We start from the raw sequence: 57,671 nt of genomic DNA, 5'->3' as shown, positions 1-57,671 counted from the left end.
ACGCTCCATGACCTCGCTGTAGGTGTGCAGGTCGGCCACTTGGATGGCTTCATAGAGCTCGGGGCGGGAGAAGGAGATGTGCTCGCACAGGGCGGTGGAAACTTCGGCCCCGTCCTTTTTCATCTGGGATTCCATCAGCTTCTTGAGCATCGGCACGCAGGAACCGCACTGGGTTCCGGCGCGGGTGCAGCCCTTGAGGCCCGAAACCGTGGTGACCGGGTCCTTGCCCTCGCAGCTGCCGCACCCCGAAACGGCATCGCGGATGGCGCCGGCGGAGACGTTGTTGCATGAGCACAGCACCGCGTCATCGGGCAATTCGCTCTCTGGAGCTTCGCCGCCCAGCGCGCTGAGGTAGGCGCCGGGTTCGCCGGGAAGCTCGCGTCCGAGCATCGGGCGCAGCGACTGATACGGGGTGGCGTCGCCGACAAAGATGCCGCCGAGCAGGGTCTTCGCATCGGCGGAGACCACCAGCTTCTGGTACAGGCCGCGGGGCGCATCGGCGTAGACCACTTCCAGGGCGCCGTCGGTGCGGGCAAAGGCATCACCGAAGCTGGCCACATCCACCCCGGAGAGCTTGAGCTTGGTGGCGGTATCGAAACCGGCGAATTCAGCCTCTCCGCCGGCAAGCTGTTCGGCGACGATCTCGGCCATGGAGTTCGCCGGGGCGACCAGGCCAATGCACAGGCCCTCGAAGTTCGCGACCTCGCCCACGGCCCAGATGTGCTCGATGTCGGTGGCGCACTTCGCGTTGATGACCACGCCGCCGCGCGGGCCCATGGAGAAGCGGTCAGCCTGGCTGCCCGAGTCTTCCAGGGCCTGGTTGTAGTTGCGGATCAGCTCATCGCGCGGGCGCACGCCGATGGAAACCACGACCATGTCGGCCTCGATCACCCGGTCGTCGGCCATCAGCACGCCGGTGACGGTGGAGCCCTCGGCGAGGACTTCCTTGGGGAAAACTCCGCCGTGCACGGTGAAGCCGGTCTGCTCGATCAACCGGCCCATGGCCTGGCCTGCTCCCTCGTCCAGCTGGGTGCCCATCAGCCATTTTCCGCCGTCGATCACGACTGCCTGCGCGCCCAGCGCCTGGGCGCCGGCGGCGGCTTCCAGGCCGAGCAGGCCGCCACCGATGGTGGCAACTACCGGGGTGCGGCCCAGGGTGGTCTTCAGTTCCTCGACCTTCTCGGCGATGGACCAGACATCTTCCAGGGTGCGGTAGACGAAGGTGTGCTCGTTGCCCGGGATGGGCAGCGTGGCGGCGTTGGAACCGGTGGCCAGGACCAGTTCGTCGTAGCCGAAGCTGCGTCCATCGGCGGTCGCGACGGTGCGCTGTTCGCTGTTGATGGCTACGGCCTTGGCGCCGGTTTCCAGGGTGACGTGCTCGGCTTCCCAGAGCGTTGCATCGCCCAGGGTCAGGTCCACGTCGCGATCGGTCAATGCCTTGGACAGGGCCACGCGATCGTAGGGCAGGTGGGCTTCTTCGGTCAGTACCGTGATGTGAAGGTTCTGCGGTGCGCGGCTGGCCAGCGATTCGGTGAATCGGTGTGCTGCGGGACCGCCGCCAATTACCAGGACGCGGCGTTCGGTGTGTGTAGTACCCATGATCAGATTCGACTTTCGCTGGGAAACGGGGAGTTTCAGGCTGTTGACACCACTGTAGGAAGCCGTTTTTGCCGTGCAATTTCCCTTGTGTTTCGGCCGACGTAAATCTCTTCCCCAGCCCCGCAGCGGGCAGTTAAAGCTGCGAAACATGGTGGACTTATTGCCCGCGGAAAGCTGGATCCCGCGCGGGTGCGGGGGCGGAAAATTGCCGGAAATTCCGGTGCAAATGCGGGCTCACGCTCCCTTGATCTGCTGTTAGCCAGGGTTTACCGCCTAGCAATCGCCCACGGCCTTGGGCGAAACACGCGGATCCTAAGCTCGGTATATCAGCGAACACCAACCACCAAAGGAACCTGTTCATGAGCACGCAATTTGCCGAAGAGACCCTCGAAGAAACCCTGAGTTTTGCGCCGGTATGCCGTAGCGAAGAACTTGAGCCAGGCTGGGGCGAAGCCCTGCTGCTCGAAGGCGCCCAGCTGGCGCTGTTCCGCACCGACGCCGACACCTTTTATGCCACCTCGCACCACTGCCCAACCAGCAGCGCCAAGGTGATGGCCCGCGGCATCCTGGGCGACACCGTGGTGGAGGGCCAAGCGGTGGCCACCGTGGCCTGCCCGCTGCACAAGGAGGTCTACCGGCTGGATACCGGTGCCTGCCTGAACGCCGATTCGCCGGCGCTGCCAGTGCACAAGATGATGGAAGTTGAAGGCCAGCTGTGGATGGAGCAGATCAAATGAGCAGCGCAGAAAACAGCGCCAATATGGAGCGCAGCAGCAAAGCGGAGCAGGGCATCAAGGTAGAACACAGCGCCTGGCAGGGCTGGTTCGAAGTCCACGATCAGGGCGGGATGCTTGCAGCCTGAGACCAGCACCAAGCAACTGCATCACCAGCAACTGAATCACATGAAACAACGCAGGGACGAGATATCTCGTCCCTGCGTTGCTTAGTGCCTAGGCCAGTGCGGGAGCCTTGTTCAGCAGTTCCTCGATCTTGGACTTGCAGCCACCGCAGCCGGTGCCGGCGCGGCAGGATTCGCCGACCTGCGCCACGGTGGTGCAGCCTTCGGCCACCGAATGCGCGACCTGGCCGTAGGTGGCGCCGGAACAGCGGCACAGTTGATCGTCATCGCTGGGGATCGCCGAGTTGGGATCCACGGCGGGATCGTCCAGGCGCAAGAGCGTGGAACGATCCTGCGGCAACGCGCTGCCGCGCTCGTAGGCGAGGACCAGCTCCGCGCTGGTTTGCGGCAGGCCGATGGACAGGAAACCGGTGACCGCGCCATCGAGGGTGACCACTTTCAGGTAGCGGCCGGCGGAGGGGTCGGCAAAAACGGTGGCCTGCAGTTCCGGGTTGTCCCAGAAGCCGGCGCTGATATCGCCGGCGGCGGCCACCTCGATCCCTTGGCCCTTGAGCATCAGCACATCGGAGGCGGAAAAATCGGGGGCCGGGATCTCGGCCTCGGAGGTCAAGTGCTGGGCCAGCCAGCTGGCCTGGGCCCAGCCCGGGGCGAGCAGGCCGACCGGGGGCGCTCCGTCCACTTCGGCGCAATCGCCCAGGGCGTAGATGCGCTGTTCGGTATCTGCGCACAGGTAGCTATTGGTTTGGATGCCGCGGCCCACGGCCAGCCCGCAGCCTTCGGCCAATTCGGTGCGGGCGCGCACGCCGGTGGAAATCAGCAGTGCGCCACCGGGAATCTCGCCGTGGGTTGAGGTGGCCAGGGCGGTGAAGCCGTGCTCGTCCTTGACGACGCCGGTGGCCTTGACCTCGGAGATCACCTCAACACCGGCCTGGAGAAGGCAGCGGGTGAGCAGCGCGCCGCCGTCGGAATCCACCACGCGGCCCAGCGGAGCAGGGCCGTGGTGCACAAGCGTGGGGTGGCCGCCAGCAGCGGCAATGGCCAGGGCCGCTTCGATGCCCAGGATGCCGCCACCGAGGATCAGGATCCGCCGGCCATCGGCCAGCGACTGCTGCAATTGCTGGGCGTCATCCACCGTGCGCAGGGCAAAAACGCGTTCGGGCAGCGCGGTGTCGGAGTGCGGATCGAAGTTCAGGCCGTTCAGGCTCGGGATCATGGCGCGGGCGCCGGTGGCAAAAACCAGCCGGTCGTAGGGCACCGCTTCCTTGCCGCGAATCAGCACCCGGCGCCGGGCGCGGTCCACTCCGGTGGCCTGCGCGCCAAGCACGAGCCGGACCCCGGCGTCGGCGAGCCGCTGTTCGTCGACCATGAGCAGGTGCTCGAACTGCGCGGCGCCGATGGCCAGCTCGGCCAGCAGCACGCGGTTGTAGGCCAGGTGCTCCTCGGCGCTGATCACGGTCAGCTGGCAGCGGCCGGCGGCCACCGCGGGCAGCAGGCCCTCGACCAGCGAGGCGGCTACCGGGCCGAATCCGATGATGGCAATCTGTTCGGGATGCTTCAATTTTCCCCCTTGATCGGGTTCAGGCTCACCTGGGCATGCTTGAATTCGGGCATCGAGCTGACCGGGTCCACCCGCGGGTCGGTCAGCAGGTTGGCGGTGCCGGTGCCCGGGAAGTGGAAGGGCAGGAAGACGGTGTCCAGGCGCATGTCGCTGCTCAGCTTGGCGCGGGCGATCGTGGTGCCGCGCTGGTTGGAAACCTCGACCCGCTGGCCGTCGCTGATCTGGTGGGCTAGCGCGGTGCTCGGGTGGATTTCCAGTGCCGCTTCCGGGGCGGAAGCGGCCAGCTCATCCACCCGGCGGGTCTGCGCGCCGGACTGGTAGTGCTCCAGCAACCGGCCGGTGACCAGCGAAATCTGATGGGCCGGCAGGGTGGCTGGTGCGTGGACGGCAACGATTTTCGCCTTGCCGTCGGGGTGGGCGAAGTTTTCGAGGAAGAGCCGCGGGGTGCCATTGCGGGTCCCGGGCTCGGTGCTGATCGCGCTGCCTTCGGGGCAGGGCCAGTAGATGGCGGCGCCCTGGTCAACGTCCTGCCAGTTCACCCCGGAGTAGTCGGCGATCCCGCCGGCCGAGGCGCGCTTGAGCTCCTCGAAGACCTCGGCGGCGTCGGGGGAGAAGGTGCCCGGGGCATCGAGCCGATCGGCCAGCTGGGAGAGGATCCACAATTCGCTTTTGGCCTGGCCGGGTGCTGCCATCGCGGCGCGCCGGCGCAGGATCCGGCCCTCCAGATTGGTCATGGTCCCTTCCTCCTCGGCCCACTGCAAGACCGGGAGAACCAGGTCCGCTTCGGCGGCGGTTTCGGAGAGGAAAAAATCGCAGACCACCAGGAAGTCCAGGCGGCGCAGCGCGCTGAAAATCCGGGTGGCATCCGGCGCGGAAATCACCGGATTGGCGCCGTGGACCATGAGCATGCGCGGCCCGCCCTCGGTGCCCAGGGCGTTGAGCAGCTCCACGGCGGGGATGCCGGGGCCGGGAATGATGCCAGGATCCACGCCCCAGGCTTTGGCGACGTGCGCGCGGTGTGCGGGGTCGGCGATCTTGCGGTAGCCGGGCAGCTGGTCGCATTTTTGGCCGTGCTCGCGCCCGCCCTGGCCATTGCCCTGGCCGGTGATGGTGCCATAGCCGCCGGCCAGGGTGCCGGGCAGGCCCAGAAGCAGGGCGAGGTTGATGGCGGCGGTGACGGTATCGGTGCCGTTGGCGTGCTGTTCGATGCCGCGACCGGTGAGGATGTAGACCGGGTGGCCGCCGTTTTTCGCAGCGCGGGCCGCGGCGGCCAGCGCGCGGGCGGTGCGGCGGATCGCCTCGGCGGGCACGCCGGTGACTTTGGCGGTGCGCTCTGGCCACCAGGCGGCCACCGAGGAACGCAGCGCTTCAAGGCCGGTGGTGCGCGCCTTCAGGTAGCCGGTGTCTGCCAGGGATTCTGCGAGCACCACATGGGCCAGCCCCAGCAGCAGCTGCAGATCGGTGGCTGGGGTGGGCTGCAGGTGCCAGCCGGCCCCCTCGGCGCTGAGCTTGGCGGTGGCCGAGCGGCGCGGGTCAACCACGATCAGCCCGCCGCGTTCCCGCACGGTTTCCAGGTGCCGGACAAAGGGCGGCATGGTGTCGGCGACGTTGGAGCCGAGCATCAGGATCATCGAGGCGGTATCCAGGTCGGCCAGCGGGAAGGGCAGGCCGCGATCCAGCCCGAAGGCCCTGTTGCTGCCGGCCGCTGCCGAGGACATGCAAAAACGCCCGTTGTAGTCGATCCGCGAGGTGCCCAGGGCCAGCCGGGCGAACTTGCCCAGCTGGTAGGCCTTTTCGTTGGTCAGCGAGCCGGAGCCGAACATCGCGACCGCATCGGCCCCGGACTCGGCGCGGATGCTGCGGGCCTTCTCGGCCACCAGATCCAGCGCGTCATCCCAGCTGGCCGGGGCAAAACTGCCGTCGGCCTGGCGCAGCATCGGGGTGTCCAGGCGCTGCGGGTGCTCGAGCAGCTTGGCGGCGCTGAAGCCCTTGCGGCATAGGGCCCCGCCGTTGGTTTCGAAGTCCCGGCCGCTCAGGGTGGTTCCCGAGTCGGCCGGTTCCAGGGTGATGCCGCACTGCAGGGCACAGTAGGGACAGTGGGTGGCGGTCATTCTAGACTCCATGCTGGGCGAATCGGGTCCCGGAGCGTGCGTAGTTGTACCAGGTCATCAGCATCAGCGCGAGGTAGGCGCCGATGAACACGATGAAGGCCGGGGTGTAGGAGCCCGCGCCGGACATGGACAAGCCCAACGCCTGCGGGATCAGGAAGCCGCCGTAGGCGCCGATCGCGGAGATCAGCCCCAGGGCCGCGGCGGACTTGCGTGATGCTTCGGCCCCCTGCGAGCCCACGCCCAGGGCGAAGACCGCCGGGATCATGCGGTAGGTGGAGCCATTGCCGATGCCGGTGGCCGCGAACAGCAGCAGGAACAGCAGCAGGAAGAGCCAGAAGTTGGCCAGCGGCAGGGTCAGGACCACCAGTGCGGTGATCAGCGCCATGGTGGCCAGGGCGAGCACGGTGATTCTTGCGCCGCCGTGGCGGTCGGCCATCTTGCCGCCGTAGGGGCGGGAGAGCGAGCCGACCAGGGGGCCGAGGAAGGCCAGCGTGATGGTGGCGGTGCCCAGCGGCAGGTGGGAGAAGGCGGGGAAGGTGTCAACGATCAGCTTGGGGAAGACCGCGGCGAATCCGATGAAGGAGCCGAAGGTTCCCACGTACAGGCAGGCGATGATCCACAGGTGCTTTTCGCGCAGGCAGGCGATCGCCCCGCGGACATCGGACTTGGCCGAGGACAGGTTGTGCATGTAGCGCCATGCGCCCCAGGCCGAAACGAGGATCAACGGGATCCAGATGATCCCGGCCAGTGGCAGCTGCAGGGCGCCGGCGGCGAAAATCGTGATGGCGATCGGAACCAGCAGCTGGGCCACCGCGGCGCCGAGGTTTCCGCCGGCAGCGTTCAGCCCCAGGGCCCAGCCCTTGCGGGAGGCCGGGTAGAAGTGGGTGATGTTGGCCATCGAGGATGCGAAGTTGCCGCCGCCAAATCCGGTCAAGGCCGCGAGCAGCAGCATCACGCCGAAGGGGGTGCTGGTGTTGGACAGCGCCAGCGAGAGGCCGGCGGCCGGGATGAGCAGCAGCAGGGCCGAGACGATGGTCCAGTTGCGTCCGCCGAAGCGGGCGACCATGAAGGTGTAGGGGATGCGCAGGGTGGCACCGACCAGGCTGGGCATGGAGATCAGCCAGAAGAGCTGGGAGGTGCTGTAGCTGAAGCCAGCGGCCGGGAGGTAGACGACCACGATGGCAAAAAGCTGCCAGACGCTGAAGCCGAGGAATTCGGCGAAGATCGACCATTTGAGGTTGCGCCCGGCGGTGTCTTGCCCGACGCTGTTCCAGAACTTCGGGTCCTCGGGGGTCCAGTTGTTGATCCAGCGTCCGGGGCTGATATCCAGGGAGGATGCGGTGTCGGTGCGCAGTTGCGCTGCTGGGTCTACTTGTGAGCTCACGGCATTTGTTCCCTTCGCAGATGACTGATGCTTAGAGCATGGCAAAGCGGTATTTCGCGAAGGTGCAGTGGTTGTTGCACCGAAGGGAATTTAAACTCACGGGCGCCGTTTCGAGGCCGATAGAGGTTTGTAATCCGTTGGAAACCGGGAAAAGACCGCATATTCATCATGCGAAAAAACAATCTCAAAAATATATTGCGTGGTCTGGATCACGCTGATAATCTCATACGTGTCTATGGCGGGCACCCATCAAAGGGTCGCTATCTACCGGGCGTGCAACTGATCAATTCAGCAGCCGAGTACGGCCGGGTCATGGCGGGCAACCGGATGATGCGCCGTGCTTGTCTAAAGCATGAGGAGACGCGCGATGAGCGTTAATACCACTGGCCAAGACTATCTTTCGATGGCCATCGAGATTGCCACCCAGAATGTCCACAACGCCGGAGGCCCCTTTGGCGCCATCGTCGTCACCCCGGATGGACAGGTCTTCGAGGGGGTCAACCGGGTCACCGCAAGCAACGACCCCTCGGCCCACGCCGAAGTCGTCGCCATCCGCACCGCCGCCGCGGCCTTGGAAAACTTCGATCTGTCCGGCTGCGTGCTCTACACCAGCTGCGAACCGTGCCCCATGTGCCTGGCCACTTCGCTCTGGGCCCGCATCTCCAAGGTCTGCTACGCCGCCGACCGCCACGATGCCGCCAAGGCGGGATTCGATGACGCAGTGTTCTACGAATACTTCGAAGCGGATTCCGACCGGGCACTGATGCCGGTGCAGCACTTCGACAACGACGCGGTCGAACACCTCAAGCCCTTTGAGGCCTGGGACGCCCTGGAAACCCGTACCGACTACTAGGCGCCGGCCATGACAACGCTCAGCGAACAGCACGACGTTGCCAACTCCGCTCCTTCACCGGGCGGAGCAAGGAAACTGCTGGACTCCCTGTTCAGCATCAGCCAGCGCGGGTCCACCCTGGGCCGCGAAGTGCGCGGCGGACTGGTCACCTTCTTCACAATGGCCTATATCGTCATCCTGAACCCGCTGATCATCGGCGGCTTCGGCACCGGCGCGGCACCGGTTGACGTGGCCGGCCAGTGGCTGCCCGCCGCCCAGGTCGGGGCGATGACCTCGCTGACCGCGGCGGTGATGACCATCCTCTTCGGCCTCATCGCCAACCTTCCCTTTGCCCTGGCCGCAGGACTGGGAATGAACTCCTTCCTGGCCGTCTCGGTGGTCCAGGAAGTCACCTGGCCCGAGGCCATGGGCCTGGTGGTGATCAACGGCGTGCTGATCGTGCTCTTTGGCATGAGCGGCATCCGCACCGCCATCTTCCGCGCCATCCCGAAGGACCTGAAAGCCGCCATCACGGTGGGCATTGGCCTGTTCATCACCTTCATCGGCTTTGTGGACTCCGGCTTTGTGACCCGCACCCCGGCCGGCCCGCCGGTGCAGCTGGGGGAGAGCGGATCGATCGTTTCGATACCGACCATGATCTTCGTGGTGGGCTTGCTGATCATGGGCGCGCTGGTGGCCCGCGGGGTCCAAGGCGGGATCCTCATCGGCATTGTCGCCTCCACGGTGCTGGCGGCGATCGCCGAGCAGGTGTTCAAGATCGGGCCGGGCAGCGAGTCGAACCCGCACGGCTGGCACCTGAACATGCCGGTGCTGCAGGGACAGATCGTGTCGCTGCCGGATTTGTCGCTGGCCGGGGATTTCGACCTGTTCGGATCGTTCAGCAGGATCGGGGTGCTGGCGGCCACCATGCTGGTCTTCACCCTGGTCTTCACGAACTTCTTCGACGCCATGGGCACCATGACCGGGCTGGCCAAAAATGCCGGGCTGGCCAGCAAGGACGGAACCTTCCCGCGGCTGAAGGCGGCCTTCGTGATCGAGGGCCTGGGCGCGGTGGCCGGCGGGGCCGGATCCAGCTCCTCCAACACCGTCTACGTGGATTCGGCGGCCGGCATTGGCGAAGGAGCGCGCACCGGGCTGGCCTCGGTCATCACCGGCCTGCTGTTCCTGGGCTCGATGTTCTTCACGCCGCTGACCTCGGTGGTGCCGATGGAAGTGGCCGCGGCGGCCCTGGTCCTGGTGGGCACCATGATGTGCTCGCAGATCCGCGAGATCAATTTCAAGCGGTTCTCCTCGGCCATGCCCGCGTTCCTCACCCTGATCACCATGCCGTTGACCTATTCGATCGCCAACGGCATCGGCGCGGGCTTCATCGCCTGGGTTGTGGTCAATACCGCGGCCGGACGCCACAAGAAGGTGCATCCGCTGATGTGGATCGTCGCCCTCGGCTTCCTGGTCTACTTCGCCAGGGGACCGCTGACGCTCCTGCTGGGTTGATGTGATCGGGGTTATATTTGAGTTCCACACGGGTTTGAAGGAGAAACTTCCCATGGCTGAAAGCATCGCCTGGTCCAGGGGCCAGATCGCGCACGGACACTAGGCGCGGTCTGCCCCGCACAGTATCCCAATCATTCATGGTGCACCCGGACAACAGGGTGCAGGAGGTGTCAACGGCATGAGTGCCGAAAATTCCCTGAAAACCGGTTGCCGAATCACAGTCAACGGCAACGAGCTGGACTTTGCCGGTCCGCCGCATTCCAACGCGCTGGACTTTCTGCGCAACCAGGGCCTGGTGGGCAGCAAGGAAGGCTGCGCCGAAGGCGAGTGCGGGGCCTGCGCAATTCTGCTGGCGCGCACCGATGCCCAGGGCAGCCGCTGGACCTCGGTCAACGCCTGCCTGGTTCCCGCCGCTGCGCTCGATGGGCAGGAGGTGATCACCGCCGAAGGGCTGGGCACGGTGGAGAAGCTGCACCCGGTCCAGCAGGAGATGGCCGATCGCGGCGGCTCGCAATGCGGGTACTGCACCCCGGGCTTCATCTGCTCCATGGCGGCCGAGTACTACCGGCCGGAGCGCTCGGCCCAGGGCGCGACCGGGGATCCGGCACAGCACGAGTGCGGGCCGAACGGCTTTGACCTGCACGCGCTGTCCGGCAACCTGTGCCGCTGCACCGGCTATCGCCCGATTCGCGATGCCGCCTACGCGCTGGGCGAGCCCGAAGCCGGCGATCCGCTGGCCGCACGGCAGGAAGGCAGCGCACCGGCGCCGGTGGCCACCGACCTTTTTGCCGCCGATACTCCCAGCGGTCAGCTCGGGCGCTTCCGCCGGCCGGCCACACTGGCCGAAACCCTGCAGATCCTGGCCGATGAGCCGGCGGCCACCGTGGTGGCCGGCAGCACCGACTGGGGTGTCGAGGTCAATATCAAAGGCGCTCGCGCCCGCAGCGTCCTGGCCATCGACCGGCTCGAGGAATTGCGCCAGATCCGCTGGGAGAAGGACTTCTTGGAGCTCGGCGCGGGCTTGTCGCTCAGCGAGCTGGAACGGCACCTCGCCGGCAAGGTGCCGCTGCTGGGCCAGCTTTTCGGGCAGTTTGCCTCCCGGCTGATCCGGAACTCCGCTACCCTGGGCGGAAACCTTGGCACCGGGTCGCCGATCGGCGATACCCCGCCGGCGCTGCTGGCCCTGGACGCGCAATTGGTCCTGGCCAGCGTCCAAGGCCAACGCGTGGTGGACTTGGCGCAGTATTTCACCGGGTACCGGCAGACCATCCGGACTGCCGGGGAGCTGATTGCCGCGGTGCGCATCCCCTTGCCGCTGGCTGCCCTTACCAGCTTCCAGAAGATTTCCAAGCGGCGCTTTGACGACATTTCCTCGGTGGCCGTGGGCTATGCAGTGGAGGTGGAGGACGGCGTGATCGCCACGGCGCGCATCGGCCTGGGCGGCGTGGCTGCGACGCCGCTGCGTGCACGGGCCAGCGAGGCCATGCTGGAAGGCAAGCCGTGGACTATCGAGACCATTCGCGAGGCGGCGGCCGTGATGGCCGGCGAGGGCACCCCCATGGATGACCACCGCGCCAGCGCCAAGTACCGCACCGCCATGCTTGCTTCCTCCCTTGAGCGCTTCTACGCGCAGCAACTAGCGGTGCCAGCTCAAAGCAAGGAGGTGCAGCCATGAGCCAGCTGTCCCAACGTCCCGAAGCAGCCATTGCCGGCCAGCGCCACCGCCATGAATCGGCGGCCGCGCATGTCACCGGCACCGCGCTGTACACCGAGGATCTGGCCCACCGGCTGGCCGGAGTGCTGCACGCCTATCCGGTGCAATCCACCATCGCCCACGCAAGAATCCTGGGCCTCGATGCCAGTGGCGCGCTAGCGGTTCCCGGCGTGGTGCAGGTGATCACCGCGGCCGATATTCCCGGGGTCAACGACCAGGGCGCCAAGCATGACGAGCCGCTGCTTCCGGTGGACGAGGTCATGTTCTACGGCCAGCCGGTGGCGTGGGTGCTCGGCGAAGATCTTGAGGCAGCCAAGGCCGGAGCCAGGGCGGTTTCGGTGGACTATGAGCCGTTGGAATCCTTGATCACGGTGCAGGATGCCATCAAGGCCAGCAGCTTTCACGGAATCCAGCCTGTCATCCAGAAAGGCGACTGGGAAGCAGGTTTCGAGCAGGCCGCCCACGTCTTCGAGGGCGACTTCGACTTTGCCGGGCAGGAGCACTTCTACCTGGAAACGCAGAACTCGCTGGCGCTGATCGATGAGAACGGGCAGCTCCTGATCCACTGCTCCACCCAGCATCCCACCGAAACCCAGGACATCGTTTCGCATGTGCTTGGCGTGCCGGCCCACGAAATCTCGGTGCAGGTTTTGCGCATGGGCGGCGGTTTTGGCGGCAAGGAAATGCAGCCCCACGGCTATGCGGCCATCGCGGCCCTGGGCGCCAAGCTGACCGGGCATCCGGTGCGCGTGCGCCTGGATCGCACCCTGGACATTACGATGACCGGCAAGCGCCACGGCTTTTATGCCACCTGGAAGATCGGCTTCGACGCGCAGGGCCGGATCCTTGCCCTGGACGCCCAGCTGACCGCAGATGGCGGTTGGAGCCTGGATTTGTCCGAGCCGGTGCTGACCCGGGCCATGTGCCATATCGATAATTCCTACTGGATTCCCAACATCCGGGTGTCCGGCCGCGTGGCCAAATGCCATAAGACCTCGCAGACCGCGTTCCGTGGATTTGGCGGGCCACAGGGCATGCTGGTGATCGAAGACATCCTCGGCCGGGTTGCTCCGCAGCTGGGCATCAATGCCAGTCAATTGCGCCGGCTCAACTTCTACACCGAGGGCCAGGACACCCCGTACTACCAGCCGGTGCGCCATCCGGAACGGATCGAAGCTGCCTGGCAGCAGGTGCTCGACGGGGCCGACGTGGCCCGGCGCGAAGCGGAGATCGCCGAGTTCAACGCCAATAGCCGCTACAGCAAGCGGGCGCTGGCGATTACTCCGGTGAAGTTCGGAATCTCCTTCAACCTCACCGCCTTCAACCAGGGCGGCGCACTGGTGCTGGTGTACAAGGACGGCTCGGTGCTGGTCAACCACGGTGGCACCGAAATGGGCCAGGGCCTGCACACCAAGATGCTGCAGGTGGCCGCCACCAGCCTGGGTGTCCCGCTCTCGAGCGTGCGTATTGCCCCCACGCGAACCGACAAGGTGCCCAATACCTCGGCGACCGCGGCAAGTTCGGGCAGTGATCTGAACGGTGGCGCGGTCAAGGACGCGTGCGAGCAGATCCAGGGCCGGCTGGCACAGGTGGCCGCCGGGAAACTGGGGGTCCCCGCCGCGGATATCCGTTTTGCCCACGGCAAGATCACCGGGCTGGGCAAGGCCGAAGTGCTTGAGTTCAACGACGTGGTGCGCGAAGCCTACATGCAGCGCATTCAATTATCGGCGGCCGGGTACTACCGGACCGAGGGGCTGCATTGGGATCTGTCGCGCATGACCGGCAGCCCGTTCAAGTACTTCGCCTATGGGGTGGCCGCCAGCGAGGTGGAGGTCAGCAGTTTTGACGGCTCCTATGTGCTGCGCCGGGTGGACATCGTCCATGATGTGGGCGACTCGCTCTCGCCGCTGATTGACCTGGGGCAGATCGAAGGCGGTTTTGTCCAGGGCACCGGCTGGCTGACCTTGGAAGACCTGCGGTGGGATACCTCCGACGGTCCGGGACGTGGACGCGTGGCCACCCAGGCGGCCAGCACCTACAAGATCCCGAGCTTCTCCGAGATGCCCGAAGTCTTCAACGTGGCCCTGCTGGACAAGGCCCACGAAGAGGGCGCGGTATACGGATCCAAGGCGGTAGGCGAGCCGCCGTTGATGCTGGCGTTCTCCGTCCGTGAGGCCTTGCGCCAGGCAGTGGCCGCCTTCGGCCCGGAAGGATCTTCAGTTCAGCTGGCATCGCCGGCAACTCCTGAAGCGGTGTTCTGGGCTATCGACTCGGTGCGTGGGTAATCATGGAAACGTGGATTGACGCGGTCAGCACCTTGCGCAGCCAGCGGCGGGCTGCGGTGCTGCTGACCGTCACCGCGGTGCGCGGGCATGCTCCACGTGAAGCCGGTGCCAAGATGGTGATTTCCGAGGATGAAACCTTTGGGACGGTGGGAGGCGGCAACCTGGAAATGGCTGCCATCGCCCGTGCCCGCCAGCTGATCGGCCAGGGGAGCACCGCCCCGGAAACCATGGAGCTGCGGCTAAATGACAAGGCCCCGGCCACCTATGGCCGGCAATGCTGTGGCGGGGAAATCAAGCTCTTGCTTGAACCGTTGCCGGTCCCGGAAACGGTGGCAATTTTTGGGTTGGGGCATGTGGGCATGGAATTGGCCCGCATCCTCTCCCGCCACCCCATCGACTTGTATCTCACCGATTCGCGCCCCGAAGCCATCGAGGCTGCGGCGCTCTTGCAGCCCAGCGTCGCTACGATCCATGCCCAGGTCGCGGTTATGGGCGAGCAGGTGCTCGGCACCCTTCCCGAAGGCAGCCACGTGCTGATCATGACCCATGATCACGCTGAGGATTTCCACCTGAGCGACGCGGCGCTGCGCTACCGGTCGCTGGGCTCCATCGGGTTGATCGGGTCCAAGGCCAAATGGGCCCGCTTCCGCAAGAATCTGCGCGACAGCGGGCATCGCGAGCAGGAGATTTCGAGGATCCAATGTCCCATTGGGATCCCGGAGGTCGCCGGCAAGCAGCCCGCTGTCATCGCGGTCAGCGTTGCGGCGCAGCTGATGCAATTATTGGGGGATCACGCCGAGAGGAGCGCACCTGGCAACATTGTGGAACTGCCGACAACTCCGGATCGAATCCACCCAGCAATGAACCGAGCTTGATAATGCACCCGGCGCCACGGTAGTGGCTGTGCCTGTCCAAGAGGAGTCCGGTCTGAACTGGACCCTGAAATTTGGACCTGGCAAATAAGAGTCGTGGGCAAAGCGCTTGTCGCGGGGATAGGGACAGCTGACTATTTGTTGGAAAGAGTGAATCGGGAAGGCGAGATATTCAAGACGGACATTAGAGGCTGTGGCGTTGCGGAGTTGTTGATTCTCGAGGCGGTGGCCGGGCTGACGGTCGGTGTTGGAGTCAGGATCTAGTGCTCTGTTGTATGTTCTCAGGGGCTCAGTGTTGACTAGTGCACCTGTGGCGGGCACTTATCCGATTGGTCGGGCTGCTCAACTGCGCATTCCGGGGCAGGCAAACGGATAGCCAGCGACCATCAGAATGCCACAGCTTGATCTGTCCAGCATTTTCATTGGGCAGTGAGATGCGTTCCATTGTCTGCTGAGGTGAGGAGAAGACTTTGTCCCGGGACGGACACGAGGAGGCTTGCAACCTTCACTGAATTCTCAGCACCCTTTGCTACGGTACGACTTAGGAATAGCGTTGAGACGGCAAGAATTTCAGTAGATCTGTAACGAAGTTTCATTATTACTCTTCTGGAATTTTTATTCATGATTGAGAGAGCAATGGGAACTGAGTTTTTACTAGCACTCCTTTTCGGAATAGCATTCATAGCAGCGTGTGCTTCGTACGGGCGATACCGCCATGATCAGAAAAACAAAGACCAGTAGGTTTTGCGTTAGTGCTGCCGGTTGCTCAATCGCAGACTGCAGCTGGCCCTCTATTGGGCTGGACATTCTGTCGGGCTACTGAAGCGGACCTCAATGCTTTGATTCGATAGGTAAGGGACTTTGGCATGAGTTCCTATGCCCGATATGCATGGGTCCTGGCATTAGAGCATTAATGTAATGCGTTGATAGTTGTATCTAGCGCGCAGGCAACCAGTTCAGTGGTCAGGGCTTCTAACCAGGTGAATTCTTGGCGCAGAAGTCGCTCGTCCTTTGGCCTTGGGACGCAAGCCACCGTCGCACTGTTCATGATAGAACTGGGCCCACTTGCCCAAGGACCTTGGGGGAACGGCGCTAGTGTAATTGGGCAGGCTCCGACTGGGCCGTCGCTGCCAGGGAACTGGCGAACGATCGCGCGTTTGAATTCGAAGGAATACGCCCGCTTAGTTGGCTTTCGGTCCAACGCTGCACTGCCTCAAAGCTTAAATCGTGCTTCTACACCTTCAACGGACTTCAGATTTATACCTGATCTTGAGGATATCGAGACATGACCGATCCCAATCCCAAGAGACGGACAGCAACAAGACGTTTTTTGGCAGGCAACGAATTATTCTGAGGGACGAAAAGCTCCCTGAAAGTATGGAACTGAACTGGTCAGGTCAACTTTCAGGGAGCCGGGTCACGGTTGAAAAACTTTCCAGAATCTAGCCCAGCTGGGCGGCTTCACGCACCCGGGTGATCTGTTCCGGGCTGACCTGGCAGCAACCACCGATCAGGCGAGCGCCGGCGGCGATCAATTCGGGCACCGCAGATGGCAGGTCATTGCCTTCAGTTCCTGGAACCCAGACACGGGCCTCGTGATCCCAGATTTCGCCGCTGTTCGGGTAGGCCGAGAGTGGCAGCCAGGTTTCTTCGCCAAGGATTTTCAACGCGGCGACTGCTTGCGGCACCGGGCAGCAATTCACGCCAACCCCAGCCCAGACGCCAGAGTCCCGGACGATCTTGGCAGCAGCTCGAAGATCCGAGCCATCGCCGAGCACTACCTGTCCTTGCTCGTTGGCACGGACCGCGAGGCTGAGCACTGCAGGCAGGTCCAGGTCCTTGGCCAGGGAAGTGAGGGCTTCTACCTCGGCAAGGCTTGGCACGGTTTCAAAGATGACAACGTCGGCTCCGGCCGAAGCAAGAATGGCCAGGCGCTCGCGGTGCCACTGGGCCAATTCGCCCGCGTCCAGGCCATAGGCGCCGTCGTATTCGGTGCCGGCACCCGGTCCCGCACCGTAGGGCCCCACCGAGGCGGCGACCCAACGCGCTGGGGCATCGCCATCTGCAGTGGCGGCTTCCCGGGCCAGGCGCACACTGGTGCGCAGCATCGTTTCGAACTGATCGGAAGAGCCCGCGTGGGCCAGGCCGTCACGGCTGACCTGGTAGGAGCAGGTGGTGGCCACCTGGGCGCCGGCTGCAAAAAAGTCCTGGTGCGCCGCACGGACTTCGTCGGGACGGTCCATGAGGATCTGCGCGGACCAAAGTTCCCCGGTGACGTCATTGCCTCGATCGGCCAGATGCGTGCCGAGGCCGCCATCGAGAATGATCGCTGGGGTTCCCTGGTCGTTCAGGGCGTCACGGAAATTACTGGGGTGTTTTGGGGTAGGCACGTCATCTAGGGTACACGGAGAAGGCCTGAATGACCGATCTTGACGATGTGTGACCACACATGACACGCCCGGCCGAAACGGCTGGCCAATCTCGATATCCTGAAGCGCATTCATTTCAGAAGGAGCCCCATGATTCAGAGCACCACCAGCGCCCACGAGACTCCAGAATCAGAGTCCGGCCTGCGAAGAACCATGACCTCGCGCCACCTGGTGATGATCGCCTTGGGCGGTGTCATCGGATCGGGCCTGTTTGTTTCCTCGGGCTACACCATTTCCCAGGCAGGACCGCTCGGCGCGGTGCTCGCCTACGCGGTGGGTGCCCTGGTGGCCTACATGGTGATGAGCGGATTGGGCGAGCTCTCGGCGCGGCATCCGGTGGCTGGCGGTTTCCACGCCCACGCCACCCGTGATCTCGGCCCGGCATGGGGCTTTGCCACGGCCTGGCTCTATTGGCTGTGCTGGGTGGTAGCCCTGGCTAGTGAATTCACGGCGGCCGGCTTGCTGATGCAGCGCTGGTTCCCCGAAATCCCGGTCTGGGTCTTCTCATTGATTTTTGCTGCCCTCTTGTATGCCTTGAATGCGACGAGCTCGCGGGTCTTTGGCGAAACGGAATTCTGGTTTGCGCTGATCAAGGTGGCCGCGGTGCTGCTGGTCATTGTTGTTGGCGCCGCCACGATCATCGGCATCAATCCGGCCAGCGATGCCGGGGTCATCGGCCTGTCCAACTTCCATACCGCAGAAGGATTGTTCCCCACCGGGATCACCGGTGTGCTGGTCACCATCCTGTCGGTGTTCTACGCGTTCAGCGGCACCGAGCTGATTGGCGTCGCCGCCGGCGAGGCGAAGAATCCCCAGCTGAGCATTCCCCGCGCGATCCGCACCGCCGTGGTGCGCCTGACGGTGTTCTTCATTGGCGCCATTGTGGTCGTTGCCGCGATCATTCCCTTTGCCGAAGCCGGTGCGAATGAGAGTCCCTTCGTGACCGTGCTGGATGTGGCCGGCCTGCCAGCCGGTGCCGACATCATGAACTTCGTGATCATCACGGCCTTGCTCTCGGCCGGAAATTCCGGACTGTATTCCTGCGCCCGCATGCTGCATTCCATGGGTGCGGCAGGCCAGGCGCCCAAGGCCCTGTCCCAGACCAATAGCCGTGGCATCCCGATGCTGGCCCTGGGCCTGTCGATGCTCGGCGGACTGGTCTCGCTGTTCTCCAGCTTCATTGCCGCGCAGTCGCTCTTCCTCGCGCTGGTTTCCATTGCCGGCTTCGCGGTGGTGGCGGTGTGGATCGTGATTTGCGCATCGCACCTGTCCTTCCGCCGCCACTACGTCGCCGTGCACGGATCCACCGATTCCTTGCCGTACCGGGCGCCGCTGTTCCCGATTCTTCCGGTCATTGCCCTGGTGCTGCTTGGCGCGTCACTGATCGGCGTGGGGTTTGATCCGGTGCAGCGGCCGGCCTTGTACTTCGGTGTTCCGTTCACCCTCGCCTGTCTGGCCTATTACCGCTGGCGCCACGGTTCTGGGGTGTTCAGCCCGCAGCGTGAAGCAGAAGTGGTGGGAACTAAGTCCACGGCCTAGGAGTTTAAGAGGGTAGACGCGGTCGCAGAGCGATCCGCCGACCTCTCAACAAGGAGTGATAGTCGTGTCCATGTTCAACAAGTTGATCCGCAAGGGCAAGCAGATGGCCGGCGAGTATGTGCGCGAGCAGCTCAGCGAGCGCAGCTCGCAGGGGTCGCAGAAATCGCGCGGTGCTGCTCCCGCGTATTCCCAGCATCAGCAGCGTCCATCCTATGGAAACCAGGGATATTCCAACCAGCGTCCAGCTGCTGCCGGGGTTTCCCGCGAAGACCAGGCGGCTATCGAGAAGTACAAGTACATGCTGCGTACCGCTCCGCCACAGGAGATGGAGCGCGCGCACGCCGAGGCCTTCTCGCGATTGACTCCGCAGCAGCGTGCGCTGTTGCAGTCCGAGCTTTCCGAGCAATTGCCGGCGGCAGAACGCCCGGCCAGCGACCGGCCGCAAGACCTGGCCCGGGCAGCGACGCGTGCCGAGGTGTCACGCCCTGGCTTCATGGAGAAGATCCTCGGTTCGGGGTCGGGACGCTCGCGAATGGCAGGCGGCCTGGCTGCCGGTGCCGGGGGACTCGGCGTTGGCCTGCTTGGCGGAGTGGCCGGTGCATTTATCGGCACCGCGATTGCTGGCCCATTGCTGGAAGGCTTTTCCGGAATCGGCGAGGAATTCGGATCCATGGCTGAAGGACTGGGGGACACCATCTCGGGTGCCGGAGAGCAGATCTCCTCGGCTGGAGAAGGCGCATTCGGCGACTTCCTCGGTGGCGCCGGCGGGGATTTCGGCGACTTCGAATTCTAGCCGGGGTGCTTCCTGCCTTATGGAATGACCCGGCAGCCGGTACCGGGCGCCGGCTCCAGCCAACTGGAAATGAGCCAGGTTGGAGCACGGCGTGCTGGGCCAACCTCAGGAGGCGTCCATCAGGCCGCGGCTATGAGCCAGCGCGGCCGCTTCGGCGCGGGAGTGGACATCCAGCTTCTTGAACAAGTTCCGGATGTGGAACTTCACCGTATTTTCGCTGATTCGCAGCTCTGCTGCGATGGCGCGGTTGCCCTGCCCGGAAGCCAGAAGCTTCAATACCTCGAATTCGCGGGTGGCCAATTTCCAGTGGGCAACATCAACCGCGGAGCTTCGCGGCGCATCTAGCGGGAGCGCTACCGCAACTTCGGTGCCCCACCCCGCGATGGCCGACAGGTTCAGCGTCCCCTTCAGCGCCTGCACTTGGCGCTGGAGCCTTTGGACGACCGGCGCCTGGTGATCCAGCGTGCCGAAGCCGTCATCGCGGACATTGATCAACAGGTTTTTCCCGTCGCAATCCCACTGCGTGCGAATCCTCTGGATCTGCGGCTGCTCCATCATGGCCATGGCCAGCCCGCGGATGATCGAGCGCGCCGCGTGGGCAACCTCGCCCGGCAAAGCCCGCCCATCGGCAGGCGGCTCGATGAACTGCAATTCCACCTCCCCTGCCTCGCTCAGGGGGCGCAAATCATCGCGCAAGCGGCTGAATGCGGTGCCTACCGGTTCTTCAACCAGTCCATTGGTACGGTCATCGAGCGTGCGCAAGCCCACGAGGGTGTTCGCTGCCCACTCGGTGGCCTTCTGGCGCGCGGGGGCATCGGCGATTTGCCCGCTGCGCAGGGTAGCCAGCAGTGCGTCCAGGCTCGCAGAGAATTGATCCACCAGCTCGGTGGTGACCCGCGTGCGCTCGGCAGATACCGCTCTGGATTCGCGCAGGTAGGACGGCGGCGCATCAGCAACTTTTTCCCGGATTCGAGCGGCCGTCAGGTCCCACAAATAGTCAAGCAGATCCCGTGAATCGGCATGGTTGACGGGTGCTTCGCCGAAGGCAGGGTCCACCAGAACAAGAAGCGCATTGCTTGGCAGGTAGCGCAGAACAAGTATTTCGCGCTGCGAGCCAGCGATCAGATCCGTGGCGCGCCAGCGCACCTGTTCGGGATGGGAACGCCGTATGCGCTCCAATTCCTCAACGCTCGCTTTTGACGTGATCGACTCATCCCCGGCCTTCTTTTGCGGCCTGCCCGTGCAATCCTCGGTGAAAATCAGCAGGGCTGAACAACGGATGGCCGGCAACAACGCTGACTGCAGCCGCGGCGCAATTTCCAGCAGCGGGGACGTGGCCAGCAACGAAACTTTCTCCAGCAGATCCCATGGTGCGAGCCGATCGCCTGGCCCGGCAGAAGTGGTGGTGTGCGTCATTGCCATGGGGAGATTCTAATCCAGGTGCCGGCCACCGGCCCACCCTTTCGGGTAGGAAAAACTGCTAGAAGACGGTGTATTACCTACCCGGAGGATTCGCGAGGATTGAAGGTATTCACCCGTGCGAGCTCAGCAAGCCCGCAGCAACCAGCGAAGGGAAAAGCATGAGCGCAGCGCCGGCCGTATCAGCGACAACAGTGGCGGACGAGTCCGTGCTTTCCGCCAGGGATGTTATTCTCGCTGAACTTGCCGCCAGTGCGCGGACCGTGGAAGCATCCCAAGCTGCCCAGGCAGCGCGGATGATCGGCGGGGCACCGCGGGTTTTCCTCACCGGAGCTGGCCGCAGCGGACTTGTGCTGCGCATGGCTGCCATGCGCTTGATGCATCTGGGGCTGAGAGTGCATGTGGTGGGAGAGACCACCACCCCGGCGATCGGGGCGGATGACCTCCTGGTAGTTGCCTCGGGTTCGGGAACCACCTCCGGCGTGGTGAAGAGCGCCGAAAAGGCAGCAAGCATCGGCGCCCAGATCCTGGCTGTGACCACCGACGGCACGTCGCCACTGGCGAACCTGGCTACGGCGACCGTGCTGGTTCCGGCCGTGCGGAAAACAGATCACGGGTCTTCGCTGTCCCAGCAGTATTCGGGCAGCTTGTTCGAGCAGTCGCTATTTGTCCTCACCGAAACCATCTTCCACATCCTCTGGAAGAACACGGATTGTGCGGCGGAAGAACTTTGGACGAGACACGCAAATTTGGAATAAGCCGCCCTGGCCAATCAGGACGGGAATCTAGAGAGAAAGAAGAGAGCTATGAAGATTCAAGTTGCCATCGATTTGCTGACCACGCAGGACGCCTTGGAGCTGGCTGCCAAGGTTGCACCCTACGTCGATATCATCGAGCTGGGGACGCCGCTGATCAAGGCCGAGGGCCTCTCGGCAATCGCCGCGATCAAGAGCGCCCACCCGGACAAGATCGTCTTTGCCGATATGAAGACCATGGACGCCGGCGAGCTGGAAGCCGACATTGCCTTCGCTGCCGGAGCCGACTTGGTCTCCGTGCTGGGCAGTGCAGATGACTCCACCGTGGCAGGTGCGGTGAAAGCAGCGAAGGAACGCAACAAGGGAATTGTTGTCGACCTGATCGGCATCCCGGACAAGGCCAAGCGGGCCAGGGAAGTCATTGCCCTGGGGGCGCAATTCGTGGAGTTCCACGCTGGGCTCGATGAGCAGGCGCAGCCTGGCTACGACCTTAACGGCCTGCTCAACGCCGGAATCGTTGCCGAAGTCCCGTTCTCTGTGGCTGGCGGGGTCAGTATCAAGACGATTGGCGATGTCCAAAAAGCTGGAGCTCAAGTGGCGGTAGCTGGCGGAGCCATTTACAGTGCCGCGGATCCAGCTTTCGCAGCGCGCGAACTGCGCGAAGCCTTGGTCCAAGCCGCATAAGGGGCATTTGCCAAAACAAAGGTGGATTCGCATGGTTGCGAATCCACCTTTCTTTGCGCCCGGGCCGCTGGCCTACTGCTCCACGAGTGGCAGATGGACCAGCGTCCGCTGGCCGTTTTGGACCATGAAGCCTCGGCCCGGCGGGAATTCGTGGCGCTTGACCCGCGGGAAGGGCACCTTGAACAGCGAGTCCCCGTCGTAGGCGTCGGGCTTGAGCGCGATGCCGTGCCGGCTGGACTTCAGCTCGCCGAGCAAGCCGAAGCTGGAGGAGAACTGGTTGATGTCGCCGTCGGCCACCAGGAAATGGTCGGAGCGGTTGATGGCCTTGAGCAGCTCCTTGAGCGGACGCTCGGCATCCGAGTCGCCGAACTCGCTGAAGTTCTCGATCACAAAGACCATCTTGCCGGGCATGGACTCATCGGCGACCATGTCCACCATGTCCTTGGCGAACTGGCGGGCTTCCGCCGGGCCCGAAGCCGTGCCGTTCCACATCCGCCAGGTGCGCAGCTCGGCGCGACGCCCGCCGATGTGGAAGAACTGGGTGGCCGGGTTGGCCCGCTCCAGGGCGGTGACCATGGCGCGCAGCGCGGTGGTCTTGCCGCTCTGCGGAGGGCCGGCGATGACAAAGGATCCGATCGGCTCGAAACCGCACGGGCCCAGTGTCGCATCCGAGAGGCCGATGACCGGTTGCCCCTGGAACGAGTCCGGAAGCAGTTCGGCGGAAAACTCCTGGGGCAGGGCTTCGACGCCGGCGGCCTGCGGGGCCCCGGAAGCGCGCAACTCCTGCGCCCAGCTGGTGGTCAAAGCCGTTTGCTCGGCCACGTTGGCGGTGCCGCCGAGCACCGCGATCTGCGCCTCGTGGCCCTTGACGATGGCGCGTCCCGGGACGCTGCGTTCGCTGAGCACATCCTTGGCCACCCCCAGCACGTTGTAGGCCTGCTCGTCGGCCATGCGCAGCACCACGCGCTGGGTGATGTTCGCGCTGATCGCGGTGGGCACGGCGCCGAAGCGGTCGGCGGTGGTGACCACGTGCACGCCCAGCGGGCGGCCTTCGCCCACGATCCGCATGAACACCTGGTAGAACTCGCCGCGGCCGTGGCCCAGTTCCCAGTCGCTGCGGAACTGGCCGAAGCCATCGATCAGCAGGAAGATGCGCGGCTCGGAGATGTTGCCGGTGACCTGGCGGTATTCGCTCAAGTTCGCGGCGTTCGCAGCCGCATAGCGGGCGGAGCGCTCATCGAGGTGCTCGGAGAGGATGCGGAAGACGCGCTGGATGCGCTCCACGTCATCGCCGCCGATCACCGCGCCGACCTGCGGCAGCGGATCCAGCGAGCGCAGCGAGCTGGTGCCGAATTCCAAGGCGTACACCGCGGCGGTGCCGGCCGATGGGTTGGCACCGGCCGCGAGCGCGATGCTGCGCAGAGCCGCGGACTTGCCGGCGCCGGAGGTGCCGTAGATCAGCAGGTGGCCGTCGGTATCCGGTTCGAACCAGGCGGTCTGCTGGGCCTGGTGCTCGGGGATGTCGGCCAGGGCCAGCGGGATCTTGCTGTCCGAGTCCGGGGCCAGCTCGCGCAGGTCCACGGTGGCCGCCAGGTCATCGAGCCAAGGCCGGCGCGGGGCCGGAATGCCGGCGCCATGGGAGGCGGCGATGAAGCTGGAAACCAGGCGCTTTTGGTCGTTCGGCCCGCTGTTCTCCTCGATATGCTCGCTGGCGGATTCGGGCTGCTCCCAGACGCGGGCGCCACCAAAGCGCAGGTCTTCAACGCGCACCTCGGCGGCCTCGGGCTCATCGGTGGTCCAGCCGCCGGCATAGCCGGACTGGAAGGGCACCAGCCGGCCGGGACCGGTCTTGGCGATGCCGCGCCCGGGCAGCGAGGGGTCGAAGCCCGCGGCGATCGGGTCCTCCACCACGTCGTTGGAGTCCGCGGCGTCGGCCATGCGCAGGGCCACGCGCAGGTTGGTATTGGCGCGCAGGTTGTCCTTGATGACACCGGCCGGGCGCTGGGTGGCCAGGATCAGGTGGATGCCCAGGGAACGGCCGCGCTGGGCGATGTCCACCACGCCGTCCACGAACTCGGGCACCTCGCCGGCCAGGGCGGCGAACTCGTCCACCACCAGCACCAGGGCCGGCGGGGTTTCCGGGTCCTGGCGCTTTTCCAGCTCCAGCAGGTCCTTGGCCTTCTTGCGGTGGAAGAGCTTCTCGCGGTGGTGCAGCTCGGCACGCAGGCTCATCAGCGCGCGGCGGACCAGGTGCGGGGAGAGGTCGGTGACCAGCCCGACGCAGTGCGGCAGCTCCACGCAGTCGGCGAAGGCCGAACCGCCCTTGTAGTCCACGAACAGGAAGGTGACCCGGTCCGGGCTGTACTCGGCGGCCATGGCCAGCACCCAGGCCTGCAGGAATTCGGACTTGCCCGAGCCGGTGGTTCCGCCCACCAGCGCGTGCGGCCCCTGGGTGCGCAGGTCCAGGCTCATCGCATCCGGTGTGCCCTGGCCGATGTAGGCGCGCAGCGTGCCGGCGCGCTTGAGCCGCGGCCTGGAACCGGTGGCGGCGCGGTCGATCACCGAATTGTTCTGCTTCCAGCGCTCGAGCACCGCCTCGGGGGACTCGGCCAGCTCGGTGCCCAGAACCCGCAGCAGCGACACCGAGTCGGGGATATCCGAGGAGTCGGGGATCAGCGAGCTGGAGTCCACCACCGGAGCCAGCCGGCGGGCGAAGTGCTCGGCATGCTCGCGCGAGACTCCTTCCACGGTGACCCTTCTCGCTTCCTCGCCGGCCCGGACCCACCCGACCCGTGCAGCGTCCAATCCATCGGTGACATCGAGGAATGTGCGGCAGGCCGCGGGCAGGGACTCGACGGTGGGGGCCACGAAGATCGTGTAGATGCCCACGGCCGGGCCGCGCTCGATAATCTGCGAGAGCCGGGCGCGGTCCACCGGGGCGTCATTGCTGACAAAGAGCACCAGCGAGAGGTCCTTGGCTGGCGGAATCTTGGAATTCTGTTCGCCGACCTCCTTGCCCATTTCCATGGAGGAATCATTGGTGGCCAGCGGGCCCAAGCGGTAGGAGGACGGGTCGTTGCGCCGGGCGATCAGCTCTTCGAGTGCGTTGAGCAGCACCGTGCCCGAGGGCTGGGTGTCGGCCATGGCGATATTGGCCAGCGGGGAGCGCGGGCCGGTGGTGTGCGGCAGCCACTTGAACCATTCCAGGTCCTCGGTCCAGGCCGGGTCGATGATCGCCGCGGTGCACAGGTCGTTGGGCGCATGCAGGCCGAAGAGCTGCACGGCCAGCGCGCGCAGGGCGTCGGCGGCCTCGATGCGCGGCCCGGCGATGCCGATGGCCCCGGCGGCGGGCAGCAGCTCGATGATCGGGACATCGTCGATCATCCGGTATTTCTCGGTGAGCTGCTCCACCCGTTCCACATAATCTTGCAGCCCGGACCGGTCGGAGAGCTCGGCGACGGTGGTGCGGCTGCGCGCGGAGCCGGAGCCCAATCTCAGCGAGAGGTAATTCCAATGCTCGGGGCGCCGGGTCCACAGCAGCGGGCCGAGCGACTCGGCCTGCTCGAACACCGTGGCGGTGGCCGGGGCCTCGCTGCGCCGGTGCGCCCGCTCGGCTTCCTCCCCGTCCTGCAGGGCATCTTCGAGCTGCTCGAATTGCCGCTCGAAGGTCTCGATTTCCAGCCGCAGCTTGTTGTTGTTCTGGGTGCGCTGGCCGATCAGGTTGCCCAGCATCATCAGCGGGGAAATCAGGACCACGATCAGCGAGAGCACGCGCTGGGTCAGCGAGAAGATGGTCAGGCCCATGATCATCGGGGCGAAGATCATCGGCCAGGGGAAGAGCTTGGGGGTGGCTTCCTGCGGAATCGCGGGGCGGGGCAGCTCCTGGCCCGGATGGCGGATTTCCACGCGGGGGGAGCGGTTGAAGATGATCGAGCCGCCCTTTTCGTGCACCGGGGACTGCCCGGTGGTATGCCGGGGCAGCAGCTCGAAGTAGACATCGGTGGCGCCGAGGGTAATGAGCTGCCCGGGGATCACGGCCACCCGCTGCACCAGCCCGCCATCGACCAGGATGCCGTTGGCGGAGTTCAGGTCCACGAGCTCGATCTTGCTTCCCACCTCGATGCGGGCATGCTTGGTGGAGACCAGCCGGTCGTTGAGCACGACGGTGGATTTTTCCGAGCGCCCCACCGTTGAGGTGCCCGCGGGCAGCGCAAACGCCATGCCGGCATCCGGCCCGTTGGCGATGCGCAGCACCGCGGCGGCCGAACCGCCCGAAACGAAGGCATCGGTGGTCGGCACGACCTCGATGGCGAACCCGGAGCCGAGCTCGGCCTCGGCCAGCAGGGTCTGCGGGTCCAGCTGCACCGGCGCCGTGCCGGCGGCCGTTGCCAGCAAGGTGGGGCGCTCCGGGGACTGTCCGCCAGCCAGGGCCCGCGCCGCGTCGCCCACCGTGGCGGTGGCATCGCAGGTCATCACGATATCGACGGTGCTGTGGTCCTGGCGCCTGAGCGTGGCCTTGATTTTCACTGGTCGGTCTCCTGGAAAGTGATGCGGAAGGATCGGCTGCCAACGTGGACGATGTCGCCGTCGTTGAGGTTCACCCGGGTCCGGGACGAGATGTTATAGGGAGCGCCGGAAGCCACGGTGATCTGGGTTCCGTTGCCGGAGTCCAGATCCATGACCCACACGCTCATCCCGTCGCAGCCGAAGGCCAGATGGGTTTTGGACAACAGGCGCTGGGGATCCTTCAACGCGATCAGCAGCTCGTTGCCGGCACTGCCCTGGGCTTGCGGAGCCCGGCCGATGAGCCCGGATTCGGGCACCGGGATATATGAGCCGTCATCGAATGCGAAGGCCGCGCGCCGGATGACTCCGCCGAAATTCTCCGGCGCCGCATGCCAATCGCTGTTCTGCGCGCCGATGATGCCCGCAGTGGACCTTGGGCGGGAGGGCAGCGAAAGCTCGTCCAGCTCGGCCCCGCCATCCACCGTGCCCAGCGAGGGCAGATGCTCGGAGACATCGCGTTCGGGCCGGGCGAGCAGATACTCTGCCCGGGCCAGCGCCCGCGGATTGGTGGGGTCCAGCCCATTGCGGACATCCACCACGAAGGTTTGGGCGATCTTGTCCAGCCAGCTGCGGCCGTGCTCCTTGTCGAACAGGCAGGAGAGCAGCAGCAATGCCGGGCCGATGACCGGGAGCAGATGGCTGAGCAGGAAGACCAGGCCGGCGACCAGTACGCGGGCGAATCCAGGGGCCTGGAACGTGCCCAGGTGCGCCGAGCGCAGGCGCATGGCGGATTTGCCCGGGGAACTGCCCTTGCGGCTGTTCATCGAGATCAGCACGATTGCATAAACCAGCATGAGCAGGGCGCTGACTGCGCTCAGTACCAGAGGAACCGTTGAGAAGGCGCCGCTGACCAGGAAGATCACCAAGCCGATGCCTGCAGGCAGCAACGCGGCCAACGCCACGGCGTAGTCAATCAGGTAGGACCAGATGCGCAAGCGAGCATCGGCCGGCCGCATTCCGAGTATGCGGGATTTGGCGAGGGTTGCTGCGACGACGTCCATAGGATCTTTCTACTTCAATGGGATATTGGTCCGCCACGGGGACTTCTCCCCATTGTATTAAAGCCATTTGCCACATTAGCGTAGATTCCGTTACCTGCCATTGCGGTCCGAACAACGGGCTTGCTGAATTCTTGAGGAGAATAGTTATGACTGATTTCAAGGCCAATTACGGTGAAATGGAAGCCATGGCGTCGAAGCTGGATACCGGCCGCGATGACCTGGACGGCATTCTGGACCAGCTGCACTCCGGCATCGACAAGCTGCTGGGCGAGGATTTCACCACCGAGCACGCTTCGGGCCAGTTCGGCGAGGGCTACAAGGAATTGGACCAGGGCCTGAAGAAGGCTTTCGAAGGCATCAACGACATGGCGACGGCACTGCGCGACATGATGTCACAGATCCAGGACACTGACCGCGGAATGGCCGGACAGTAGTCCCATTTGCTTTCGGGCTAATGTGGCCGCCTTTGAATGTTGCGGGCGGCCACATTTTTCTTGCACCGAGTGATCTTTGAACACTGAACTGACCTGCAGCCTTTTCGCAGGATACCTAAGGAGTCGTTTGAACCATGGCCGAAGAGATCTATTTGGCTCGTCTGGAAGAAATCGTCACTGAGCTGGGCAATAGCATTAAAGATTTCGAGAATGCTTCTGACTTTGCCAAGGGAATGGCCGACTCCGTTGGAGACCCCATGGGCAAGGGCGATCTGAAAGACAGAGTCAAGGATTTCGAGGACAACTGGAACAATACTCGAGGTGACCTCATCAAGAATCTTGACGGAGTGCATACCGGCTTGAAGGACATCAAGGACGGATTCGAAGAGTGGGACGTGGAAACTAAAAAGGCCTTCTTGAATTCACGCGCCTCCGACGCTCCCAAAGAAGCCTAGTAGACAGAGAGTTGACGATATGACCTTGGAATCGCCAAAGGGCACACCCCTGCAGCTCATCGCTGGTAGTCCCGACGACCTGCTCCGGAGCGCCAACGACTTGATCACTTCGGGCGAAGAGATGGAACGCACTGCGAACAGGCTGGAAGACATCAGCAACGGAACATCGGATCTGAAGTCTGACGCCATCGCCAAGCTGCGCGAGAATGCCGGAGACGTGTTTCCCGAATTGCGCAAGGCGGCCATCAGATATGACGGTACCGGCCAGGCCCTGAAGAAGTATTCGTATGCATTGGACCGCGTCCAAGGTGCGCTCCAGATGTGCACCGCTGAGGGCGGAGTGGATTCATACACGACGCTCAGCGGGCTGATCACGGATATCGAGGATGCACATCAAACCGTGCAAACCAAGAAAAACGAGGAAGACACTGCCAAGGGAGCGGTGGACGATGCTGACGGGTTTCTTGGCTTCAGCGAAGGGACCGACGAGGAAAAAGCGGAAGCCAAGAGCGACCTGACGAACGCCACAAACGCTCGCGAAGAAGCCGAAGACGAACTGCGCAAACTTTGGGGCAAATTCGATGGGCGGGTTTCGTATTGGGAAGATGCCTACGACGAGGCTGTGGGCGAAATCGAGGATGCCTTCAAAGCAGCGGACAACGATGATAAATTCCTCTCCACGCTAGGTACGATCCTCGGCTGGGTTGCCGTAGGTGTGGGCATCGCAGCGTTATTCATTACCTCTCCGGTGTGGGGACCGATTGCTTCGGCTATAGCGGTGATCGCAGCGGTAGCCGTGCTGGCCATCGAAGTCATCAAAATGGTCCAAGGCGACGGGGATTGGACCAGCCTGCTAATTGCGGTCGTCGGAATCATCCCCTTCGGACGCCTTGCCGGAAAGGCCATATCCGGTTTCAGCAAGGCCTTCCCAAATGGGATCAAGTTGGGAGCCAAGGCTGGGCCGCGGAGCATTTTCAAGGCCTTCACCAAGACGCGTTCCAGTACTGGGCGAGGCATTGTCAGGTCCTCCATCAAAAAGGCGACCAAGCGCCCGAAGAAAACGACAATTCGCGGGAACCGTTATACAAAGTCAAAGATCCGGCGCAGTAACCGCAAGATCGAGAAGAACTACCAACAGACTGTATCCGGGAAGACCAAGGGATACATGGATGGATTCAAAAAAGAGTTCAAAGGCGACTGGAAGACGTACGTGAAGTATGTCTCGGAGGGCGGTGCAACAAAGCACCGGGCGATGGCTGAGTACATTCTGAAGCACCCAGACGACATGGGCCCCCAGGCCAAGATTTGGGCGGAAAAGATTGTGAAGCATGGGAAATGGGAAGATCGCGGAAGCGTCGTGGTAACCGCGCCTCCTGGCATCTGGGACCTGACTCGCGAGAAGTAGCTTCAGCGGAGGGCAATCCGTAAAGTGAACATTCGAGCCATATTTTGATACTGCGGGAGAAACGATGAGCGCAACAGAATCACCATCGATGTCGCGTCCCCGGGGCATTGGATACAGCCTGCTGTATCCGGCAGGCTGGCGTGAATTCAATACCAGTGTGGAACACGAACAGGCATTGACAAAGCTGGTGACGGCCGAGCCTAAAGCCCTTGGGCGCGCAGACCTGGTATTGATGCTTCGAAAGCAAATGCACCAGATGTTCGAGTACTTGCGCCGCCGCGGATCACTAGGCTTCGCAATGCCGGTCGAGAAACTCGCCACGGGGGCAATGCCTGCTTCCGTGATCATGACCCCGCTTAAGGTGGGCTCCAACGGTACTTTGCTGGATGCTGTGCGAAAGGCCGCAGGCAGCAACCAGATCGAAATCGAGGATGCTGACGGAGCAGACTGGTATCTATGGTCTTCTGCGGAGCGTTCCGTCGATGCGCCAGAGCTCAAGAACAATGGCTTGAATTTGGTTGTTCCACGTCCTCTGCCCGATGGGAGCATCGATCCGGATCCAAAAGCCGGACTGTGGATGCTCTATTCATACCTCCACGTTGATGCGGAGAATGGCGATGAATTTGCCGAAGGATTAAGGTCGCTAGGCTTGTCAATACTGGGAACTTTCAAGTGGGTGCCAATGCAATGACGACATATGAGATTGAACCGGACCTGGAATTATGGATTCCAGTACCCCGCTCGTTTCCCGAAGATAGTTGGGACACCGCGGAACAATGGGCGCAAGACCTCGCGGAAATAGCCATCCCGGAAGACCCTGATCTGCGGCAGGTTTATCAGCAAATGGCCTTGGATGTGGCGAATAACCAGGTAGCAGAAGCCGAACATACGCTTTGGTATTCGCCTGAAGACGGACACGCAATGGGCACAGCTCACCTGATGGTGTTGGACGACGACCCTGAAAAGAGCTTGGCGGAACTGGCGATGCCGGGCTATGAGTCAGCAACACCTATTCAAAGCAGCGAATACCAATCGGATTCGGTTGGCCAGATTCTCCAGTTGACGGCGGTCATAGCGATGGAAGTGCCGTCAGAAGACGATGGCTCTGCGGTTATGCCCGCTGTAGGACATGTGAGGACTGCCGCTCGTTCGCACGGACTGCTTTTCCTGCTTGAAGCTTACGATGCGGAACTGTCCACATTAGGTTTCATGATGGACCCGATGATTGACTTTTTCGAAGCCGTTACCTTCGTCGACGATGAACTCGATAGCGAAATGGATGAGAATTGAATACTGCCAGAGACAGGCTCCCTAAACACAAAGAGTTTGTGACTTCCTCCCTGCATCTATATCCCCGGATTGACAAGTCGTTTAGCCTGTTGCTGCTGGGGGCGATCCTTTGTTTCCTGGGGATCTATCTGATCGCGAATGACTTGCCATCGACATCAAGCTACCTAGCCCAGATTATTTTGCAAGGAATTCCTACAGTAGTCGGCGCCATACTCGTCATTTTCGGCGTCGTCGGACTTGTCACCGCTTTAAAAGGAGTGGCGCGCAAGGGCAACGAAGCGATCGACCTGAAAGTCAAAGCCAGCGGCATAACGGTTCGTGGCGGCCACAAAATCAGTTGGGATTCGGTTACCTCGGTGACCGGAATCGAGCATGTCAATAATGCGAAGGTCCAGGTCCTCTGGGATCGAGCTGATCTGAACCGGTCGTTGGACATTTACGTTAACGAACCATTAGACGGGCCAGTAGAAAAGTCCAAGGATGGAAACCCATGTGTTCGGGTTTCGCTTCGCCATTACCCTGCCGTCGAGTATCGAACCCTCTACGAGGAGATGCTGGACCAATTCGAAAGACGCGGCATACCCCTCGCATTCAAGGCACAGCCGACGCAGTTCTAAATCCCGCGTTCGCCGCTCTTTAGACAAGCTCCTGGCTGAACGGAAGCCCATGGAGCTACGGTGTAACATGCAGGGCATCATTCATGCAACTCATAGTCTCGGGTCATTCGAATAGTTGGGAGAAACCTCGGACTAGCGTTCCTGCCGGGAGCCTACAGTGCTAATGGGACGGGTTTGGCCATCACGCAAGAAACCGCGATGCACTATTTGAGCCTGTTGTCTTTGCCGGCGGCGAGGGCTGAGAGAAATTAGATGAGCAAGCCAAATCCTGATCCGCACTTGTCCATTGGGTTCGTGACACAACCGTCCCACCACCTGCCGAGGCTGCGGAAAAGCCTGGTCCTTCTGGCTATCGGAGCTGTACTTGCCTACCTCGGTTACTACCTGATCAGCAACGACCTCCCCGAATCCTCCTCCCGCCGAGCTCAAATCGGCCTGCAAGGTATTCCAGCCGCACTCGGCGGAGCGCTACTGATCTTTGGAGCTATCGGCACGGCGACTGCCTTGGCCGGCCTCAAGCGCACTGGAGCTGAAGCTATCGACATGATCGTCGAGAAATCCGGAATTGTGGTGCGCGGAGAACGGCGGATCCCGTGGGAGTCCATCGAATCAGTCACCAGCATCCGGTATAAAAATGAGGCGAAGGTCAAGCTCCTGTGGGACCCGTCCCAGCTTCATCGTTCGCTGCTGCTGAAAGTCGCGGGCGACGCAGGCCTGCCCGGACGGCAAACCGCAGATGGCGGTCATAAGGTCAAGATCGCTTTGGTGCGATACCCCGAGGCGGACTATTCGAAGTACTTCAAAATGGCCATGGGCCAATTCCCGCTCCATGGCATCGCCGTGGAACACAAGACGAAGTGGATGCAAACGTGATAGCTGCCTGACACGCGGTGCATGGGAAAAGCCCGGTGCATCTTGGAGACCTCCAAGATGCGCCGGGCTTTTCCCATGGCGTGAGGCTACTTCTTCAGGTGGTCAACCAGCTGGGAAGCAATGCCGTTGTAGGTGCCCGGGGTCAGCGACTGCAGGCGCTGCTCGGCTTCAGCGGACAATCCGAGCTCGCCGACGAATTCCTTCAGGCGAGCTGCGTCCACGCGGTGACCGCGGGTCAGGTCCTTCAGGCGCTCGTAGGGGTTGTCCATGCCTTCGACGCCGGCAATGGCCTCGGCGCGCATGACCATCTGGATGGCCTCGGCGAGGACCTCCCAGTTGTGGTCCAGGTCGTCAGCCAGCACTGCCTCGGCCACGGACAGGCGGTCCAGGCCCTTGGCAACGTTGGAGATCGCCAGCACCGAGTGGCCGATGGCGGTGCCGATGTTGCGCTGCGAAGAGGAATCGGTCAAATCGCGCTGCCAGCGGCTGGTCACCAGGGTGGATCCCAGGGTGTCGAGCAGGCCGTTGGAGATCTCCAGGTTGGCTTCCGCGTTCTCGAAGCGGATCGGGTTCACCTTGTGCGGCATGGTCGAGGAACCGGTGGCGCCTGCCACTGGGATCTGTGCGAAGTAGCCGATGGAGATGTAGCTCCAGACATCGGTGCACAGGTTGTGCAGGATGCGGTTGAAGCGGGCGATGTCTGCGTAGACCTCGGCCTGCCAGTCGTGGGATTCGATCTGGGTGGTCAGCGGATTCCACGTCAGGCCCAGATGCTCGACGAAGCTCTTGGAAATCTGCTGCCAGTCGGCGCTTGGAACCGAAGCGTAGTGGGCTGCGTAGGTGCCGGTAGCGCCGTTGATCTTGCCCAGGTACTCGGTCTTCTCGATGCGGTCCAGCTGGCGGGTCAGACGCCATGCCAGCACTGCCAGTTCCTTGCCCAGGGTGGTTGGGGTAGCTGGCTGGCCGTGGGTGCGCGAGAGCATCGGGACTTCGCGGGAATCTTCAGCCATCTTGGCCAGCTGTGCGACAAGGTCGCGGGCTGCTGGAAGCCAAACGCTGGTCACGCCGCCCTGGACGCCCAGAGCGTAGGAGAGGTTGTTGATGTCTTCGGAGGTGCAGCCGAAGTGGACCAGCGGCTTGAGGTTGCCAATGCCGATAGCTTCGAGGCGGTTGGCGATGTAGTACTCCACTGCCTTCACGTCGTGAACGGTCACCGCTTCGATCTCTGCCAGTTCCTTCACGGAATCAGCATTGAAGTCGGTGACGATCTTGCGCAGCGCAGCCTTCTGCTCATCGGAGAGCGGCGAGGTGCCTGGAAGAACGGAGTTGTCGGTCAAGTGGATCAGCCATTCAACTTCAACGTGAACGCGATCGCGGTTCAAAGCCGCTTCGGAAAGGTAGTCAACCAGCGGTGCCACGGCGCTGCGGTAGCGTCCGTCGAGGGCAGTCAGTGCCAGTGGTTCATTAGCAAGGGAAGTGCGCGCAATCTCAGCCATACCCATATTCTTCCATTCCTTGCCCGCCTTCACATCTTTTACTTCATGCAGGTTTCCACATCGAGGGCCATTCCCGCTCTGATTCGTGGCTTCCACGGCCATGATGGGCAACAGAATTCGAATGACGAGGAGCAGGAAAATGATGTTCTCAGCAACATTGGACTCGATGGCTTTTCAGTTGGATGATGCCCAGAAAACCACCCGTTTTGCCATTGCGCAGCTTGATTCCATTGGTTCGTTGACTTGGAAATCTGCGGCGGGCCGGGCCTTTTATGACCGGGTCTTGGAGCTAAGCACCTGGTTGGAGCAGCTGAACCGGGAGCTGGCGGAAGCCGAGTCGTATGTGGGTGCCGCAACCCGGGAAATCCAAGAACTGGAGTTGCAGATCTTGCAGCAGAAATTGGCATCCTGACCATGGGATATGACGTCAATTACAACCAGCTCGATTACGCGCAAGCGCATGAAATCTGCCGGCAGGTAACTCGAGAACTTGCTGGGGTTCGCGAGCAAGTTCTGGCCGCGCTGCGCATCGCGGCCAGATGCCAAAATGAACTGGCCGCGGTCGGCATGGCTGCCGGCACGATGGTGCGAAGCCCCAGCTTGGATGCGCTGGATCTGCAACTGCGCGTTGGAATGATGCAGGCAGGTTCCTTGGCTATCGAGAGCCAAGAGCTGACCGAGGCCATGGGGCAGGCCGGGCAGAATTACGAGTCCGCCGAGAACCGGGTAGAACACCAGATTCTTGCTTCTACCTTCGTGCAAAAAGTTGGCGAGGTCATTCAAGATATCCGGAACAACAATATGCGTCCTCCCACCGTTCATATGGAGACCATTCTGCGTTTGCTGATGATCAGCCGCCCTGACCTGGCGCTGGGGTGGGACAAGAGCTTTGGGGATCAGGTTGAACACCAGACCAAGGAACTTGCCGAGTTCATCCGCTACTTCAGTTCACACCGGGATACCGACATAGTCATTACGGAGCAAGACCCTGTGCAGCTAGTGCAAGTGAGCGGAGGGATGGAAAGCTACTTCGAATTACACAGCATGCTCGAAGGCCAGGGTCCCGAAGAAAACGGGAAATTCATGGTGGTGGAGGCCGACGAGAATACCTATGTGGTGATCCTTCCAGGAACTCAAGAAAGGGATGGATTCAAGAATGGCTTTGATGAGTGGGGAATTGTCGACGGATTAGGTCGTGAATCGGAGAACTACGTAGGAGTCATCGATGAGGCCATCGAAGCCAGCGGCGCCAGGGAAGGAGATGAGATCATCCTTTCCGGCTACTCGCAGGGCGGGATTCACGTGGCCCAACTGATGAGGAACAAATTCTTGAATCGCAAGTACAAGATGAACAAGATGATCACGCTGGGATCGCCGATTGGAAATATCGACATTCCCGATCATGTACGCAGCCTGTCGATCGAGGATTCGAGGGATATGGTCCCTGGAACCGATGGAACACCGAATAAGAATCGGGGCCGGAACCATTTCACGACGATCTTTGATGGACCGAAGGAGACGATCAAGCCGCAGCTCGAGGAGCATTCTTTGTTCGGCACACCGCATCAGCTCAAGAACTACGGCGATCACCTGCGCGAATTGGATGAAAAGCCGAAACCTGAAATCCAAGAGCAGCTCCGGCAGTTTCACCTGCCACGGGCGCCATTGAAAGCCAGGAAATTCAAGATAGAACGCGTTCGGCGTCCAAAGGCTAAGCGGGACCAGCAAGAAACGGTGCAAAAGCTCAAGACAATGGCTCCGCCTCACTGACCCTTTCCGAACGCAAAAAAGGAGTGTGGTTTCCGATACGGAAACCGCACTCCTTTGGCTCACGGGGCGTACCGCCGTTGCTAGTCCCTGTCGCTCTTGACGAACAGTCCCAGGACCGCCGAGACAATCGCAATGATGATGGTGCCTGCAATGGCATCCCACCAGAAATTTTCAATAAGCAGCTCGATGGGAGTGAAGCTGGTCAGCCACGATGTCAGCAGGAGCATCAGCGCGTTGATCACGATGGTGAACAAGCCCAGCGTCAGGCAGGTGATCGGCAAGGAGAAGAACTTGACGATGGGGCGGACCAGGGCGTTGACCAGGCCAAAGATGACTGCAACAACCAGATACGCGACTGCGGTGTTGACTGCTCCGTCACCGACAGCGTGAATCTGCAGGCCGGGAACGATCCAGACAGCGGCCGCGAGGGCCAAAGCATTGATGATGACTCGAATGAGGAAGCTCATGCTTTAACTCTGTCATAAAAAGCTGAGACAGGTATGTGGATCGGATGTAATCAGGCCCCAGATGGAGGATACGCTTTAGCTATGACTGAGAATCCGGTGACCCAGGACCAGGTGCAGCCACGCCCCGTCGTTGCACGTTTGCCAAAATACGCTGCGGGTAAGCCGCCAGCATCTGTAGAAGGCATGGCCGCCTTCAAATTGTCATCGAACGAGATCCCGTTTGGCCCACTGGATACCGTGCAACAGGCAGTGATTGAGCAAAGCAGCTTGAATCGCTATCCAGATCCGTTGTCGACCAAGTTGCGCGAGGCCCTTTCAGAGTATCTGGACGTTCCCGCCGAGGATATTGTCACGGGTGCCGGGTCGCTCGGCGCCTTGACCCAGATTCTGAGCACCTTCGCAGGGCAGAACGAAGACGGCATCCAAGATGAGGTGATCTACGCCTGGAGATCTTTCGAGGCTTACCCGATCCTCGTTCAGTCTGCTGGCGCGCTTCCCGTGGAGATTCCGCTGCTGGAAGATGGACGCCACGATCTTGAAGCGATGATTGCCGCCGTCAACGAAAACACGTCGATCATTTTGCTGTGCACGCCGAATAACCCGACCGGACCCATCCTGACTCAGGCCGAAGTTGATGACTTCTTGGCACGAGTACCCAAAAACGTCCTGGTGGTCCTGGACGAGGCGTATATCGAGTTTGTGCGCGATGAGAAGTCGGTGGATGGACTTCATACCTACAACGAACATGAGAACGTTGTGTTGCTCCGCACCTTCTCCAAGGCTCACGGCCTGGCGAACCTCCGCGTAGGGTACTCGGTGGCCCACACGGAAATCACCAACAATCTTCGTGTGATGGCCACGCCTTTTGCCGTATCCAGTGTTGCCGAGGACGCGGCGGTCGCATCGCTGTCGCAGATTGACCGGGTGCTCGAACGCGTTGATTCCTTGGTTCAAGAGCGTGAGCGCGTGGTGGCAGCGCTAAAGGAACAGGGCTGGAAGATTCCTTCAACCCAGGCGAACTTCGTCTGGCTGCCTTTGGGGGAGAATACTGGCCAGTTCGTTGAGCGGGCGAATGCGGTGGCGCTTTCGGTGCGCGGTTTTGCCAATGAAGGCGTGCGGGTATCGATTGGTGAAGTGGAAGCGAACGATCGATTCATCGAGCTGTGCAAGGAATCACTGTACTTGGCGCATAGCTGATTGGTGCTGTTGTCTCGCGTTTTAGCAGTCAATGGCTATAGGCTTAGGAGTTAGACAAGCCGTATATGTCCCATGCGGAATGTATTCCGTGTGGGGCATATTTAAGATCAAAGGAAGATATATGACGCGTGCTGCGACTGAGGCGACGGAGACGGATCTGATTCAGATCTTGACCCCGGACGGCCAGCGTCACTCCCACGAAACGTACGATGCGTATCTGGGTGACGTTGACGATCAAATGCTCCGCGGTTTCTACCGGGACATGGCATTGACCCGCCGGTTCGACCAGGAAGCCACAGCACTGCAGCGTCAGGGCCAGTTGTGCCTCTGGGTTCCACTGCGTGGCCAGGAAGCCGCGCAGATCGGCTCGGGCCGTGCTACCCGTCCGAACGACTACATCTTTCCGACCTATCGAGAGCACGGAGTCGCCCTGACTCGCGACGTGTCTTTCTCGGAGATGCTTCGCCTCTTCCGCGGTATTTCCGGTGGAGGGTGGGACCCTCGGGAAAATAACTTCCACATGTACACCATGGTTCTTGCCGCGCAGATGCCTCATGCGGCCGGATACGCCATGGCCTTGAACATGGAACAGCAGGGCTGGGACGAAGAACGGCGCGCAGCCGAGGGCAACGCCGTCGTGGCCTACTTCGGTGACGGGTCATCGACGGAAGGCGAAACCCACGAGTCGATGGTGTTCGCCAGTTCCTTCGACGCGCCAGTGGTGTATTTCTGCCAGAACAACCAGTGGGCCATCTCGGTTCCCTTCGAAGTGCAGTCCAAGGTTCCCCTGGTAAACCGCGCGGCCGGCTACGGCATGCCCGGCGTCCGCGTAGACGGCAATGACGTCTTGGCAGTGCTCGCTGTGACCCGCTGGGCCCTGGAGTACGCCCGCAGCGGCAAGGGACCGGTGCTTATTGAAGCTGTGACCTACCGCCTGGGCGCGCACACCACCGCGGATGATCCCACCAAGTACCGCATGAGCGAAGAAGAGAAGCAGTGGGCGCCGAAGGATCCGCTGATCCGCCTGGAAACCTACCTGCGCGACAACAACCTGGTTGATGACGCATTCTTTGAACAGCTCGCTGAAGATGCTGACGCGATGGCCGCCAAGGTCCGCGAGGACGCCATGGCATTCCCTGTCCCGCCATTGGCGAAGTCCTTTGAGCAGGTGTACGCGGAAGCGCACCCGTTGATCAAGGAAGAACTGGCGTGGCACCTGGAATATGAAGCCGGATTCGCAGATGCGGCCGAGGGAGAGCAGTAAATGACCACCACAATGACCCTGGCCAAGGCCATCACCACTGGCCTGGACAAGATCCTGGAATCCGATGACAAAGCTTTGCTCATGGGCGAAGACATCGGACGCCTCGGTGGCGTCTACCGCATCACCGATGGGCTGATCGACAAGTACGGAACCCACCGGGTCATCGACTCGCCATTGGGAGAGGCCGGCATCGTCGGCACCGCCGTGGGCATGGCCCTGCGGGGCTTCAACCCGCTGGTGGAGATCCAATTTGATGGATTCGTCTTCCCGGCCTTCAGCCAGATCACCACCCAGCTGGCCAAAATGCATGCCCGCTCAGAAGGACGCCTGACCGCCCCAGTGGTCATCCGCATCCCCTACGGCGGCGGCATCGGCTCCATCGAGCACCACTCCGAATCCCCGGAAGCGCTCTTTGCCCACACCGCAGGTCTGCGCATTATCACCCCGTCCAACGCCCATGACGCCTATTGGATGATCCAGCAGGCAGCAGCCTGCCAGGACCCGGTGATCTTCTTCGAGCCAAAGCGCCGCTACTGGCTCAAGGGCGAGGTGGATACCGAAACGCCGGCCTTGGACGCCTTCAAAGCACAGGTGGTTCGCCCCGGCACTGATGCAACCATCGTGGCCTACGGGCCCCTGGTTCCTATTGCCCTGGCCACCGCAGATGCGGCGTTGGAAGATGGCCGAAGCATCGAGGTGATCGACTTGCGGTCGATTTCTCCAATCGACTTCGACACCATCACCGAATCGGTGCAGAAGACCGGACGGCTGATCGTCACCCACGAAGCCCCGACCTTCGGTGGCATCGGCGGCGAAATCGCAGCCCGGATCACCGAGCGCGCCTTCCTTTCCCTGGAAGCACCGGTGCTGCGCGTCGGCGGATTCCACATGCCCTACCCGGTATCCAAGGTCGAGTCGCAGTACCTGCCTGACATCGACAAGTTGCTCGAAGCCCTCGACCGGTCATTCGCTTACTAAAGCGGGACCCAAGGAGTAGAAATGACAGTTTTTAACCTCCCCGATGTGGGCGAAGGCCTGACCGAAGCAGATATCGCCTCGTGGAAAGTCAAGGTGGGCGATACCGTCGAGGTCAACCAGATCTTCGTCGAGATCGAAACCGCAAAGTCGCTCGTTGAGCTGCCGTGCCCTTTCGCAGGTGTCGTCACCGCGCTGCATGCCGCCGAAGGCGACACCGTCTTGGTGGATCACCCGCTGATCAGCATCGACCAGGACGGCAACGCCGCACCTCCAACCGGTGTGCCAGAACCGGCGGAAGCACTGAACACTGCAACCCCGCAGGCTTCGGAAGAACCTGGCCCGCTGGTCGGCTCCGGGCCCACCGCGGACTCGTCGGTACGCCGCCAGCGCACCAGCCGTCCGGCCCCCTCGGCCGCAGGCACCCGTGCCGCAGCGGTGCGCACTTCCGGTTCGGCACTGGCGGATACCATCTCCCGACGTGCCCAGTCGCTGGGCAGCGTCGTACGCGAAGAAGTGGACCGCCGCAAGCCTGCGGTGGCGAGCTTTGTCGACCGCGTGCTGGCCAAGCCCCCGGTGCGTCGCCTGGCCAAGGAACTGGGCATCGATATCAATGATGTTGTCGGCACCGGTACCCAGGGCGAGATTACTCGCGAAGATGTGAACAGCTACCAGGCCCAGCGCGAGGCCGAGCATGCGGCAGCGCCAACCTACTGGGCGCACGGCCAGCTGGCCGACGCCCGGGTCGAGCGCACTCCGGTGCGCGGCGTCCGCAAGGCCACGGCCAAGGCCATGGTCGATTCGGCCTTCACCGCACCGCATGTCTCGATCTTCGTTGACGTGGATGCCAGCCGCACCATGGAATACGTGCAGCGCCTGAAGAAGTCCCGAGACTTCGAAGGCATCAAGGTTTCGCCGCTGCTGGTGCTGGCTCGTGCAGTCATCTGGGCCGCGGCACGAAACCCGTCGGTGAACGCCAGCTGGGTGGAAACGCCAAACGGGGCCGAAATCCACCAGAAGCGATTCATGAACCTGGGCATCGCCGCAGCCACCCCGCGTGGCCTGCTGGTCCCGAATATCAAGGACGCCCAGAACCTGAACATGAAGGAACTGGCCATTGCCCTGAACGAGTTGGCCACCACGGCCCGTGCTGGCAAGACTCGTCCAGAGGATATGCGCGACGGCTCGCTGAGCATCACCAACATCGGCGCGCTGGGCATTGATACCGGCACCCCGATCATCAACCCGGGCGAGGTGGCCATCGTTGCCTTCGGCACCATCCGCCAGAAGCCATGGGTTGTAGACGGCGAGGTGGTTCCGCGCTGGATCACCACACTGGGTGGGTCTTTCGACCACCGCGTAGTCGATGGCGACCTTTCGGCCCGCTTCATGGCTGACGTTGCTTCCATCCTGCAGGAACCGGCAATGCTGCTCGACTAGCAAACCGCACTGGCACCCCCGGGGAAAAACTTTGAAAAGTTTTTCCCCGGGGGTGTCACAGTTAAAGCTCCTGAAACGACGTATCTATTGAGGGCATAAAAATTGCCGTGAACGCCGAAAGAACGGGAGCAATGCCATGCGCATGAACTTGAGCAAGACCCACAAGAAGGGCTACGCAGCTGTCTTGGGACTGGAATCCTATGCCAGTTCCGCGGTGCCCAAGGAACTCTATGAACTGGTCAAGCTCCGTGCATCAATCCTCAATGGCTGTTCTTTCTGCACGGACATGCACTCGCATGATGCGATGAACATGGGCATTCCTGCAGCCAAGCTCTTCGCCGTGGCCGCGTATAACGATTCGCCTCTATTCAACGACGCAGAGCGTGCTGCCCTGCGATTGACCGACGAGGTCACTCGACTGGATGCAATGCACGGTGTGAGCGACGAGGTATTCAACGACGCGGCCGAAGAATTCAGCGAAGAAGAAATCGGAAACCTGATCTTGGCCATTGCCACGATCAACGTTTGGAACCGCATCGCCATCACCACTCAGCTCGAACCACCAGTACGCGGTTAATGGCAGGACCTGCTGATACGATCGGGCGCGTGGAACAACGCGATGCCCGCATGGCGCTGGAGCAATGGCAAGAGGCCAAGCCCCGGCTGACGATGCTGGCCTACAACATGCTCGGCGTGTGGGCTCAAGCGGAAGACGTGGTTGCCGCAGTCGGTGAACAGGTTTTCAAGCTTGAGCCCCATCAGGTCGCCGCAGTGGAGAACTGGCCAGGGTTCCTCACCACGCTGACGACTCGCCGATCCATTGATGTGCTGCGCTCGGCCCAGCATCAGCGCACCGACTATGTCGGCTCCTGGCTTCCCGAGCCGATCGACCAGAATGCGCTGCCCGAAGAGGCCGCGATCAACGATTCGATGCTGCGGCTCGGCGTCCTGTTTCTGCTCGAGGAGCTCTCAGCCCAGTCCCGGGCTGCCTACGTGCTTCACCATGCCCTGGGATATACCGCTGCCGAAATCGCCCCGGTCTTGGAAACCTCGCCGGCAGCAGTGAGGCAATTGCTCAGCCGCGCCGCCAAGAAGCTCGGCCAAGCCCAAGCCCCGCAACTTGAAGTCTCCCGTGTCGCGTCTCTCCTGACCGAGATCGTACAAGCCATCCATCGTGCCGACATCAACGGGCTGGTCAGGTTGCTGGCCCAGGACGCGGTGCTCTACTCCGACGGCGGCGGGAAGGTGCGTGCCGCGCTTAATCCGGTCTATGGCGCGCAAAAGATCGCTCGATTCATGATTGGGGTGGATCGAAAGAACCCTGGGCGCCGTATCTGCACCGGCCACATCAATGGCGAGCCGGCTTTGCTGTTCGCCATGGAGGGCAGGGAAGACGTGTTGGTCATTGATGTTGTCTCGGGATCCATCCAGCGCATCATGCAAGTTTCGAACCCCGATAAATTAGGCAGGGCCGGGCGCAACTGGACTGAGTTGCAAACCTAGGAGTACCCCGAGGCGAACCGCAATAGTTAGTCAACGCACTGTTGATACAGTAGATTTCATGACTCGCTTCAGCCGTGGACGACCACTTCGCTACACTGTTTTGCTGGCCAGTGCGGTGGCCATGGCGGGCACCCTGGGCATTGGCACGGTCAGTGCTCCGGTGCAGGGCGCCGTCTGGGCAGCTTCCACTGATTCTTCTGAACCGGTATACCCGTCGTCGTCGCCAAGCAGCGAGTCAGACGACAAAGACACCATCTTGATCCCCTCGGTCACTGCCCAAGAAGGCAAGTTCTACCTGGCCGTGACGGATGCAGCGATCGATGACATCGATTCACAAAAAATCATGGACGCAGTCCGTGAGGCAGTGGATGGGCAAAACGCCAAGATTCTTCTCGGTGTAGATAAAAAGCCCAATAACCTCAAGGGCGCGAGCCAACTCGTCCGTGGCATGCTGATGTTCGGGGACAGCGACGCGCTCAGCGATGACTGGCTGGAGAACGGAAAAACCAAAGGCTACGTAGGCGAGGGCTGGATTGCGGTGGGCGTGATGCTTCCGGAATCGGCCGATGGGGAAGTCGAGGTTTTTGTTGATCCCGGGCGCAACGTCAGGGAAACCGAACCAGGCAGCCAAGACAAGATCCTGGAAGCTGGCAAGGCGGACTTTGAAGCTGGCGACTACACCGATGGAATCAGCGCTGTCGCGATGTCTGCCACTGAAAACCTTCGTGCCCCGCTGGATCAGAAGATCGCCTTGTCGATCGTCTTCGGAGTGCTGGCTCTCATCGTTGCCGTGCTCGTGTCCTTCGGGTTGCGCAAGAAGCGCCGCAATTTGCTGCAAGCGGCTGCCCAAAAGCGAACCAAACAGGCCGAACGCTGGGAATCCTCTATTCAGCAGGATCTTAATGCGCTTCGGCGCATTCCGGCCACGCGTTTTGACGTGCAGCCAGGAAATCGCAGCGCCCTGACCTTGCACGAAATCCAGGTGCAGCGAGAGCAGGCCCTTGCCAGCCATGATTCACACACAACCAGCCTCGTCGACACCAGCGCTGGTGCTGGAATTTCTGAAGCCCAGGCACAGCAACTTGAACAGCAGTCCGAACACCTTTCCCTGTTGCGCCGGGCAGTTGAGCTAGCTCGCAGCCTGCAGGGACCGGCCAGCAGCTCTGTGAAGTCGTGGAACCAGATCATTGAACAGCACCGAGGCGGGCTGGAGCTGTTGGTGCGGTTCCTCGACGGCGACGGGGCCGCCCAATTGGATATTGCCCCGCAGGTTCGCACGGCAATTGTCACCCACACCGATGCACTCGACCAGTTCCACGAACGAGCAAAGTCCAAGCCCACCGTGCAGCAGGCCGCCGAATTGCTGGAAGACCTGTGGGTGCTGCGCGACGAACTGGATTCATTGATGGATGGTGCCTTGGCTCAAGCAGAAGCAGCCCAGGTGAAGGCCGAGGCAAAGCTGGTTGAGCAAATGCGCTCCTTCCTGCCCAGCTCGGCAGCCAAAACCAACGATCCGATTTCGGTGCTCAGGACCTTCTGGCAGGATGGCGGGAAGCACTGATGGCCGCACGATTGATGCACGATTCGATGGGCCGACGCTTGCGCCGTCCCTATCATTGGACGGCTTTTGCAGCGATTTTTCTTGCTCTGGTGACCACCTTGCTGGGGGTTCGCGCCGGGTTCGCAGTGCACGCCGCCAGCGTGCCGCTGCCCTATGAAGTCACCGTCCAGATCAAGGGAAAACAAGATTTCAATATCACCCAGGAACACGTCGATGCGGAACTGGCTGCGCACCCAGTGCGTTCTTCGCAACCGCTGACCCTGATCCTGGTGGACCGTTGGCTGACCGGTGACGAAAAGCTGCGCGGCGAGATTCCAGATAACCAGATCATCATCTCTTCCAAGCTGGATAACTTTGAAACCAAGGATACGGATGTCGAGGAACGCTTTAGCGGAGTAGCGCTGGCCAGGAATCTTGCTGGCAGCGATGATGCGCATACCGACTTGAGCTACGACATCGAGAAGGCCTTCACCAAGAATGTTTCCGTAGGCCATGGATCCAAGGCAGTGGTCGCCGCCGCGCATACCGCGTCGGTGGTGCTGGATAGATCGGCGACGAGCTCGGTCATTTTCTGGTTCTCCGTGGTCGGACTTAGTGCCATGCTCACGGCGGCGTTTCTTGTTCCTGCGTTGCGCTTCCGTTCCCGGTGGGAATCGAGGCACCGTCGCCTGGCGGTGGCCCAGCGCAAGCTGGCCCGCGTGGTACTGGACTTGGAAGCATTGGAGGCCACATACGCCGCCACCGAGGCCTCGAGGCGTCCCGAAGGTTTCACCTCAGCATGGATGCAGCTGCAGAAGCTGTCGCTGAATGCCGCCCGCAATGAGGACCCATTGGTCGGTGCACTCTTTGACCGCGAGCAATGCCTGGGCAAGGAAACCGGCGAGAAGCTTGCGGCCTTTGAAGCCACCACGCGCAAGCTGACCGGCTTGGCTGACAGCCTCATGGGTGCCGGATCGGTGCATGCGCGCCTGGCCGGTACCGGTTCCACTTTCGACAAGCTGAGCAGTCCGATCAACGATGCGGCGACAGCGCTGCTGATTCGCCTCGAAGGCGCACCGGGAAAGATGGTTGCCGGCGCGGATCTGGCAGCACTTCGCGAGGCTTTGGGTACACTTCTCGATGCCGCCCAAGGCGATATCGAGCAGCTCGATGCGGTACAGGCGTGGTCTGCCGCCGAAGAACAGCTTTCACGTATTGCCCATCGGCTGATCCGGCAGCTGCGCCGCTACCCACATGGGAAGCGGCCGCCCATCCCGGAAGTGGGCGCGGAGCATAACCAGCTGCGCTCGACCTTGGGCTTGGCACCCGTCTCGCAGCACGGCGCCCTGCATCAGCTGCATGTCGCCAACAGCGTGGCTCGTTCAATTCTCGGCGATACGCTCAGCGCCGACCAGAAGCAGAAGCCGAACGCGCAACAGGCCTCCTTGCCAGCGCGGCTGCTGGCCAAGCTGGCTCAGGCACGGCCCCATGGCAAAGATGAACCCGGGAAACTTGGCCGGGCCAAAATCATTGGCTTGCTCGCGGTGCTGCTATGCGCCAGCCTCATTGCTGCGGGAAGCATCGTGTACTCGGTGACCAAAAAACCGCAGGCAACCTACGATGGGTCGGGCCAAGGCATGTTCTTGGAATTCGATGACAAGGCCGGTTTGATTGACGAGGCCGAGATCCGCCGGTACATGGAAGAAGACTTCGAGGTAGAACAGCACCTGTTGGTAGCCGTTCGCGACGCGGAATCCTATCTGGAGCTGCACAACAGGGATGGCTCGGAATATCGCGAGTCAACGCCTCAAAGCGTGCGGCAGGCCATTTGGAGGATCAAGAACGAATACAAGGATCGGATGGATCCAGTAAGCCAGGAACTGCCCGAAAACCTGACAATTATTCCGTTGCTGATCACCGACGAAGGCAAGGGGATCATGCCCGGCCTGATATCAGGTGCTGTCATCAGCGGGACTGCCTCGTGGGGATCAACTAGCGGTTGGGAGTACGGAAGCATCTATGAATCCCGATACCCGTCGATGGAAGTGGCCCATGCGGCCGAGGACTTCGCGACGGTGCTCAAACGCGCTGGATATGAAGAACCTGACTACAACGCGACGTTGTTGTTCTGGATCCTCACGTTCATGTTCTTCTTCACGGTGCTCAACCTGATCCAACTGGTTCAGTACCTGTTGGGTGCCACCTCGCGCTTCAACCGGTTCTCCCGCGGTTCGCGCTCGCTGCAACAGGCACGGCGGCGGTTGGAGCGCTTGGCCCTGGGCCTGGACGATTCGCAGATCAACGCCGTAGCTGTTTTGGGTGCCTCGGAGTCGGGGCATGCTGATGAAGCGGGGCAGCGTCTCTTCGAACGCGCGCTGATGATGGCTTGGCGCGAAGCCGAGGAACTGTCCACCATGAGCCTGTCCGAGCGTCTTGGCTCGGGTTATGCCGCACGGGCTGATCATTTGCAACGCCTGGTCGCCCTGCTCGATGAACGCGATGCAGACGTGGCCAAGCGTGCCCGCGACCTGGTTCTGGCCAGCCGCGGGGCCGGCGGGGATGCGCCGCAGCCGGTGGTATTGCCGGGGCAGCAGTAAGCGCTACCCCGGCAGCCGGTGCGTGATGTGGCTAGCCCAGGAGCTCGGGCAGTTCGCCAGGCGCGTTGTCCAAGACCTTCTGGGACAGGAATTCGGTGACGACTTCGTACCAGATCTTGGCGTGCTGCGGGGAGAGGATCCAGTGGTTCTCATCCGGGAAGTACAGGAACTGGTGCTCGGTGCTGCCGTCTTCCTTTTGCGGCAAACCGGAATCTGCCAGCAACTCGTACCACAAGCGAAGTCCTTCGCCGATGGGCACTCGGTAATCCTTGTCGCCGTGGATCACCAGCATCGGCGTGACAATATTGCCTACCGAATGATGCGGAGAATTCAGCTCGCGCATTTCCGGGCTCATCTCGCGGGTCCAGTAGAAGGCCGCATCGGTGGTTTTGCCGAAGCCCTCCAGTGCCCACAAGCTTGCGTGGGTGACGATGGCCTTGAAGCGGTCGGTATGTCCGGCCACCCAGTTGGCCATGTAGCCGCCAAAGGAACCACCCATCGCTGCCGTGCGGGCTTCGTCGATGTCGTCACGGGCCTCGGCCGCATCGGTGATGGCCATCAGGTCCGTGAATGGTTCCTGGCCCCAGCGTCCCCAGCCGCGCTGGATGAATTCCTGGCCGTAGCCGGTGGACAGGGCAGGGTCGGGCAGCAATACTGCGTAGCCCTGGGCCACCAACAGCCAGGGGCTCCAGCGCCAGCTCCATGCGTTCCACGAGCCCAGCGGCCCGCCATGGATCCACAGCAGCAGCGGTGCCTTGTTCTGCGCCGATGCCGACTCTGGCAACGCCAGCCAGGCGCGCACCGTGGAACCGTCTTCCGCGGTGGTGGTGACCTCAGCCAGTGTTCCAGGAAGCTGCGGGCGGGGCGCAGGGGAGAGCAACTGGGTCAGATCGGCGAAGTCGCCGGCTTCAAGCTCGTGGACATGGGTCAGGTCCACCGCTACCGGCTCGGCAGGGTACAGGTAGCTGGAACGCAGCGCGTAGGCGGTGCGGGAATCACGACTGATGGCCACGTCTGTGAAGCTGCCTTCGTCGGTCAGCCGGGTGATCTTGTCGTTGTACAGGCTCAGGTGGAAGATCGGGCTGTGCCCGTTGTCGTCCGCGATCAGCAGCATCGAACGCCCATTGGGAACCCATTGAATGTCATTGACCCAACGGTCCCAACCGGCAGCAATCTGGTGGGTGGATCCATCGGCCAAGTGCATCAGCCACAGTTCGAAGACCGGTGCAGTATCTGCTGTTGAGCGGTGCCAGCGAGCGTAGACCAGCTCTTTGGAATCTGGGCTGATCTTGCCCAGCGTGTACTCAAAAGTGTCATCTGGGGCCAGGAGCAGATCCTGGGCGCCGCTGTGCATGTCGATGCGCATGAGGCCCGGGGCCAGGGAGGCCCGTCCTTCGTTCACCTGCCACTCGGTGATCAGGAATTCGCCATTGGGTGCCACATCAAAGGCGGCCTCCTGGAGGTTCGCGCCGATGCCCGGGGTTAGATCCGTGAGCTCGGTACGGGCAGAATCCTGATTCTCTGGAAGTGTGCCGGTGTAGAGGTGCGGGGTGGATGGGCCGAGGTCATGGTCCCAGTAGCGCACCGGATAACCGGTGTGCAAAATCGCAGAGACCTTCTTGTCCTTGCGGGCCGTGCGCAGTTTCTCTTCGGCTTCAAGGTCCTTGACGCGGCTATGTGCGCTGGTGCGCAGGACGATGGTTTGCGGGGATTGCTCGCAGGCCTGCAGAGACTGGACGCCGGCCGGGTGGGAGATGACCGGGCGGGCTTCACCGCCTTCGGACGGGAGCAACCAGCCTTCGGGCTTGGCGTCGTCCTTGCTGGAGCGCTTGGCCACGAAAAGCAGATCGCCACTGGCGGTGAACTGGGGCTGCGATTCGCCCTGTTCTCCGAAGGTGAGCCTGCGCGCCGGGGCTTGGCCTTTGGGATCGATGGCCCACAAGGCGCTGTCGTAGCTGGTTTCGTCCTCGGATAGGGTGCTCATGGTCGTGACCAGGCGCGTTCCATCAGGGGAGAGAGCTAGGCCGCCGAGCCGGGGCATAGAGATGTACGAATCCAATTTATGAAATGAATGCTTAGAGTGTTCCACCTCACTCATCTTGCCACGCTTTGAAGCTCAACTCCAGAGATTGACTGATGTACTCTCCGCAATTAGTGCTCTTGTTGTGGCGCATTTACGAGGGGCCTAAATATTGGGCGGGTGCGAAATATACAGGTCGCGGGGATATACGAATTTCAGTAAGTTGGCGGACTATGAGAGCATCGGATGATTCGCTGTGAATGACAAACCGGAAAAATCAAGGCATCGTCGCAGCGATGATTTCGTAACTGATTGGTATGGCCGGTTCGACGATCGATTGGATTGGAATGCGCCTCTCGGCGGAGCAGTACTAGGTTGTATAGTGGTCCAAGAAAATTTTCGTGGAGGTCTCTCAGTTCTGTGGTGGCCGTACCGCCTTGGCTGCTGTGCATGTGGAATACGCAGGTATTTCTGGGTTAACACACAACGCAAGGTAAACGATGACGGTCGTGGAATCCACGCGATTTTTCCATCGGAACCAAATATCCCATTATTGCCGTGGGAGCATGCCGCTCATGCCGGAACGTGCCTGATTAGTGATCCGTTCTCTGTCACCGACTGCCATGGGAAGCAGATCAGCACGGCTGCTCTTTAAGATCCGGTCTTGTCGGATACTGAACTGACTTATGGTACGGTGCCCGCGTAATTATGGGTCATGCGATATTGATTCTGGTCTTCAGCATTGCGGACCATCGGTCGAAAAGCGCCGTACTCGCACTTGATGACGTAAATTTATGATCGTCGAACAGAATTGGTGTCTTTGAGTGGCATCCGGTTGTAGCGGCTGGATGATACTAAGCGTGATACCTACGTTGTTGACGACAGAAGAACTGGGCTGATGAGCGCATTCTCAAATTATGAGCTATTTCTCTCGGAGTAATCGCCCGTCTGTGAACCGGCGAAAAGTCTGGGACAAACCAATTCTCCAAGTAGTTGTGTCCTCGAGTAATTGCCCGTGAGCTGCGTTCTCCCGAAGTGTGTCTACTCATGTTGAGTAAACACACCTGATCAGATGCGAGGTTAGACTTTTGTAGTTTGAATAGCTGGTCCTAATTTTCCGTTGTAGACTACCTTGCCATGAGAAGAAAATGCCGTCATGACTTGGAAGAATGCCATGATGTCGACAATTATCAGCATGATGAGCGATCCATGCGCCGCCGCCCACATCAGGTTGGAGTTAGGGAGCATTTGGGCGACATCCATGCCACTGCCCGTCTCCATTCGATTGATTGCAGCAGTATCTGCAATTTGCCACAGCGTGTAGAAGGCGATGACTGCTGCATTCAGTCCGGTCAATGCCAATGCATAAAGAATTCGGAAGGCTTTCACTGCGTTCCTTGACATTATTGCTCCTAGTTACAGTTCTTCTTCACGTGTCCCCAGTATCCGCGATTCGGAAGTCGTGAGTCCAGACCCCAGTATTCTTTATTCGGGGCTCGAAGACGAACAACATCGAAATGGCAAAGAAACTGATTTTTCATCGAAGTTGTGTCCGGGTTGGGCCAACCTTTTCGTGTCGTCTTAGAAAGAGTTTCAGACCAAGCAGCCCACCTGGCAGCCAGCCCGGCGTGGTACCGGCCAAACGAAGTTGGATATACCTTTAACGTGGGACTGTATTGCCAAAGGTCCATGGCCCATGAGGTTTTGCTAATCAAGTTATATCCCAGCCAAGGATCGGCAACAACGGGAAAGTCCGTGTCGTTATCAAAAGCAACGTGCTGTATCAGTTTGTCGCCATCAATCCGGTATTCTGTCGGAATTTCATTGCCGTTGGCATCTTTTGCCCATAGGCGCGCGACTCCAACTTCCCATTCTCCGTTCTCATCAAGAATGGAGACGCTCCCATCACGCTCCAGTACCATTTCTCCTCCCGATTTACTGGTAACTGTGTACTCGTACTCGTTTGGAGCTTCGCTCGATTCAATGACGGTCGCGATTTGCAGAGAGCCATCGGTTTTTGGGAGGACGGTGCTCGTGCTGTCGTCGAAGTTGTCAAAGGTGACGCCGCCCAGCTCAGACCTTTTTCCTTGAGATGCCTTATCTGCATTCGGGAGCCTGACGTGAAGCTTCATCGTAGTCGCGGAATCCTCGTAAACTACCGGCTTTTCGGGGTCGGTGGTAATCACTACAGAGGATTCTTCTGAATCGGCAACAAATACAGCGCTAGTCTTGGTGACCGCGAAATTTTGGTCAGTGACCATTTCCCCAGCGGTCGCAAGCGCTGAATTTGTGCTGTCAACTTCTTCAGCGTGCGAAAGTGGTGCGACTATGCACGTCATAAACAAGGTCGCAACTATGGCACAAGTGACTCGGCCAACGTGGTTCATCCTTTTCAAAGAGTTAAAATTATCTGTTTATCCCAGAACTGCTAAATCACGGAGATAATATGACTTCAAGTCGAAAATTGTTACAAGTAGCAAATATACGGGGTTAGACGATGGCGACGGGGCGTAAGGCTTTTATTTGGCTCTTGGGGTGCTGATAGTAATGACGTTATAGGTGACAGTAAGAGGTCTTTAGGCTAACGAGGAAGTAGGGTTCAACGAAGTCGATTGGCATACCGTGTCTGAGGTATCTCGTCTCAGTGAGGTGTGTACTGTCAATACCAGATTAGAAGTGAACGCGAAATCTTGAGACCAGAAATCTTGAGACCAGTTGCAGAATCTGGGCTGCAGTCTTCAATTCGCTTTTGTCCGATTCGCCATGAGCGCCATCATATTGTTCAGATTGATCAGGTCGGTTTGAGTTACACATTCTGTGATTCTGAGGCACAAGGTAAAAGCGGAATAATTGGTTCAGCTTACCTAGACTGCTTAAAGCGGTAGCGGCGCAGAGGACAGGATCGGTCTTGTCTTCCGCGCCGCTTCCGAGACTAGGCGATTCTAGTGTTCCAGGGTTAGTCCACCGACGCCTTGGCGTTCATGCGAGCCTGGGCCAATTCATTGATACGGCCGCGGCACAGGTACCAGCCGCCAATGATCATCGGAATGATGATGACCAGCGAGGCGATGGTCCAGGTGCCTACCGGGTTGTCAAAGGCCATCATGATCAGCACCATGACCAGGAAGGCCAAGGTGACCCAACCGGAAATCGGCGCCAGAGGCATGCGGAAGCTCGGGCGATCCTGCTCGCCGCGCTTGGCCGACTTCACCAAGGCCATCTGGCACAGCACGATCATGGCCCACGAAGCGATGATGCCGATGGCGGCAAAGTTCAGCACGATCTCGAACGCTGCAGCAGGAACGATGGCGTTCAGGACAACACCGAGCACGGCCACCACAGCGGTGATCACGATGCCGCCGTACGGGACGCCGGCCTTGTTCATGCGTCCGGCGAAGCGCGGAGCCGAGCCGTTCAGGGACATCGAGCGCATGATGCGGCCGGTGGAGTACAGGCCGGCATTCAGCGAAGATAGCGCAGCGGTGAGAACCACCAGGTTCATGATCACGTCCATGCCCTTGATGCCGATGGAACCGAAGAAGGTCACGAAGGGCGATTCCCCGGAGCTGTAGGCGGTGTAGGGCAGCAGCAGAGAAAGCAGGACCAAGGAGCCGACATAGAACACGGCGATGCGGATGATCACGGTGTTGATGGCCTTGGGCATGACCTTTTCAGGGTTCTTGGCCTCGCCTGCAGCGGTGCCGATCAGCTCGATGGAAGCGTAGGAGAAGACCACGCCCTGCATGAGTACCAGCACCGGCATGAAGCCGTTGGGCAATAGCCCGCCGTTATCGGTGATTAGCGAGAAGCCGACATCGTGGCCTTCTACCGGGGTGCCGAAGATGACGAAGTAGCAGCCGATAATCAGGAAGGCGACCAGTGCGATTACCTTGATCAGTGCGAACCAGAATTCCATCTCGCCAAAGGCCTTGACCGAGATCAGGTTCATGGTCAGCACTACGGCCAGGGCCAGCAGCGCCCAGACCCACTGTGGCACCGAACCGATCCAGGCGACGTACTTGCCGAAGAAGCCCATGTACAGGGCCACCGCGGTGATGTCCACAATCGCAGTCATCACCCAGTTCAGCCAGTACAGCCAGCCGGTGGCGAAAGCGGCCTTCTCGCCGTAGAACTCGCGGGCGTAGGAGACGAACGAGCCGGTGGATGGGCGGTGCATGACCAGTTCGCCCAGCGCACGCAGGATCAGGAAGGCGAAGAAGCCGCAGACTGCGTAACTGATGACAATGCCGGGGCCGGCATCAGCCAGTCGGCCTCCGGCGCCCATGAACAGGCCGGTGCCGATGGCGCCGCCAATGGCGATCATCTGCATCTGCCGGGAGGAAAGGCCCTTGTGGTAATCGTTGTCGCCGACGGTCAGCGCGGCGTCAGGCACGTGCGCCGCAGTGGCGTGCGGGGTGGAATTGTCCATCGGGATCCTTGTTTTAGTCGGAGAGGTTGGCGAGGCGCTCGGGGGAGAGCAGCTCATTGAGGTCATCGGCGGAGAGCAGGCCGCGTTCGAGCACCAGCTCGGCCACGCCGCGTCCGGTGTGCAGCGCTTCGAGGGCCACCGAGGTGGAGGCGGAGTAGCCCAAGCGCGGGTTCAGCGCGGTCACCAAGCCGATGGAGTTCTCCACCTCGCGGCGCAGCGCTTGCTCATCAACGGTGATGCCGTCGATGCACTTTTCGGCCAGGGTCAAGCAGCCATTGGTCAGGTGCTTCAGGGACAGGCCGATGGAGTGGGCGATCACCGGCTCGAAGGCGTTCAGCTGCAGCTGGCCGCCTTCGGCCGCCATGGTGACGGTCAAATCGTGGCCGACCACCTGGTAGGCGATCTGGTTGACAACTTCCGGGATCACCGGGTTGACCTTGCCAGGCATGATCGAGGAACCGGACTGCACGGCAGGCAGCTGGATGTCGTTCAGCCCCGCCCGCGGACCGGAGGAGAGCAGGCGCAAGTCATTGCAGATCTTCGAAATCTTCAGGGCCACGCGCTTGAGCACGCCGGAGAGGTGCACGAAGGCGCCCACATCACTGGTGGCTTCGATCAGATCCGGGCTGGTGGTCAGCGGCAGCCCGGTCAGCTCGCGCAGGTGGCGGCAGGCGGCTTCGGCGTAGCCGGCCGGGGCATTCAGGCCGGTGCCGATGGCGGTGGCGCCGAGGTTGATCTCGGTGACCAGCGACAGCGACTCGGCCAAGCGGGCCCGGTCCTCGCCCAGCGTCACGGCCCAGCCGCGGAACTCCTGGCCCACGGTCATCGGCACGGCGTCCTGCAGCTGGGTGCGGCCCATCTTCACCACGGTGCGGAATTCAGCGGCCTTGGCATTGCAGGAACCCTGGAGCACCTCGATGGCTGACAGCAGCGGCTGGGTCGCGAAGTGGGTGGCGATGTTGACCGCGGTCGGGTACGCGTCGTTGGTGGACTGCGACAGGTTCACGTGGTCGTTCGGGTGCAGGTACTGGTACTCGCCCTTTTGGTGGCCCAGGATTTCCAGCGCCAGGTTGGCGATGACCTCGTTGGCGTTCATGTTGGTGCTGGTGCCGGCCCCGCCCTGGATCGGATCCAGGATGAACTGGTCGTGCAGCGAGCCGTGCGCGATGGACTCGCAGGCCTGGTCGATGGCGCGGGCGCGGTCCGCATCCAGCAGCCCCAGTTCGTGGTTGGCACGGGCCGCGGCCTGCTTCACGCGCGCCAGTGCGCGGATCAGGTGCGGGTTGCCAGCCAGGGTGGTGCCGGTGATGTTGAAGTTGTTTTTTGCGCGCAGGGTGTGCACGCCCCAGTAGGCTTCCACGGGGATGTCGAGGTCGCCAATCAGATCATGCTCGCTACGCGTTTCGCCGCTGAGCAAGGTTTCAGACATGGTGGATGTATCTCCAAAAAGGTAGTGGTTCGAGTAAAGAAGGATCTAGAGGGCAGCCAGTACGCCCACCGGCGCACCGCCGCCCATGGCAGGGGAGCTGGCCAGCTCGGCCAGGGCCGCAGGAGCGGCTTCACCGAGGTGCCCGGCCAGGAGCTTGACGGTGATCGGCATGCGCGCGCGATCCGAGCCATCGGCGATTTTCACGGCCAGGGCGGTGCCATCGGGCAAGGCCACGGCCTGGATGCCCTCGAAGCCGTCCTTGGCTACCGCACCGGGCAGGGCGCGCATCAGCTCGGTGACATCGCGGCCATCGCCGGCCACCAGTTCCGGGTATTTGGACATCGCTGCGGCCACCCGGGCCTCGGGGGTGCCTGCTTCGGCGGAGGCCAGGCGGGCGAATCCGCGGGCCAGGCCGATGAGGCTGATCAGGTAGACCGGGGTGCCGCAGCCATCGGTGCTTTCGCCGCTGATCTTCTCGCCGGTGAGCTCTTCGACGGTCTCCTGCAGCATCTGCAGCAGGCGCTCGTCGTGGAGGTAGTCGGCGGTGTCCCAGCCCTTCAGCTCGCTCAGCGCGGCCAGGGCCGCGTGCTTGCCCGAGCAGTTCTGCGCCAGCTGGGTGGCGGTGCCGCCAGCGGCCAGGTACTCCTGCTGCTCGGCCACGCCGTAGGGCAGGTCGGTGGAGTTGCGCAGCGCGGTTTCATCCAGCTTGGCCGCTGCCAGGGTGGAGCTGGCTACTTGCTGGTGGATCGGGGCACCGGAGTGGCTGGCAGAGGCCAGGGCCAGCTGCTGGTCGTCCAGCTGCAGGCCGGCGCGGAGCATGCCCACGGCGAACAGCGGCTTGAGCGCCGAGCGGGGGTAGTAGGCGGCCTGTGGCTCGCCTACGGCGGCGAGCACTTCCCCCTGCGCATCCAGCAGCACGGCCGAGCCGTAGTGGATGGATTCCACTGTGTGGCCGCGGGTGGCGGCTACCAATGGCGCGTGCTGTGGCAAAACCGGGTTGGCCAGCGGGTCGGTCTGCGACTGCGGGTGGGCGGGGATCACTTATTGCTCCTGACGATGGTGGACACTGCATGTTGTACTGCTGCTAGGTGATCGCCCATGGCCTGGTTGGCGGCCTGGGGATCTTGTGCTTGGATGGCCCGGTAGATGGCCAGGTGCTCGTCCCTGGAAGGGCTGCGCCGCCCGGCGACGAGGTTCACGGTTTCGGATTGGCGGGCCATGGCCTCGCGGATATCGGAGACCACCTTGGTGAACACCGAGTTGCCGCTGGCTTGGGCGATGGCGGCGTGGAAGGCGGCATCCAATTCCACCCAGGCGGCAGCATCGTCTTCCTGGTCCATCTGCTCGATCAGCCCGCTGATGCGTTCCAGATCCTCGGCGGTGCGCCGGGTAGCCGCGAGCGTGGCGGCCGGAATCTCGATATGCGGGCGGGCTTCGAGCAGGTCATCGGAGGAGAAGATGCCCAGCTTCAATTCGCGGGTGGGTCGGTGCGAAATGACAAAGGTGCCGCGCCCGGTTTCTGTGCGGGTCAACCCCAGCGCTGCACAGGAGCGCAATGCTTCGCGGACCACCGAGCGGCTGACGCCGTAGTCGGCGGCGAGGGCCGCTTCGGAGCCCAGCTTGCTCCCGACCGGGATTTCCTGGGCTTCAATGGCAAGGCGGAGTGCGTGGAATACGGCTTCGGCAGCGGAGCGTCGCTCGATCGGCTGCTGTCCGGGTGTCCAGCTGTCTGACAGGTTCACGAGTACAAGTGTGCGGGTGTGATGCACCCAACGTCAAGTTTTCACCACAAGGAATTTTGAACAGCAAAACAGGGGCTCGGCCTGCCAATGGCAAACCAAGCCCCTGAGCTGGGAGGATAAGCGAATCGCTGATTTGGGCTAGCCCAAGGAAGGCACCAGCAGCACCTTGCAGGCATCACCGGTCAACAGCTCGATCGCCTCATCCACCTGGTCCAGGCGCATGCGATGCGTGACCAGCCAGTCCAGTTCCACCCGGCCCGAATCCAGCAGCTGCAGGCTCTGCTCCCAGGTCTCCCAGAGGCGTCGGCCAAAGATCCCGCGCAGCGTAATGCCCTTCTTGTTGATGTAGGCGGCCACGTCGATCTGCGAGCTGCGGCTCGGGTGGCCGACGGTCACCACAGTGGCCTCGCGGCGCACCGCCTCGAAGAGCGTGTCCAGGGTGCCCGGTGCCCCGGAGCATTCAAAGGCCACATCGAATCCGCCGCGCCGCCCGGCCAGCTCGCGGCAGCGCTCCACCACGTTATCGCTCGGGTCCAAGGCAACAGCCCCCAGCTTTTCGGCCTGCGCCCGGCGGAAGGGATTGGGGTCCACAGCCACCACGTGCGAGGCGCCCAGGTGCTGCGACAGGTAGATCGCCGCCAAGCCCACCGGGCCAGCGCCGCTGACCAGAACCGAACCGCCGGCGACCGCGTAGTTGCTGCGCTGGATGGCGTGCACGGCCACGCCGGTCGCCTCCAGCAGCGCGCCGGATTCAAGGGACAGGCCAGTTGGCAGCGGCACGCAGATCCCGGCGGGCACCGCGGTGTATTCGGC

The 57,671-nt window shown here is 61.8% G+C and carries 46 protein-coding genes (2 of these 46 running past the window's edge); 28 read left to right on the top strand and 18 right to left on the bottom strand.

Annotated elements, in window-relative coordinates; genetic code table 11:
• Nucleotides 1-1,599 carry the 5' portion of a nitrite reductase large subunit NirB gene (gene nirB / locus AOZ07_RS15055; RefSeq protein WP_060702725.1) on the bottom strand. The gene continues 1,005 nt to the left of window position 1, outside the view, so only the first 1,599 of its 2,604 coding nucleotides appear in the window; the start codon lies at nt 1,597-1,599; the stop codon falls past the left edge of the window.
• 359 nt (nt 1,600-1,958) lie between these two features.
• Here nirB and nirD point away from each other — a divergent pair, with 359 nt between their 5' ends.
• Nucleotides 1,959-2,336 (top strand): nitrite reductase small subunit NirD, encoded by a 378-nt coding sequence (nirD, locus tag AOZ07_RS15050; RefSeq protein WP_060702724.1) that lies wholly within the window; start codon nt 1,959-1,961, stop codon nt 2,334-2,336.
• The gene (locus tag AOZ07_RS19165) at nt 2,333-2,461 is read left to right on the top strand and encodes a hypothetical protein (protein ID WP_257720412.1); all 129 of its coding nucleotides are present in this window, start codon (nt 2,333-2,335) and stop codon (nt 2,459-2,461) included. Before nirD ends, AOZ07_RS19165 begins: the two co-directional genes overlap by 4 nt.
• 88 nt (nt 2,462-2,549) lie before the next feature.
• Here AOZ07_RS19165 and AOZ07_RS15045 read toward each other — a convergent pair whose 3' ends face one another.
• The 3 genes from AOZ07_RS15045 to AOZ07_RS15035 are packed head-to-tail and all read right to left on the bottom strand — an operon-like array spanning nt 2,550 to nt 7,511.
• Nucleotides 2,550-4,016, bottom strand: a complete 1,467-nt coding sequence (locus tag AOZ07_RS15045; RefSeq protein WP_060702723.1) for an FAD-dependent oxidoreductase — start codon at nt 4,014-4,016, stop codon at nt 2,550-2,552.
• Nucleotides 4,013-6,127: a molybdopterin oxidoreductase family protein gene (locus tag AOZ07_RS15040; RefSeq protein ID WP_084793290.1), complete on the bottom strand. Its 2,115-nt coding sequence runs from the start codon at nt 6,125-6,127 to the stop codon at nt 4,013-4,015. Before AOZ07_RS15040 ends, AOZ07_RS15045 begins: the two co-directional genes overlap by 4 nt.
• A gap of 1 nt (nt 6,128) precedes the next feature.
• Complete coding sequence (locus AOZ07_RS15035; RefSeq protein WP_060702721.1) at nt 6,129-7,511, bottom strand: MFS transporter; 1,383 nt, start codon at nt 7,509-7,511, stop codon at nt 6,129-6,131.
• A 367-nt stretch (nt 7,512-7,878) separates the two neighbouring features.
• Here AOZ07_RS15035 and AOZ07_RS15030 point away from each other — a divergent pair, with 367 nt between their 5' ends.
• From AOZ07_RS15030 to xdhC, 5 genes are all read left to right on the top strand, one after another.
• Nucleotides 7,879-8,364: a nucleoside deaminase gene (locus tag AOZ07_RS15030; protein ID WP_060702720.1), complete on the top strand. Its 486-nt coding sequence runs from the start codon at nt 7,879-7,881 to the stop codon at nt 8,362-8,364.
• 9 nt (nt 8,365-8,373) lie between these two features.
• Nucleotides 8,374-9,858 (top strand): NCS2 family permease, encoded by a 1,485-nt coding sequence (locus AOZ07_RS15025; RefSeq protein WP_060702719.1) that lies wholly within the window; start codon nt 8,374-8,376, stop codon nt 9,856-9,858.
• Nucleotides 9,859-10,036: 178 nt separating this feature from the next.
• On the top strand, nt 10,037-11,533 hold the full coding sequence (locus AOZ07_RS15020) for a xanthine dehydrogenase small subunit (RefSeq protein WP_060702718.1): 1,497 nt from the start codon (nt 10,037-10,039) through the stop codon (nt 11,531-11,533).
• Entirely contained in the window at nt 11,530-13,857 is a 2,328-nt protein-coding gene (xdhB, locus tag AOZ07_RS15015) for a xanthine dehydrogenase molybdopterin binding subunit (RefSeq protein WP_060702717.1), read from the top strand. The genes AOZ07_RS15020 and xdhB overlap by 4 nt, the downstream gene beginning before the upstream one ends.
• A gap of 2 nt (nt 13,858-13,859) precedes the next feature.
• Nucleotides 13,860-14,732, top strand: a complete 873-nt coding sequence (xdhC, locus tag AOZ07_RS15010; protein WP_060702716.1) for a xanthine dehydrogenase accessory protein XdhC — start codon at nt 13,860-13,862, stop codon at nt 14,730-14,732.
• A gap of 1,439 nt (nt 14,733-16,171) precedes the next feature.
• Here xdhC and mmuM read toward each other — a convergent pair.
• Entirely contained in the window at nt 16,172-17,119 is a 948-nt protein-coding gene (gene mmuM / locus AOZ07_RS15005) for a homocysteine S-methyltransferase (protein ID WP_060702715.1), read from the bottom strand.
• A 129-nt stretch (nt 17,120-17,248) separates the two neighbouring features.
• Here mmuM and AOZ07_RS15000 point away from each other — a divergent pair, with 129 nt between their 5' ends.
• Nucleotides 17,249-18,697: an amino acid permease gene (locus AOZ07_RS15000; RefSeq protein ID WP_060702714.1), complete on the top strand. Its 1,449-nt coding sequence runs from the start codon at nt 17,249-17,251 to the stop codon at nt 18,695-18,697.
• 70 nt (nt 18,698-18,767) lie between these two features.
• Complete coding sequence (locus AOZ07_RS14995) at nt 18,768-19,490, top strand: hypothetical protein (protein ID WP_060702713.1); 723 nt, start codon at nt 18,768-18,770, stop codon at nt 19,488-19,490.
• A gap of 105 nt (nt 19,491-19,595) precedes the next feature.
• Here the strand turns inward: AOZ07_RS14995 and AOZ07_RS14990 are convergent, their stop codons facing one another.
• Complete coding sequence (locus tag AOZ07_RS14990; protein WP_335334223.1) at nt 19,596-20,912, bottom strand: helix-turn-helix transcriptional regulator; 1,317 nt, start codon at nt 20,910-20,912, stop codon at nt 19,596-19,598.
• A 158-nt stretch (nt 20,913-21,070) separates the two neighbouring features.
• On the opposite strand from AOZ07_RS14990, the gene hxlB reads away from it, so the two are divergent.
• Nucleotides 21,071-21,667, top strand: a complete 597-nt coding sequence (gene hxlB / locus AOZ07_RS14985; protein WP_060702712.1) for a 6-phospho-3-hexuloisomerase — start codon at nt 21,071-21,073, stop codon at nt 21,665-21,667.
• Nucleotides 21,668-21,715: 48 nt separating this feature from the next.
• Entirely contained in the window at nt 21,716-22,348 is a 633-nt protein-coding gene (hxlA, locus tag AOZ07_RS14980; RefSeq protein WP_060702711.1) for a 3-hexulose-6-phosphate synthase, read from the top strand.
• A 72-nt stretch (nt 22,349-22,420) separates the two neighbouring features.
• Here hxlA and AOZ07_RS14975 read toward each other — a convergent pair whose 3' ends face one another.
• Together AOZ07_RS14975 and AOZ07_RS14970 are read right to left on the bottom strand one after the other, a co-directional pair.
• A complete protein-coding gene (locus AOZ07_RS14975; protein WP_060702710.1) occupies nt 22,421-26,875 on the bottom strand; it encodes an FtsK/SpoIIIE domain-containing protein in 4,455 nt (1,484 codons plus the stop codon).
• A complete protein-coding gene (locus tag AOZ07_RS14970) occupies nt 26,872-27,915 on the bottom strand; it encodes an RDD family protein (protein ID WP_060702709.1) in 1,044 nt (347 codons plus the stop codon). Before AOZ07_RS14970 ends, AOZ07_RS14975 begins: the two co-directional genes overlap by 4 nt.
• A gap of 146 nt (nt 27,916-28,061) precedes the next feature.
• Between AOZ07_RS14970 and AOZ07_RS14965 the strand changes: the two genes are divergently transcribed.
• The 7 genes from AOZ07_RS14965 to AOZ07_RS14935 all read left to right on the top strand — a co-directional run bounded on the left by AOZ07_RS14965 (nt 28,062) and on the right by AOZ07_RS14935 (nt 32,989).
• A complete protein-coding gene (locus AOZ07_RS14965; protein ID WP_060702708.1) occupies nt 28,062-28,349 on the top strand; it encodes a WXG100 family type VII secretion target in 288 nt (95 codons plus the stop codon).
• A gap of 134 nt (nt 28,350-28,483) precedes the next feature.
• The gene (locus AOZ07_RS14960) at nt 28,484-28,804 is read left to right on the top strand and encodes a hypothetical protein (protein ID WP_060702707.1); all 321 of its coding nucleotides are present in this window, start codon (nt 28,484-28,486) and stop codon (nt 28,802-28,804) included.
• Nucleotides 28,805-28,823: 19 nt separating this feature from the next.
• A complete protein-coding gene (locus AOZ07_RS14955; RefSeq protein WP_060702706.1) occupies nt 28,824-30,209 on the top strand; it encodes a hypothetical protein in 1,386 nt (461 codons plus the stop codon).
• Nucleotides 30,210-30,273: 64 nt separating this feature from the next.
• Nucleotides 30,274-30,900, top strand: coding sequence for a hypothetical protein (locus AOZ07_RS14950; protein ID WP_194943689.1), 627 nt, complete (start codon nt 30,274-30,276; stop codon nt 30,898-30,900).
• Nucleotides 30,882-31,499 (top strand): hypothetical protein, encoded by a 618-nt coding sequence (locus tag AOZ07_RS14945; RefSeq protein WP_171920454.1) that lies wholly within the window; start codon nt 30,882-30,884, stop codon nt 31,497-31,499. The genes AOZ07_RS14950 and AOZ07_RS14945 overlap by 19 nt, the downstream gene beginning before the upstream one ends.
• A gap of 38 nt (nt 31,500-31,537) precedes the next feature.
• The gene (locus AOZ07_RS14940) at nt 31,538-32,116 is read left to right on the top strand and encodes a hypothetical protein (protein ID WP_171920453.1); all 579 of its coding nucleotides are present in this window, start codon (nt 31,538-31,540) and stop codon (nt 32,114-32,116) included.
• 252 nt (nt 32,117-32,368) lie between these two features.
• Complete coding sequence (locus AOZ07_RS14935) at nt 32,369-32,989, top strand: hypothetical protein (RefSeq protein WP_060702702.1); 621 nt, start codon at nt 32,369-32,371, stop codon at nt 32,987-32,989.
• A gap of 86 nt (nt 32,990-33,075) precedes the next feature.
• Here the strand turns inward: AOZ07_RS14935 and purB are convergent, their stop codons facing one another.
• The gene (purB, locus tag AOZ07_RS14930; protein ID WP_060703501.1) at nt 33,076-34,485 is read right to left on the bottom strand and encodes an adenylosuccinate lyase; all 1,410 of its coding nucleotides are present in this window, start codon (nt 34,483-34,485) and stop codon (nt 33,076-33,078) included.
• 139 nt (nt 34,486-34,624) lie between these two features.
• On the opposite strand from purB, the gene AOZ07_RS14925 reads away from it, so the two are divergent.
• Nucleotides 34,625-34,897 carry a hypothetical protein gene (locus AOZ07_RS14925; protein WP_171920247.1) on the top strand — a complete coding sequence of 91 codons (273 nt, stop codon included), beginning with the start codon at nt 34,625-34,627 and terminating at the stop codon, nt 34,895-34,897.
• A gap of 155 nt (nt 34,898-35,052) precedes the next feature.
• Nucleotides 35,053-36,255, top strand: coding sequence for a class I SAM-dependent methyltransferase (locus tag AOZ07_RS14920; protein WP_194943688.1), 1,203 nt, complete (start codon nt 35,053-35,055; stop codon nt 36,253-36,255).
• 80 nt (nt 36,256-36,335) lie between these two features.
• Here AOZ07_RS14920 and AOZ07_RS14915 read toward each other — a convergent pair whose 3' ends face one another.
• On the bottom strand, nt 36,336-36,722 hold the full coding sequence (locus tag AOZ07_RS14915; protein ID WP_060702699.1) for a phage holin family protein: 387 nt from the start codon (nt 36,720-36,722) through the stop codon (nt 36,336-36,338).
• A gap of 81 nt (nt 36,723-36,803) precedes the next feature.
• Between AOZ07_RS14915 and AOZ07_RS14910 the strand changes: the two genes are divergently transcribed.
• From AOZ07_RS14910 to AOZ07_RS14875, 8 genes are all read left to right on the top strand, one after another.
• Nucleotides 36,804-37,919 (top strand): histidinol-phosphate transaminase, encoded by a 1,116-nt coding sequence (locus AOZ07_RS14910; RefSeq protein ID WP_060702698.1) that lies wholly within the window; start codon nt 36,804-36,806, stop codon nt 37,917-37,919.
• A 121-nt stretch (nt 37,920-38,040) separates the two neighbouring features.
• Entirely contained in the window at nt 38,041-39,183 is a 1,143-nt protein-coding gene (pdhA, locus tag AOZ07_RS14905) for a pyruvate dehydrogenase (acetyl-transferring) E1 component subunit alpha (protein ID WP_060702697.1), read from the top strand.
• Nucleotides 39,184-40,161 carry an alpha-ketoacid dehydrogenase subunit beta gene (locus AOZ07_RS14900; protein WP_060702696.1) on the top strand — a complete coding sequence of 326 codons (978 nt, stop codon included), beginning with the start codon at nt 39,184-39,186 and terminating at the stop codon, nt 40,159-40,161. It abuts the gene before it with no gap.
• 21 nt (nt 40,162-40,182) lie between these two features.
• Nucleotides 40,183-41,598, top strand: a complete 1,416-nt coding sequence (locus AOZ07_RS14895; protein WP_060702695.1) for a dihydrolipoamide acetyltransferase family protein — start codon at nt 40,183-40,185, stop codon at nt 41,596-41,598.
• A gap of 136 nt (nt 41,599-41,734) precedes the next feature.
• Nucleotides 41,735-42,175: a carboxymuconolactone decarboxylase family protein gene (locus tag AOZ07_RS14890; protein WP_060702694.1), complete on the top strand. Its 441-nt coding sequence runs from the start codon at nt 41,735-41,737 to the stop codon at nt 42,173-42,175.
• Nucleotides 42,175-43,101, top strand: a complete 927-nt coding sequence (locus AOZ07_RS14885) for a sigma factor-like helix-turn-helix DNA-binding protein (protein ID WP_060702693.1) — start codon at nt 42,175-42,177, stop codon at nt 43,099-43,101. Before AOZ07_RS14890 ends, AOZ07_RS14885 begins: the two co-directional genes overlap by 1 nt.
• Before the next feature lie 58 nt (nt 43,102-43,159).
• Nucleotides 43,160-44,662, top strand: a complete 1,503-nt coding sequence (locus tag AOZ07_RS14880) for a hypothetical protein (RefSeq protein ID WP_060702692.1) — start codon at nt 43,160-43,162, stop codon at nt 44,660-44,662.
• On the top strand, nt 44,662-47,238 hold the full coding sequence (locus AOZ07_RS14875; RefSeq protein WP_060702691.1) for a hypothetical protein: 2,577 nt from the start codon (nt 44,662-44,664) through the stop codon (nt 47,236-47,238). Before AOZ07_RS14880 ends, AOZ07_RS14875 begins: the two co-directional genes overlap by 1 nt.
• A gap of 31 nt (nt 47,239-47,269) precedes the next feature.
• On the opposite strand, the gene AOZ07_RS14870 is transcribed toward AOZ07_RS14875, so the two are convergent.
• The 8 genes from AOZ07_RS14870 to AOZ07_RS14835 form a co-directional block, all read right to left on the bottom strand.
• Nucleotides 47,270-49,336 carry a S9 family peptidase gene (locus AOZ07_RS14870; RefSeq protein WP_060702690.1) on the bottom strand — a complete coding sequence of 689 codons (2,067 nt, stop codon included), beginning with the start codon at nt 49,334-49,336 and terminating at the stop codon, nt 47,270-47,272.
• A gap of 1,002 nt (nt 49,337-50,338) precedes the next feature.
• A complete protein-coding gene (locus AOZ07_RS14865) occupies nt 50,339-50,662 on the bottom strand; it encodes a cell surface protein (protein WP_146276406.1) in 324 nt (107 codons plus the stop codon).
• A gap of 8 nt (nt 50,663-50,670) precedes the next feature.
• Complete coding sequence (locus AOZ07_RS14860; RefSeq protein WP_194943687.1) at nt 50,671-51,444, bottom strand: DUF2599 domain-containing protein; 774 nt, start codon at nt 51,442-51,444, stop codon at nt 50,671-50,673.
• A gap of 770 nt (nt 51,445-52,214) precedes the next feature.
• Entirely contained in the window at nt 52,215-53,687 is a 1,473-nt protein-coding gene (locus AOZ07_RS14855; protein WP_060702687.1) for an amino acid permease, read from the bottom strand.
• Nucleotides 53,688-53,700: 13 nt separating this feature from the next.
• The gene (locus AOZ07_RS14850; RefSeq protein WP_060702686.1) at nt 53,701-55,116 is read right to left on the bottom strand and encodes an aspartate ammonia-lyase; all 1,416 of its coding nucleotides are present in this window, start codon (nt 55,114-55,116) and stop codon (nt 53,701-53,703) included.
• A 45-nt stretch (nt 55,117-55,161) separates the two neighbouring features.
• Nucleotides 55,162-56,157: an asparaginase gene (locus tag AOZ07_RS14845; protein WP_060702685.1), complete on the bottom strand. Its 996-nt coding sequence runs from the start codon at nt 56,155-56,157 to the stop codon at nt 55,162-55,164.
• Entirely contained in the window at nt 56,154-56,858 is a 705-nt protein-coding gene (locus AOZ07_RS14840; RefSeq protein WP_060702684.1) for a FadR/GntR family transcriptional regulator, read from the bottom strand. The genes AOZ07_RS14845 and AOZ07_RS14840 overlap by 4 nt, the downstream gene beginning before the upstream one ends.
• 138 nt (nt 56,859-56,996) lie before the next feature.
• Nucleotides 56,997-57,671 carry the 3' portion of an alcohol dehydrogenase catalytic domain-containing protein gene (locus AOZ07_RS14835; protein ID WP_060702683.1) on the bottom strand. The gene runs 369 nt beyond the window's last position, so only the last 675 of its 1,044 coding nucleotides appear in the window; its start codon lies beyond the right edge, outside the window; the stop codon is at nt 56,997-56,999.

It is taken from the genome of Glutamicibacter halophytocola, from assembly GCF_001302565.1.
Classification (GTDB): Bacteria; Actinomycetota; Actinomycetes; order Actinomycetales; family Micrococcaceae; genus Glutamicibacter; species Glutamicibacter halophytocola.
The sequence above is the reverse complement of the archived record's forward strand: the minus strand, read 5'-3'. Positions and strand labels throughout refer to the sequence as shown.

Bases quoted from the DNA above. Each gene is read 5' to 3' on its own strand.
- purB (WP_060703501.1), bottom strand. From the start codon at position 34,485: ATGGCTGAGATTGCGCGCACTTCCCTTGCTAATGAACCACTGGCACTG.
- AOZ07_RS14965 (WP_060702708.1), top strand. From the start codon at position 28,062: ATGACTGATTTCAAGGCCAATTACGGTGAAATGGAAGCCATGGCGTCG.
- AOZ07_RS14955 (WP_060702706.1), top strand. From the start codon at position 28,824: ATGACCTTGGAATCGCCAAAGGGCACACCCCTGCAGCTCATCGCTGGT.
- AOZ07_RS14850 (WP_060702686.1), bottom strand. From the start codon at position 55,116: ATGTCTGAAACCTTGCTCAGCGGCGAAACGCGTAGCGAGCATGATCTG.
- AOZ07_RS14925 (WP_171920247.1), top strand. From the start codon at position 34,625: ATGATGTTCTCAGCAACATTGGACTCGATGGCTTTTCAGTTGGATGAT.
- AOZ07_RS14910 (WP_060702698.1), top strand. From the start codon at position 36,804: ATGACTGAGAATCCGGTGACCCAGGACCAGGTGCAGCCACGCCCCGTC.
- AOZ07_RS19165 (WP_257720412.1), top strand. From the start codon at position 2,333: ATGAGCAGCGCAGAAAACAGCGCCAATATGGAGCGCAGCAGCAAAGCG.
- AOZ07_RS14890 (WP_060702694.1), top strand. From the start codon at position 41,735: ATGCGCATGAACTTGAGCAAGACCCACAAGAAGGGCTACGCAGCTGTC.
- AOZ07_RS14900 (WP_060702696.1), top strand. From the start codon at position 39,184: ATGACCACCACAATGACCCTGGCCAAGGCCATCACCACTGGCCTGGAC.
- AOZ07_RS15025 (WP_060702719.1), top strand. From the start codon at position 8,374: ATGACAACGCTCAGCGAACAGCACGACGTTGCCAACTCCGCTCCTTCA.
- hxlA (WP_060702711.1), top strand. From the start codon at position 21,716: ATGAAGATTCAAGTTGCCATCGATTTGCTGACCACGCAGGACGCCTTG.
- AOZ07_RS14995 (WP_060702713.1), top strand. From the start codon at position 18,768: ATGTTCAACAAGTTGATCCGCAAGGGCAAGCAGATGGCCGGCGAGTAT.
- AOZ07_RS14865 (WP_146276406.1), bottom strand. From the start codon at position 50,662: ATGTCAAGGAACGCAGTGAAAGCCTTCCGAATTCTTTATGCATTGGCA.
- AOZ07_RS14990 (WP_335334223.1), bottom strand. From the start codon at position 20,912: ATGGCAATGACGCACACCACCACTTCTGCCGGGCCAGGCGATCGGCTC.
- AOZ07_RS14950 (WP_194943689.1), top strand. From the start codon at position 30,274: ATGAGCGCAACAGAATCACCATCGATGTCGCGTCCCCGGGGCATTGGA.
- AOZ07_RS14915 (WP_060702699.1), bottom strand. From the start codon at position 36,722: ATGAGCTTCCTCATTCGAGTCATCATCAATGCTTTGGCCCTCGCGGCC.
- AOZ07_RS14935 (WP_060702702.1), top strand. From the start codon at position 32,369: ATGAGCAAGCCAAATCCTGATCCGCACTTGTCCATTGGGTTCGTGACA.
- hxlB (WP_060702712.1), top strand. From the start codon at position 21,071: ATGAGCGCAGCGCCGGCCGTATCAGCGACAACAGTGGCGGACGAGTCC.
- AOZ07_RS14920 (WP_194943688.1), top strand. From the start codon at position 35,053: ATGGCTGCCGGCACGATGGTGCGAAGCCCCAGCTTGGATGCGCTGGAT.
- AOZ07_RS14855 (WP_060702687.1), bottom strand. From the start codon at position 53,687: ATGGACAATTCCACCCCGCACGCCACTGCGGCGCACGTGCCTGACGCC.
- AOZ07_RS14960 (WP_060702707.1), top strand. From the start codon at position 28,484: ATGGCCGAAGAGATCTATTTGGCTCGTCTGGAAGAAATCGTCACTGAG.
- pdhA (WP_060702697.1), top strand. From the start codon at position 38,041: ATGACGCGTGCTGCGACTGAGGCGACGGAGACGGATCTGATTCAGATC.
- xdhB (WP_060702717.1), top strand. From the start codon at position 11,530: ATGAGCCAGCTGTCCCAACGTCCCGAAGCAGCCATTGCCGGCCAGCGC.
- AOZ07_RS14880 (WP_060702692.1), top strand. From the start codon at position 43,160: ATGACTCGCTTCAGCCGTGGACGACCACTTCGCTACACTGTTTTGCTG.
- AOZ07_RS15000 (WP_060702714.1), top strand. From the start codon at position 17,249: ATGATTCAGAGCACCACCAGCGCCCACGAGACTCCAGAATCAGAGTCC.
- AOZ07_RS15020 (WP_060702718.1), top strand. From the start codon at position 10,037: ATGAGTGCCGAAAATTCCCTGAAAACCGGTTGCCGAATCACAGTCAAC.
- AOZ07_RS15030 (WP_060702720.1), top strand. From the start codon at position 7,879: ATGAGCGTTAATACCACTGGCCAAGACTATCTTTCGATGGCCATCGAG.
- AOZ07_RS14970 (WP_060702709.1), bottom strand. From the start codon at position 27,915: ATGGACGTCGTCGCAGCAACCCTCGCCAAATCCCGCATACTCGGAATG.
- nirD (WP_060702724.1), top strand. From the start codon at position 1,959: ATGAGCACGCAATTTGCCGAAGAGACCCTCGAAGAAACCCTGAGTTTT.
- AOZ07_RS15040 (WP_084793290.1), bottom strand. From the start codon at position 6,127: ATGACCGCCACCCACTGTCCCTACTGTGCCCTGCAGTGCGGCATCACC.
- AOZ07_RS14870 (WP_060702690.1), bottom strand. From the start codon at position 49,336: ATGAGTGAGGTGGAACACTCTAAGCATTCATTTCATAAATTGGATTCG.
- AOZ07_RS14885 (WP_060702693.1), top strand. From the start codon at position 42,175: ATGGCAGGACCTGCTGATACGATCGGGCGCGTGGAACAACGCGATGCC.
- AOZ07_RS14875 (WP_060702691.1), top strand. From the start codon at position 44,662: ATGGCCGCACGATTGATGCACGATTCGATGGGCCGACGCTTGCGCCGT.
- AOZ07_RS14895 (WP_060702695.1), top strand. From the start codon at position 40,183: ATGACAGTTTTTAACCTCCCCGATGTGGGCGAAGGCCTGACCGAAGCA.
- xdhC (WP_060702716.1), top strand. From the start codon at position 13,860: ATGGAAACGTGGATTGACGCGGTCAGCACCTTGCGCAGCCAGCGGCGG.